We start from the raw sequence: 56452 nt of genomic DNA on the forward strand, positions 1-56452 counted from the left end.
GCGTCGGGCGACCGCGGGGCGCGCGATTTCATCGCCGCGAACCCGGGCCTGGTGCGCGAGGTCGCGTGCCCGGGGGACCCGGTGGACGTCGACACCCCGGCCGACCTGGAGGCGCTCCGGCACCCGAGCCCCGCTTAGCGGCGGGCCCGGTCGCGCACTGCTGCCAGCGTCGTCAGCGGTGCGTCTACGAGAACCAGAGGTCGATCTCGCGCTTCGCGGACTCCTCCGAGTCCGAGGCGTGGATGAGGTTCTGCTGGTTCGACAGCGAGAAGTCGCCGCGGATGGTCCCCGGCTCGGCCTTGCGCCCGTCGGTGGCGCCGGCGAGCTTGCGCACCACCGGGATCGCCTCGTCCCCCGCCACGACCAGGCTCACCAGCGGGCCGGAGGTCATGAAGTCCTTCAGGCCCTCGTAGTAGGGCCGGCCGACGTGCTCGGCGTAGTGCGCGTCCGACAGCGCCGCGTCCATGGTGCGCAGCCGCAGCTCCTCGACGCGCAGGCCCTTGCGCTCGAGGCGGGCCAGGACCTCGCCGATGAGCCCGCGCCGGACGGCGTCGGGTTTGATCAGGACGAGGGTGCGCTGTTCGGCCACGGGAGACTCCTTGAGGCGACTGTCGGATTCGTGGCTGCCATCGTAAGCGATGTTGTGTCCGTTGCCTCACCCACGTACGATTCACGTTGAAACCCGGTTTCCCAGTTGCGGATGAGGTGTCCCAGATGCCCTCGAGACAGCCACCCCGTCCCGCCCCGCGGCCTTCCAAGGCCCCCAGCCGGGGCGGCGCCAAGGGCGGGGCCGCCCGCGGTGGTGCGAAGGGCGCCGCCGCGAAGGGCGGGGCAGGGGCGCGCAAGGCGATGCCCGCGAAGGCCCAGCCGCGCGGCGGAGCGCGGCAGCAGGCCCGGGGCATGACCGCCGAGCAGCTGCGCCAGCAGCGGCTCCTGATGGACCAGCAGCGCCGCCAGAATCAGGCCCGCTGGTGGGCGATCAACCAGCACGCCATGAAGGACCTGCACGCCCGCCAGCACCACGCCGCGGGCGGCGAGGCGATCGGCACGGTCCTCAACGCGGACAGGCGGATGCGGTGGCGCACCTCGCGGGCGATCGGCGCCATCACTTTACTGATCCTGGCGTTCTTCTTCACGTCCATGGCGATCGGCGCGCAGAGCGTCGGCATCGCCGTGCTCGCGTTCCTGTGCCTGGCCGGGACGATCACGTTCTTCACGGTCGAGCACTCGGCCCGGCGCTTCCCGCAGCCGGTCCCGGCGCCGCCGCTCATCGGGCAGCACCGGCTCGAAGACCTCATCGTCGAGGACGACCCGCCGCGCGGCGCGGCCGTCAAGCAGACCGAGCCCGGCTCGCTCGACGACCTGTTCGCGCCCGACCGGCCCGAGACCGCGCCCGTGCCGCCTCCCGCTGCGGCGCAACCGGTCCCGGAGCCGCCGAAGCCGCCCGCCCCACCGGTCGCGGCCCCCGTGGAGGAACCGCCCGCCGCGGTTCCGGCCGAGGAGCCGCCGGCCGCGTCCGTTCCTGTGGAGGAACCGCCGGCCGCGCCCGGGACCGCCGCCGCGGTTCCGGTGGAGGAACCGCCAACCGCTCCCGCGGCACCCGCCGCGGCGGCGCAGACCGCGCCGGTCGAGGCGCCCGTCGAGCAGCCCGCCGCGGAGCCGGAGCCGCCGCTTTCCGCCCCGGCCGCGCCGATCGTCATGGTGCCGATCGACGAACCCGAACCCGAACCGGACGAGGCCGCTCCGGCCGCGGTCGAAGCGGCACCCGCTGCGCCCGAACCTGACGCGGAGCCCCGGGAACCGCAGGCGGCGGCCGCGGCCCCCGCCGAACCGCAGACATCGTCCCCTGTGGACTCCGCCTCGTCGGAGTCGGCGCCGCTCCCCGCGGACCCGCCGACGTCGGCGTTCACGCTGCCGAGTGAGCAGATCGGCGGCGGCCCCGCCGCCGGGACCGCCCCGGCCGAAGCGCCGAAGGACGCGCCGCCGCAGGCGAAGGGACCCATCGCCGAGGCCGCCGCGAAGCTGCGCTCGCCCTCCCCGCCGCGCCCGCGCACCTCCGAGGAGGGCAGCAGCCTCGCGAAGGACCTCGCCGAACTGCTCCTCTCCGACGAGCGCCTCGGCGGCGCCGACGTCACCGACGTGGCCGCGACCCTCGTGGTCGCCGACCTCCAGCGCTCGGTCGAGTTCTACACGGACGCACTCGGACTCGCGATCTCCGACCGCACCGAGGAGGCGGCCGTCCTCGACGCCGGCTTCGGGAAGATCCTGCTGTGGGAGCGCCCCGACGCCCCGCCCGGCGAGACCGGGGTCATGCACCTGACCTTCGAGGTCGGCGACATCGACGCCGCGTTCACCCAGATGAACGAGGCCGGCGTCCAGTTCCTGCACCTGCCGCGCACCGCGCTGCTGGGCCAGAACTACGAGATGCGGGCGGCCGCGTTCCGCGACCCCGACGGCCACGGCCTCGCCATCACCGAGCACCGGGAGCGCGAGTAGCGACCGAGAACCCGTCCCGCCCTTGCGAAGTGGAGTGCCCATGCTCATCGTCGGCGAGATCCACACCGCGCTGCTGCCGCATTCGCGGCCGCTGACGCCCGAAGAGGCCCGCGCGGCCCTGTCGCTCGCGGTCGGCGAGAGCGTCGTGCAGTGGGCGCGGCCCGTCCCGCACACCGCGTCCCCGACGCTCCTGCACGGCGTGGACTGCAAACTGCCGCTCGCCCCGAAGCAGGACAACCCGCACGCCGACGACCGGTCCGCGAACGGCTCGGTCCGCGCCGTCGGCACCGTCTGCTCCCGCGCGGTCCTCACCGGCGGGCACCTGCTCCAGGGCTCCTCCTGGACCGCGGTGCTGCCGCCGACCCAGCCGCGCCGGATGCCGTGGTCGTACTACCTGGCCCGGCCCGGGACGCTCGAGACGATCGGGAACTTCGAGGCCGAGCGGCTCGCGCGCGCGTTCCTCGCCGCCGACGCCCGCCGCGACCGGTCCGAGCTCCTCGACACCGCCGCGATCGCCCGGCACTCCATCCACGACGTGCTCGCCCGCCCCGTGCTCGACCAGCGCCCGCCGATCAAGACCGGCTCGACCCGGCTGCGGTGGGCGGCCGTCGCCGACCCCGCCGCCGGGAACGCCGTCGCGTTCCGGCTCGTCGGCGGCGACCGGCGGCGCCTGAGCATCGCCACCGGCCCGGTCGAGCCCGAGGCCGTGGCCGCCGCGGCCGAGGACCTCGCCGTCCACGACTGGCTGCTCACCGCCGTCGCGGCCCGCATCGCGCTCGCGAAGATCGGCGAGGACCCGCGGCACACGCTGCGCACCCTCCGCCCGGTCGTCGACCACCTCCTGCACCTGTGGTCGGCGGGCGCGCGGACCTCCCGCGAGCTCGAGTTCGTGTGGGACGCCCTGGAGCGCCGCCCCGGCCTCTCGCGCCAGTGGGCGACCATGACCGAGCGCGTCAGGTCCCAGATCGACTACGGCGCCGCCGATCTCGCCGTCCAGGTCCTCGAGATGCTCGAACGCGACCGCAGCCGCGGCTCCGGCCCCGACCACTTCCGCGGCCGGCCCTAGTTCGTGTCCCACGACCCGGACGGACCGCACCCGGGTCATGAAACCCCACCTAGAGCGGCCCTTGGAAGATGTAGCTGAGCCGGTCCACGAGCTCGGCCGGGAGCGTCATGCCCTCCCGCTCGGCCGACTTGCGGATCGACTCGACAGCGCCCGCGTCGGGCCTGACGCTGCCGCAGATGACGCGCACCGCGTGCTCCACCTCCAGGAAGTCCACCGATAGGACCGACACGGTCCGGTACGCCGGGAACGGGAACGCCGCCGGGTTCAGCTGGAGGATCGGCGGCATCTCCGCCCACCGGTCCGGGAAGCGGCGCCCCGGGCCGCGCCGCCCGGGCGCGTGGCCGTGCTCGGCCGGCACCAGCGACTCGACCGGCTCGGGCACCCCGATGCGCCGGCCCTGGTCGCGCAGCACGCCCAGGCGCAGCAGCTGCCAGACCGCGGCGAGCATCGGGCACGACCAGCGGCGGCCCTGCGGGGTGTCGTTCCACAGCTCGACGTCGAGGAACACCGAGTGCTCGCGCCGCGCGTTCTGGCTCGGCGGCACCCACCGCAGCGGCGCGCCCATCGCGATCCCGCGCGGCTTCGGCGTCGGCACCCCGTTCGGGAGCCAGCCGAGGTCGGAGACCGGTGGCCGGGAGCCGTTCGTGCCCGGCGGCGGCTCGAACACGATCCGGTCGGCGACGAGCCCGGCGAGGTCCAAGGGCCCCATGCGGTCGCACGAGGACTCCCGGGCGAGGTAGTCGATGCGCAGTCCCGCGTCCGCGGCGGCCTCGACCACGGTCGCGATGAGCCGCTCGGGTTCGGGCAGGTCCTGGTGGAAGTAGTCGTCCACGAGGTAGCAGGTCGAGACGCGCGGCCGGCGGCCCCCGAGGCGCTTCGTGAGCGCCTCGGTCGTGCCGTGGACCCACGCCGCCGCCGACGCCATCTCCTCCTTGAGCGCGTCGGGCCGGGCGAGGTCGTCGGCGTACAGGTGCCCGACCTCGATCGACAGGTGCGACATCCCGAACCGCTCGGTGCGCTGCTTGGCGCTGGTCTCCTCGTACGTCACTCGATCCCCCGCACGCTCGCCTCGAGTCCGGGCACGAACAGCTCCTCGGCCGAACGGGCCGCCAGGTCGGCGAAGGCCCGCACGGTCTCCTGGTTCGCGATCCGCAGCGTCACCGTGTCGGCGTCGGTGATGATCTGCTCGCGCCACTGGAGCACCGGGTCGAGGGGGACCGACCCGAGCAGGTTCATGCGGCCGAGCTTGAGCCGGGCCGCCATCTGGTGCAGGTCGGCGTCGATCTTGCGCAGCCACCGGATCTGGGTCGCCTCCAGGCCCGAGAGGTCGGCGCCGTCGGGGTCGACGACCGCGGTGCGCACGTACCGGATCGAGGCGAGGAGCTTGCGCTGGTACTCCTCCCCGTACGCCTTCGCGGTCTCGACCAGGCCGCGCTCGCCGTACACGAGCGAGTGGGCGGCGATGACGTGCTGCTTCGTCCAGCGGTGGTAGACAATCCAGCGCCACGGCAGGTTCGCGAGCTCGGCGCGGGCGGTGGCGGCCATGACCATCTCCGTGGCGTGCGAGCGGCCCGCGGACAGGTCCACGATGACGAGGTCGTACTCGCGCGAGAGCTCCTGGAGGAGCTTGACGCAGCGGTCGACGGTGTGCTCGTCGCCGGGGAACTCCGAGCCGTCGGCGTCGCCGGGGCACAGCACCAGCTCGCCGGCGCCGTCGGGGCGCGCCTGGAGCTCGGCGCGGTCGCTCACCGCCCACACCGAGTGCCGCTCCGGCTCGGACGCGAGGTCCTGGAGGTACTCGTGGACGCCGTTGCCGTACGTGCCGTGCTCGAGGTCGTCGATGCCGAAGATCGCGCCGGCGGTGGGCGAACCGAAGTCAAAGTCCACATAGCACACGTTCATGCCCTGGACGGCGCGGCGGTACGCGAGATTGCACGAGGAGACCGACCGGCCCGTGCCGCCCTTGTCCGAGGTCGCGAACAGCAGCATCGTCACACTCCGGTCTCGGCGTCGCGGCCGGCCGCGATGAGCCGGTCGAGGTCGATGAGGGCCTTGACGCCCAGCGAGAACGCGGTGCCGGGCCGCTCGTCCACGACCTCCTTGGCGTGGCGGATCGTCAGCCCCACCGAGCGGATCTCCTGCGCCAGCGCGGGTCCGGCGTTCCCCGAGCCGCGCAGCAGCTCCTGGTCGTAGATGTGCTCGGCCTCCACCAGCAGCTCGTGCGCGAGCGCCTCCAGGCTCCGGGAGCGGGCGGGCTCGGAGCCGGCGAACTGGGCGGCGAGCACCATGGCCTCGACGACGCGGATCGTGAAGTGCCAGGACGGGTCCTCGAAGTGGTTCGGCAGCTCGGTGAAGACCTGGCGGGGCTGGTCCCACAGGCGGGAGGCGCGGCCGTCGCGGATGCGCCTGCGCGCCAGGTGGTCCCAGACGAGGTCGGCGACCTCGAGGAGTTGGGCGCGGGCGTTGATGGTGACGAGGAGGCCGGCGGCGTCGTAGAGGCGCTTGAGCAGCAGCGGCGCGAAGTCGACCATGTTCCAGATCATGGCCGGGCCGTCGAGCTTCTCGATGCCGGCGAGTTCGGCCTTGACGCCGGGGAAGTGCATCTCGACGGCGCGGTCGCCGACGAGGGGGCGGCGGGTGATGCGGCCGCGGTTGGCGAGCTCCACGAGGACGTTCGCGAGGCGGATGAGGTCGTCGTCGCCGCCGCGGCTGGAGCCGAACGTCTCGGTGGCGACGGCGCAGACGAGGAGGCTGTAGTAGTCGTACTCGAGGCCGTCGGTGGTGCGCCACGGGACGTCCTCGAGGGGCCACTTGGAGCCGCCGCCGAAGGAGGCGACCATGGCCCAGTAGCGGCGGGTGACGTCGAGGCGGATCTGGAGCGACTGGGCGAGGCGGCGCTCCTCCTCGGTGAGGAGGTTGCGGCGCATGACGCGGTCGGAGAACAGGGTGGCGATGGCTTCGAGGGCGACCACGGTGAAGTACAGGTAGGGGGCGTCCTCGGCGCGGCCGACGCGCTGGGTGGAGGTGTCGGAGACGTCGGGGATGTCGGGGGCCTTCTCGACCACGGACCAGGACCAGCCGATCTCGAACAGCTTCGTGGGCGCCTCGACGCCGGCGGTGCCGCCGGAGCCGACGGTGATGGTGCGCAGGGTCGCGATGATCTCCTCGGCCTCTTCCCTGAAGCGGCGCACGATCTTGCGGTCGGGCTGGCCGTCGACGTTGATGAGGGCGATGAGCTGGCGGCCGAAGTCGTCGTCGGCGTCGAAGGTGGACACGGCGAAGGAGCGCAGGAGGCCGGTGATCGCGCCGAGGAGGCGGCGGTGGATGATCCGCTGCACGTGCTCGAGTTCGCGGACGAGGTCGGCGCGGCCCATGCGGTCGACGGTGGGCGCGAAGTCGGCGAGGAAGGTGAGGGCGGCGAGGCTGAGCGGGATGGCGAGCGCGAAGCCCTCGGTGACGTCGATGCCGCGCTGCTCGGGGGCGGCCTCGCGGGTGCGGTCGACGCGGTGCATGTTGGAGCCGCCGGAGTAGACGGGGACGCCGTCGGCGTCGACGTGCTTCTCCATGTAGTCCTTGACGAGCCGCATGATCCGGATGGGGATCTCGACGGCGTCGCCGAGGCCGGAGAGCGCTTCGAGGACGGCGTCGCTGGTGGCGTCGGGGTCGGCGTAGCGGAGGTCGGGGAGCTCCTGCGCGGGGTAGAGCAGGCACAGGAGCTGCTGGGCGTCGCCGACAGCGTCGGAGTCGTTGCGGCCGCCCCAGTGCCATTCGCGGCGCTTGGAGCCGTCCTCGGCGGGGCGCCAGCTGTAGGCGATCTGGGCCTTCCAGATGTCGAGGAGCTGTTGCCGGGGCTGCATCTTCACGGGGACCACCGCCGAGCGCTCAGGGGGCCGAAACGGACAGGTTCACTATGGCACGCCGAGGCGACGCGAACCGTCTCGCAGAACGCGTGGTGTCGGCTACCCGACAGATGCGGTCCGGGTCAGGCCTTGAGCTCGTAGACGCTGCACGGCACGTCGAACCCCGGGACGGTCGTCTCGCGTTCGAGGGCCATGCCGAGCTTCTCGGCGACGCGGACCGACGCGGCGTTGTCGGAGTGGATGCAGGAGACGAGCCGGTCGAGGCCGAGCTCGCCGAAGGCGAAGCCGACCACGGCACGGGCGGCCTCGGGCGCGTAGCCGCGGCCCCAGCGGGGGCGGGCGATCCGCCACCCGACCTCGGTGACGGGGAGGATCTCGGGCAGGAACGTCGGCGTGGCGAGGATGCCGAGGCCGACGAGGTCGCCGGTGTCCCGTTCGGACACCGCGAAGATGCCCCAGCCGTGCTCGTCCCAGTGCGCGGCCGACTTCGCGGTGAGCGCCTCGGTCTGCTCCATCGTGCGGGGCTCGCCCGTGCCGATGTAGCGCATGACCTCGGGGTCGGCGTTGATCGGCGCGAGGGCCGCCGCGTCGGCGGCGGCGAGGGGGCGGAGGCGCAGGCGCGCGGTCTCGAGTTCCATGGTCACCGTTTCGGGGGTCGGGAGAGTTGGCTGCTGACGTACCAGCAGTAGGCCCACACGGCCGCGAACACCAGGCCCGCGACGCCGAGGGACCAGTGGAGCGGCCAGCAGGCGATCACCGCGGCCTGGAGGACCGCGCCGGTGGGCCACACCCAGGGGCGCTTCGCCATGCCGGCCAGGACGATCGCGGCGACGACGAGGGCGCCGATCGCGACCGTCGCGGGCGCGGGGTCGTCGAGGACCATCCGCATCGGGACGATCGCCAGCAGCAGCGCGAGCGCCTCGAACGCGAGCGCGAGCGCCGCCAGGCTGCGGGCGGCCCGGGCCGGGTCGCGCAGGCCCGAGCGGGACTCGTCGGGCTCCTCCCAGGGGGCCTCGGCCTCCTCGGGCTCCTCCGGGTGCTCGGGCTCGGGGCTCCGGTCAGCCACGGCGGCCGACCAGGATGCGGCGGGCGTCGGCGACGGTGAACACCGAGCCGGTGACGAGGACGCCGCCGCCCGACTCGTACAGGTCGTCGGCCTCCTCGGCGAGCTCGATGCCGCGCGCGATCGCGTCCCGCAGATGCGGCAGGACGTGCACGCGCTCCTCGCCGAAGACCTCGACGGCGAGCTTCGCGAGGGTCGCGGCGGGCATGGCCCGGTCCGAGGAGGACTTCGTCACGACGATCTCGTCGAGGACCGGCTCGAGGAGTTCGAGCATGTGGTCGGTCTCCTTGTCGGCGAGCATCCCGACGACGCCGACGAGCTTGCGGAAGTTGAACTCCTCCTCGACGGCCTTCGTCATCGCCTCCATGCCGGCCGGGTTGTGCGCGGCGTCGAGGATGACGGCCGGGGCGGTGCGCACGACCTCGAGGCGGCCCGGGGAGGTGAACTCCGCGAACGCCTGGCCGACGACCTCGGCGTCGAGGGCCTTCGGCTCGCCGGCGCCGAGCAGGACCTCGACGGCCGCGAGCGCCAGCGCCGCGTTGTGCGCCTGGTACTCGCCGTGCAGCGGCAGGAACAGGTCCTGGTAGCGGGCGGCCTTCGTCTCGATGGTGAGCAGCTGCCCGCCGACGGCGACCTCGCGGGAGGTCACCTCGAAGCCGCGGCCCTCGGGCACGAGCTTCGCGCCCACGGCCTGGGCGCGGCGCAGCAGCGGCTCCATCGCGGAGCGCTCCTGGACCGAGGTGACGAGCGTCGATCCCTCGTGGACGATCCCGGCCTTCATCGTCGCGATCTCGGCGAGCGTCTCGCCGAGCCACTTGGTGTGGTCGATGCCGATCGGGGTGATGACCGCGACCTCGGCGCCCAGGATGTTCGTCGAGTCCGTCTCGCCGCCGAGGCCGACCTCGACGACGCCGACGTCGATCGGCGTGTCCGCGAACGCGCCCATGGCGAGCGCGACGGTCATCTCGAAGTAGGTGAGCGGCTCGCTGGCCTCGCGGTCCACGAGTTCGGCGAGCGGCGCGATCTCGTAGTACTGCTGCGCGAGGCGCTCAGCGCTGATCGGCTCGCCGTCGACGCAGATCCGCTCGGTGACGTCGTTCAGGTGCGGCGAGGTGAACATGCCGGTGCGCAGGCCGTGGCCGCGCAGCAGCCGCTCGATCATGCGGGTGGTGGACGTCTTGCCGTTCGTCCCGGTGATGTGGACGGACCGGAACGAGCGCTGCGGGTCGCCCATGAGGTCCAGCAGCTGCTTGATGCGGTCGAGCGTGAAGTCCCAGCGGGAGAACCCGCGGGCCTCCAGCGCCGCTTCGACTTGCGCCAGTTCGGCGTTCAATGTGTGGTCCCCCATGGTGGAAGGGGAGGCCGGGCCGCGGGAGCGGCCCGGCCCCCGCTTACGCGAGTCGTTCGAGCTGCGCGGTGATGCGCGCGATGTCGGCCTCCGCGGTCGCCTTGCGCGCCTTGATCTTGTCGACCACGGCGTCCGGCGCCTTGGCGAGGAAGGCCTCGTTGCCGAGCTTCCCGGCCGTCCCGGCGAGCTCCTTCTCGGCGACCTTCAGGGCCTTCTCCAGGCGCGCCCGCTCGGCCGCGACGTCGATCGTCCCCGAGGTGTCGAGGGCGACGGCCGCGTGCTCGGACACGGCGAGCTCGGCGGTCGGCGCGAAGCCCTCCCCCTCGGCCTCCAGCCGCACGAGCGCGCGGATGAGCGGCTCCTGGTCGGCCAGGCCGGCCGCGTCCAGGCCCGTGAACCGCGCCGGCACCGGCTGGCTCGGCTTCACGCCCTGGTCCGAGCGGAAGCGCCGCACCTCGGTGACGAGGTGCTGGAGGGCGCCCACGAGGCGCTCGGCCTCGTCGTCGGCGCCGGCCGGCACCGGCCACGCGGCCACGGTGAGCGAGTCGCCCTGCGCCTCGGTGCCGGTGAGCGTGAGCCACAGCTCCTCGGTGACGAACGGGATCACCGGGTGCAGCAGGCGCAGCAGCTGGTCGAAGACGTGGCCGATGACGCGGCGGGTGTCCTCGGCGCGCTGCCCGCCCTCGGCGAGCACCGGCTTGGTCAGCTCCAGGTACCAGTCGAAGACGTCGTCCCACGCGAAGTGGTACAGCGCGTCCATCGCCTTCGCGAACTCGTACTGCCCGAGGTGGCCGTCGACGGCCTCGATCGTGCGCGAGAGCCGCGAGAGGATCCACCGGTCGATGAGCGACAGGTCCGTGGGCAGGTCCCCGTCGAGGGTCGCGCCGCTCATGAGCGCGAACCGGGTGCCGTTCCACAGCTTGTTGCAGAAGTTCCGGGCGACCTCGGCCAGCTCGATCGAGGCGATCGCGTCCGCGCCGGGGTTCGCGTCGCGCGCGAGCATGAACCGCAGCGCGTCGGCCCCGTACTGGTCGACCACCTCGAGCGGGTCGATGCCGTTCCCGGAGGACTTCGACATCTTCTTGCCGTGCTTGTCGCGCAGGAGGCCGTGCAGGAACACCTCCCCGAAGGGCGCCTTGCCCATCGCGTAGGTCCCGAACATCATCATCCGGACCACCCAGAAGAAGATGATGTCCCAGCCGGTCACCAGCACCGCGGTCGGATAGAACTTCTCGAGCGCCTTCGTGTCCTCGGGCCAGCCGAACGTGGAGAACGGCCACAGGCCGGAGGAGAACCACGTGTCGAGCACGTCGGGGTCCTGCACGTAGCCCTCGGGCGCGGTCTCGCCCGGGCCCACGCACACCTCTTCCCCGTTCGGGCCGTACCAGATCGGGATGCGGTGGCCCCACCACAGCTGGCGCGAGATGCACCAGTCGAGGAGGTTGTCGACCCACGAGAAGTAGCGCTTCTCCATCTCCGGCGGGTAGATCTTCGTCTCGCCGTTGCGGACGGCGTCGCCGGCCGTCTTCGCGAGGCGCTCGACCTTCACGAACCACTGCTTCGACAGGCGCGGCTCCACGGTCGTGTCGCAGCGCTCGCAGTGCCCGACCGCGTGCATGTACGGGCGCTTCTCGGCCACGATGCGGCCCTCGGCGCGCAGCGCGGCGGCGATCGCCGAGCGGGCCTCGAACCGGTCGAGCCCTTCGAACGGGCCGTGCGCGGTGATCACGCCGCGCTCGTCCATGATGAGGATCGACTCCAGGCCGTGGCGCTGGCCGATCGCGAAGTCGTTCGGGTCGTGCGCGGGCGTCACCTTGACGGCGCCGGTCCCGAACTCGGGGTCGACGTGCGCGTCGGCCACGATCGGGATGCGGCGGCCGGTGAACGGCACCTCGACGGTGGTGCCGAGGAGGTGCCGGTACCGCTCGTCGTCGGGGTGCACGGCCACGGCGGTGTCGCCGAGCATCGTCTCGAGCCGGGTCGTGGCGACCACGATCGACGCGTCGCCCTCGCCGTAGCGCATCGACACGAGCTCGCCGGCGTCCTCCTGGTGCTCCACCTCGATGTCGGAGAGCGCGGTCATGCACCGCGGGCACCAGTTGATGATGCGCTCGGCGCGGTAGATCATGCCGTCGTCGTACATGCGCTTGAACATGGTCTGCACGGCCGCCGACAGCCCGTCGTCGAGGGTGAACCGCTCGCGGTCCCAGTCGACGCCGTCGCCGATCTTCTTCATCTGCGAGGAGATGCGCTCGTGGTAGACGTCCTTCCACTCCCACACCTTGTCCACGAACGCCTCGCGGCCGAGGTCGTGGCGGGACAGGCCCTCCTTGTCGGCGAGCTGGCGCTCCACCACGTTCTGGGTGGAGATGCCGGCGTGGTCGGTGCCCGGCAGGAACAGGGCCTCCTTGCCGCGCATGCGCTCGCGCCGCACCAGCGTGTCGATGAGGGTGTGGTCGAGCGCGTGCCCGAGGTGGAGCTGCCCCGTCACGTTCGGCGGGGGGATCACGATCGCGTAGGGCTCGCGGTCGGAGTCGTCGTCAGCCTTGAACCGGCCGTCGGCTACCCACTTCGCGTAGCGTCGCGCCTCTACCTCTACGGGCGCGTACGTCTTCGGAAGTTGGGTCTCCGGGGCCGGCGTCTTCTCAGCTGCGTCTGTCACCGCTCCAGTCTACGAAGTCGCACGGTGGGAAGGCGAAGAGGTTTAGCCGGTGTCGCCTGTGCCAATCTCCGGCCCGCCCGCGCCCCCGCGGAGCACGGTCCCGGCGGCGGAGGCGACGTCGAGCTCCCCCTCGGCGACGGCGGCCGCCAGCGCCTCGGGGACGGCGAACCGCACCCGCAGGGCCGCGTCGACGCGGGCGCGGATCTCGGCGGCGGCCCGGCGGCGGCGCTTGGCGGCGAGGCGGTCGCCCTCGGCGAGCCAGTCGCGGTGCTTGGCGATCGCGGCGACGAGGTCGTCGATCCCCTTGGCCTCTGAGGCGACGGTGGTGCACACGGGCTGGCGCCACTCGCCGGGCTCGCGGCGGACGAGGCTCATCATGGCGCGCAGGTCGCGGACGGTGCCGTCGGCGCCGGGCCGGTCGGCCTTGTTCACGACGTACACGTCGGCGATCTCGACGACGCCGGCCTTGACCGCCTGGATGCCGTCGCCCATGCCGGGGGCGAGCAGCAGGAGGGTGGTGTCGGCGAGGGAGGCGATCTCGACCTCGGCCTGGCCGACGCCGACGGTCTCGACGATGACGACGTCGAAGCCGAGCCCTTCGAGGAGCCGCACGCCCGCGGTGGTGGTCGCGGCGAGGCCGCCGAGGTGGCCGCGGGTGGCGACCGAGCGGATGTAGACGCCGGGGTCGAGGGCGTGGTCGGCCATGCGCACCCGGTCGCCGAGGATCGCGCCGCCCGAGAACGGGCTGGAGGGGTCGACGGCGAGGACGCCGACGCGCAGGCCCTGCGCGCGCCAGGCGGCGATGAGGGCGGACACGAGCGTGGACTTGCCGACGCCGGGCGAGCCGGTGATGCCGACGATCTGCGCGTCGCCGCCCTTGACCAGGCCCGCGAGCGCGGGGGCGGCGGCGGTGTCGTTCTCGACGACGGTGAGGAGGCGGGCGGTGGCCCGGCGGTCTCCCGCGCGGGCCGCCGCCACCAGGTCGGGCAGACCCATCAGGCTCCCTTGATGACGACGGCGTCGCCTTGGCCGCCGCCGCCGCACAGGCCCGCGGCGCCGAGCCGGCCCGGGCCGAGCTGGCGCGCGAGGGTCTGGGCGAGGCGGGCGCCGGAGGCGCCGATCGGGTGGCCGAGGGCGATCGCACCGCCGTCGGGGTTGACCCGGTCGAGGTCGACGCCGAGGGTCTCGGCGGAGGCGAGGACGACGGCGGCGAACGCCTCGTTCATCTCGACCATGTCGAGGTCCGCGGCGGTCGCGCCGACCATGGCGAGGGCCTTCGCGATCGCGTTGGCGGGCTGGTCGAGCAGCGAGTTGTCGGGGCCGGCGACCGAGGCGTAGGCGAGGATCTCGGCGGTCCAGGCCCAGCCGTTTGCCTCGGCGAGCGACTTGCGGGCGAGCACGAGCGCGGAGGCGCCGTCGGAGATCTGGGACGCGGAGGCGGCGGTGATGGTGCCGTTCTCGGTGAACGCGGGTCGCAGCTGCGCGAGGCTCTCCGGGGTCGACTCGGGGCGGACGCCTTCGTCGGCGTCGACGTAGCCGCGGCGGGTCTCGACGGGCGTGATCTCCTCGGCGAGGCGCTCGGCGGCCTTGGCGGCGCGCTGGTGCGAGTGGGCGGCGAACGCGTCCTGCTGCTCGCGGGTGATGCTGCGGCCCTTGAGGTGCCGCTCGGTGGACTCGCCCATGGAGATGCCGTCGTAGGCGTCGGTGAGGCCGTCGTGGGCGAGGTGGTCGAGGAGGACGGCGTCGCCGTACTTGTGGCCGCGGCGCGAGCCGGGCAGCAGGTGCGGGGCGCGGCTCATCGACTCCATGCCGCCGGCGACGACGACGTCGGCGGCGCCGCCGCGGATGAGCTGGGCGGCGAGGCCGACGGCGGTGAGCCCGGAGAGGCACACCTTGTTCACCGCCAGCGCGGGCACGCGCATGGGCAGGCCGGCGGCCACGGCGGCCTGGCGGGCGGGGTTCTGGCCGCATCCGGCGGGCAGGACCTGCCCGAGGAGGACCTGGTCGACCAGGTCGGGGCCGACGCCCGCGCGTTCGATGGCGGCTCTGATGGCGGTCCCGGCCAGGTCGGTGGCGGGGATGTCGGCGAGCGCCCCGTTGAAGCGCCCGATGGGTGTCCGGGCGGCGGCGAGGATGACGATGGTGTCGTCGTTCATGGCTGACCTCCGTTGGTCGAATCGCTCGATACGCTCGATCGTATGACGTTCACTGAGGGAATCGGATTGCGGCGCATCGATCACGTCGGCATCGCGGTGCCCGACCTCGACGCGGCCCTGGAATGGTACGAGGGCGCGCTCGGCGGGCGGGCGGTGCACCGCGAGGTCAACGAGGCGCAGGGGGTCGTCGAGGTGATGGTGGCGTGGCCGGAGGGCGGCGCGCAGGTGCAGCTGCTGGCGCCGCTCACCCCGGAGTCGACGATCGCGAAGTTCCTGGGGACCAGGGGCCCCGGGCTCCAGCAGCTGGCGTTCACCGTCGCGGACGTCGAGGCGGCGGCGGCCGCGCTGCGCGCCAGGGGCACCCGGCTGCTGTACGAGGAGGCGCGCGAGGGCACGGCCGGGTCGCGGATCAACTTCGTGCACCCGAAGGACGCCGGGGGCGTGCTCGTCGAACTGGTCCAACCCGCCTAGGCCCCTTCGCAGGTCAGGGGCGAGAGTCACCAAGAGTGTCGGATAGATGACGCCGTTCGGGTGACACCTGGAGGACACCGAAACTTCACCGCGTTCGACTTCCGTGTCGTTCCAAGGGTTTCGCCCGATTTGCGGCTACTGTTGCGGGTGGTTCCCGCTCCACAAACCCCTGACCTTGCTGTCGACATTCCCATGCGCGTCTGCAAGTATTGGTCCATGTCGCAGCAGCCCTCCAGCAGTACCTTTTTCGACAACGACCAATCGGTGCCGGAATTCCCCGTGCAGTTGCGGGGTTACGACCGGCACCAGGTGGATGACTTCATCCAGAAGAACCTGGCCAAGCTGACCCAGACCGAGCAGCAGCGCACCGAGGCCGAGCAGCGGATGACGGACGCCCAGCGTCGTCTGCGCCAGGCCGAGCAGCGCATCCAGGGCCTCGAGCAGCGCCTCGCCGAGCAGCAGAAGCAGCTCGAGGAGAACACGCGCCCGACCCTGTCCGGTCTCGGCACCCGCGTCGAGCAGATCCTCCGTCTGGCCGAGGAGCAGGCCAACGAGCACCGCGCCGAGGCGAAGCGCGAGACCGAGGGCATCCTCTCGGCCGCCCGCCTGGAGTCGCGCGAGATCACCGACGCCGCCCGCGGCGAGGCCGGTTCGCTGAAGCAGAACGCCGAGCGCGAGGCCAACGCGCTGCGCACCCAGGTGGAGCGCGAGGTCGCGGAGCTGCGGACCAACGCCCGCCGCGAGTGCGAGACCCTCCGCGCCGACGCCGAGCGCGAGACCAAGCAGCTGCGCACCGCGACCGGCCACGAGGTCGCCGAGCTCAAGGCGTCCGTCGAGCGCGAGGTCGCGACCCTCCGCGCCACGGCCGACCGCGAGATCACCCAGCTGCGCGCCAAGGCCGCCCGCGAGGCCGAGGAGAAGCGCGCCGAGGCCGCGAAGCTGTTCGCCGAGGCGAAGGAGAAGCGCGACAAGGACCTCCAGGCCCTCGACCTCGAACTGGCCGAGCGCAAGGAGAAGGCCGAGCGCGAGGAGTCCGAGCGCCACACCCGCGCCGTCGCCGAGACGCAGAAGCTGGTGTCCGACGCCGAGAACCGCGCCCGCGACGCCGAGGAGCGCGCGAAGGCCGCCGAGACCCGCGGCGAGGAGAAGCGCACCGAGGCCGACAAGTACGCCGAGGACACCACGTCCAAGGCGAAGAAGGACGCGAACAAGCTCGTCAGCGACGCCAAGGCCGAGGCCGAGCGCCTGCTCGCCGACGCGAAGTCCGACGCGGAGCGCGTCACCAAGGACGCCGAGTCCAAGGTGGCCGAGCTCACCGCCAAGCGCGACCAGGTGCAGGAGACGCTGCGGAACCTCAGCGGTCTGGTCAGCGGCGCCCTCGGCGGGGCGCTCGGGCAGCAGGACGGCGACAAGTAGAAAAACCCGACGAACAAGTAAACCTGGCGAATCCGCGTTACCGTCGAAACCTACGACAGTGAAGAATGATCGTAGGCGTAGGTCGACGGTGGAGGAACCACAGCTCGGCCGCGTCCCGTCACATCCGGTCCCTATCCGGAGGTGGCGGGACGCGGCTTACGTGAGGATGAGGGCATGGCGCGTGAAGACAGACTCGACGATTCCGAACTCCTGACCGGCTTCGATGAGGGCGGACCCATCGACCGGGGGTTCGAGACCGCCCTGCGCGGCTACGACAAGCGGCAGGTGGACCGGTACCTCCAGCAGATGCAGCTCCAGATGGACACCCTCGCTGGGGAACGCGCCGAGGCGCTCGCGCAGATCGACCGGCTCGTGGTCCAGATCCAGCAGTTGCAGGCCCAGATCCAGGAGCTGCGCCGGCGCAGCGCCGCGGGCGACAACGCCTCCTACCGGCACCTGGGCGTCCGCATCGAGCACATGCTGACCCTCGCGGAGGAGCAGGCCGAGGAGATCAAGGCCAACGCCCACGCGCAGACCCAGCACCTGCACCAGCGCGCCGACCAGCGCCTGCGCGAGGCCGAGGCGCAGATCGAGCAGGCGCGCAAGGACTTCGAGACCACGCTCAAGGCCCGCCGGGCCGCCGCCGAGAAGGCCGAGGCCGACCGGCGCGCCATCATCGACGCCGAGATCAACAAGCGCGCCCGCGAGGCGCAGGCGATGGTGGACCAGGCGAAGGAGCGGGCCGCCGCGCTCGTGGCCGAGGCCGAGCAGGACGCCGAGAACAAGCGGGCCGCCGCTGACGAGCAGACCCGGCAGCTGGTCGCTCACGTCGAGCGCCTGCGCGCCGAGGCCCAGCAGCTCAAGGACGAGGCCGCGGTCGCCGCCGAGCAGGCGGTCGCCGAGGCCCGCGAGAAGGCCGACCGGATCGCCGCCGAGGCGGAGGCCGAGGCCGAGCGCAAGCGCGCCGAGCACGAGGCCGAGCTGCGGGACCTGCGCACCGAGGCCGTCGAGAACCTGGAGCGGTTCAAGCAGGAGACCGAGACGTTCGCGCAGACCGTCCGCACCGAGGCCGAGAACGAGGCCACGCGCCTGCGCGCCGAGGCGGCCGACAACGCGACCCTGACCCGCACCGAGGCCGCCGACGAGGCCAAGCGGCTCCGCCAGGAGGCCCAGCGCCGCCTGGAGGAGGCCGAGGCCGAGGCGCAGCGGCTCACCGCCGAGACCGAGGAGAAGGTCGCCGCGCTCGCCGCGGAGGCCGCCGAGGCCGCGCGTGCGCAGCGCGAGACCGCCGAGGCAGAAGCCCTGCGCCTGACGGAGGAGACCGAGCGCGAGACGCAGCGCCTGCGCGACGAGGCCGCCGCCGCGGGCCGCCAGGAGCGCGAGGCCGCCGAGACCGCGGCGCGCCGCCTCACCGAGGAGACCGCCGCGGAGGCCGAGCGCCTGCGCGCCCAGGCCGCGGCCGAGGCCGAGCGGCTCACCGCCGAGGCCGCCGCTGAGGCGGCGCGCCTGCGCGAACACGCCGACCAGGCCAAGGTGGAGGCCGAGGCCGACGTCGAGCGGGCCCGCGCCGAGCTGGCCGAGATCGAGGCCGAACGCGAGCGCCTGCTCGCCGACGCCAAGGCCCAGGCCGAGCAGATCCTCGCGCAGGCCGGCCTCGACGCCGAGCAGATCCGCAGCGACCGCGACCAGTACGTGGCCGAGGCGGAGAAGAAGGCCGAGAACGCGAAGCGCCGCGCCGAGGAGCTCTCCAAGACCGCCAAGCAGACCGCGCGGCGCGACTCGGAGGCCATCCTCGCCACCGCGCGCGCCCAGGCGAAGAAGCTCATCGAGGAGGCCCGCGCAGGCCGCGGCGAGCCCGCCGCGGAACCGGCCGCGGACGCCGCGGTGAACAAGCCGGCCGCGAACGGCCGCAAGCGCCCGCAGAACGGCGGCAAGCAGGCGAGCAGCAGCGAGGCGGCCGCGAAGGTCTCCTCGTCCTGATCTGAAGCGAACGGCGAAGGCCCGGCGCTGAGCGCCGGGCCTTCGCCGTTCCCTCGTCCCGCCCTCACTGAGCGGCCGCGCAGGTGCGGTGCGCCGCCGCTCGGTGCCCGGAGACACCGGAGGGCGGCTCGTCCCGGCCTCACTCAGCGACCGTGTGCGTGCGACGCGCCGTCATCGGTGGCCCGGGCACCTCACCCCCCGCGGGCGCGGACGTCCGGCGCTCCGCCACCGGTGCCCGGAGAGCCGGCAAGGCGGCTCGTCCCGCCTCGGCCTTGCCGTTCGTCCGGTGGGGACGCGGGAGGGCCCGCAGCGCTCGCGCTGCGGGCCCTCCGTCAGGAAGCGGGGTTCGCCGTCCGGCGCGCTACTTGGCGCCGGCCTTGGTCTCCTCGGAGGATTCCTCGGTCTGCTTGCCCTTGCTCTTGGCCTCCCCGGAGCCGCCCGGGGTGGTGCCGACGATCGGCGGCATGAGGCCGCCGCCGGTCGCGCGCTTCTTGTTCCACACGTCGAACAGGACCGCGGCGAGGACGACCAGGCCGAGGATGATCTGCACGGTGTCGGTCGCGATGCCGAGGACCTGCATCCCCTGGCGCAGGACGCCCATCACGAGACCGCCGATGACGGCGCCGATGATGGTGCCCACGCCGCCGGTGACGGAGGCGCCGCCGATGAACGACGCGGCGATGGCGTCGAGCTCGAACGCGTTGCCCGCGCCCGGGGTGGCCGCGTGCAGGCGGGCGGTGACGATGACGCCGGCCAGGCCGGACAGCGCGCCCATGTTCACGAACACCCAGAACGTGGTCTTCTTGGTCTTCACGCCCGAGAGCAGCGCGGCCTTCTCGTTCCCGCCGCCCGCGTAGACGTGGCGGCCGAAGACGGTCCGGTTCGCGATGAACGTGTACAGCAGGACCAGGCCCAGCAGGATCCAGCCGATGATCGGCAGGCCCTTGTAGGAGTAGAAGACGTACGCGGCGGCGACGATCACCGCGGCCACGGCGACGAGCTGGGAGGCCCACGCGAGCTGCGAGCGCCCGGCGATGCCGGCCTTGATCTGGCGGCGGCGGCTGCGCACCTGGAGGAACACGTACAGGGCCGCGCCGAGGACGCCGACGACGAGCGTCGGCAGGCGCAGGTCGACGTTGAGGAAGGCGTAGCCGGAGGCGAGCTCGTTGAAGGTGCCGGTGGTGCCGATGGTCTCGGCGTCGAGGACCTTGAGCGTCAGGCCGCGGAAGATGAGCATGCCGGCGAGCGTGACGATGAACGCCGGAATGCGCACGTACGCGATCCAGAACGCCTGCCAGACGCCGATGAGGGCGCCGAGGGCGATGGCGAACAGCACCGCGACGTACCAGGGCCAGTCCCAGTGCGAGAGCGCGATCGCCGACATGGCGCCGCAGAACGCCAGGACCGAGCCGACCGACAGGTCGATGTGGCCGTTGACGATCACCAGCATCATCCCGACCGCGAGGATCAGGATGTACGAGTTCTGCAGGATCACGTTCGTCAGGTTCAACGGCGTGATGAAGTTCTCGTTCTGGAGCGTCACGTTGAGGACCTGGAACAGCAGCATGATCAGCACCAGGGCGATGATCATGCCGTAGGAGCGCAGGTTGATGTTCTTCAGGGCCGAGACGAGGCTCGGCCGAGGCGTGGTCTGGACGGTGCTCATTGGCGTAGTTCTTCTCCCCCGGATGCGGTCTCAAGCGTCATGAGTCGCATCAGTTCTTCCTGTGTGGCGTTCTCGCGGTCGACCTGGCCGGTGATGTGCCCGGCGCTCATCGCGTAGATGCGGTCGCACATGCCGAGCAGCTCGGGCAGCTCGGAGGAGATCATGAGGACCCCCTTGCCCTGGTCGACCAGCTTCTGGATCAGCTCGTAGATCTCGTACTTGGCGCCGACGTCGATGCCTCGGGTCGGCTCGTCGAGGATGAGCAGCTCGGGTTCGGTGAAGACCCACTTGCCGAGCACGATCTTCTGCTGGTTGCCGCCGGAGAGGTTCCCGGCGAGCTGGTAGACCGACGGGGCCTTGACGCCGAACTCCTTGCGCAGGCGCTCGGAGACGGTGTTGATGCGGTCCTGGTCGACGACGCCGCGCTTGGAGAGCTTGTCCAGCCCGGGCAGGGTGAAGTTCTCGCGCAGGTCGTACTCGAGGTGCAGGCCGTAGTGCTTGCGGTCCTCGGTCGCGTACGCGAGGCCGGCTTCGATGGCCTCGGGGACGTTGCGCAGGCGCAGCGGCTTGCCGTCCATGAGGGCCGTGCCGGAGATGTTCGCACCCCAGCTCCGCCCGAACAGGCTCATGGCGAACTCGGTGCGGCCGGCGCCCATGAGGCCCGCGAGGCCGACGATCTCGCCGCGGGCGACGTTCAGGGACGCGCCGTTGACGATGACGCGGTCGCGCTGCTCCGGGTGGTGGACCGTCCAGTCCTTGACCTCGAAGAAGACCTCGCCGATCTGGGGCTCGTGCGGCGGGTACAGGTGCTCGAGGTCGCGGCCGACCATGGACTTGATGAGCCGGTCCTCGGTGACGGCGTCGGCTTCGGTGTCGAGCGTCTCGATCGACTGGCCGTCGCGGAGCACGGTGATCCGGTCGGCAACCGCCAGCACCTCGCCCAGCTTGTGGGAGATGATGATGCTGGTGACGCCCTCGTCCCGGAGCGTGCGGAGCAGCTCGAGGAGGTTCTCGGAGTCGGTGTCGTTGAGCGCGGCGGTCGGCTCGTCGAGGATCAGGAGCTTGACGTTCTTCGACAGCGCCTTGGCGATCTCGACCAGCTGCTGCTTGCCGACGCCGATCTTCTCGACCAGGGTGGCCGGGTTGTCGTGCAGGCCGACCTGGCGCATGAGGCGGGCGGCCTCGGTGTTCGTCCGGTCCCAGGAGATGACGCCGCGGCGCTTGCGCTCGTTGCCGAGGAAGATGTTCTCCGCGATCGAGAGCTCGCCGACGAGGGCCAGCTCCTGGTGGATGATGACGACGCCCGCGGCCTCGGAGTCGCGGATGTTCTTGAACTGGGCGGGCTCGCCGTCGAACTCGATCTCGCCTTCGAAGTCGCCGTAGGCGTAGACGCCCGACAGGACCTTCATGAGCGTCGACTTGCCGGCGCCGTTCTCGCCGACGAGCGCGTGGATCGTCGCCCGCTTGACCCCCAAGTCGACCCCGGAGAGCGCGAGCACGCCCGGGAACCGCTTGGTGATCCCCCGCATTCGGAGGATTTCTTCAGTCATTGCTTCGTCCTATTTGGAATGAATGGACAGCTCTGGGGAGAGAGGTTCGGGGACGCCCGTGGCGGGCATGGGCGTCCCCGAGGAAGAGGTCCAGCGGAACCTACGCGAGGTCTTCTTCGGCGATGTAGCCGGAGTCGACGACGACTTCCTGGTAGTTGTTCACGTCGACGCTCACCGGCTCGAGCAGGTAGGCCGGGACGACCTTGTTGCCGTTGTCGTAGGTGGTGTCGTCGTTGATCTCGGGGTCCTTGCCGTCGAGGACCGCCACGACCATGTCGACCGTGGTGGCCGCGAGCTCGCGGGTGTCCTTGTACACGGTCATCGACTGGAGGCCCTCGATGATGTACTTGACGGACTCGACCTCGGCGTCCTGACCGGTGATGAACGGCATGGTGGTGTAGCCGTTGCCCTGGAGCGAGGCGATGATGCCGCGGCTGATGCCGTCGTAGGGCGCGAGCACCGCGTCCACGACCGAGCCGTCGTTGTAGAAGTTCGACAGGATGTTGTCCATGCGCTCCTGCGCGACGGCGCCGTCCCAGTTCTCGGTCGCGATCTGCTCGAGCGTGGTCTGGCCCGACTTGACGACGAGCTTGCCCTCGGTCACGAACGGCTCGAGCACGGCCCAGGCGCCGTCGAAGAAGTACTTGGTGTTGTTATCGGTCAACGCGCCGGCGAAGAGCTCGATGTTGAACGGGCCGGCCTGGTTGGCGAGGTCGAGCGCCTCGACGAGGTAGGTCCCCTGGAGGGTGCCGACCTTGGTGTTGTCGAAGCTCGCGTAGTAGTCGACGTCCGGCGTGTCCAGGATGAGGCGGTCGTAGGCGATGACCGTGATGTCCTGGCTCTTCGCCTGGGCGAGCACACCGCTGAGCGACTTGTTGTCGATCGCGGCGATGACGAGCACGTCGACGTTCTGCCCGACCATGGTCTCGATCTGGCTCACCTGGTCGGCGGCCACGTCGTTCGCGTACTGGAGGCTGACCTCGTAGCCGGCGTCCTCGAACGAGGTCTTCAGGTTGTCGCCGTCGAGGATCCACCGCTCGGAGGTCTTCGTCGGCATCGCGATGCCGACCTTGCCGCCGCCGCCCTCGCCGCCGCCGTCCTCGGACGCGCAGGCGGAGGCGACCATGGCGACAGCGGCCGCGCCGATGGTGCCGGTCATCAGTTGACGTCGATTGACGTTCATTAGTACTCCTTCGTACCGGGCGGTGCCGGGGCATGACCGACGTCGCCCTGGGGTCAAGACGGATTCGATAGTTCAACGTTTTTCCACAACCGTCAACAGCGGCTGCGTCTCGTGTCCGAATCGTTGCTTTTCCGGTTCACCGAATCCCGACACACACTCCTCACGGGGCACATCGGACTCCGGCAGGCCCTAAGAATATGACCCTGAGTACCTGCTTCGTCACCTGATCGTGCCACATCCCTACGGCCGACTACCGCTCGACCGATCGGATGGGATAGCCTCACATTTAGTGCCAAATCACGACACCGATCAGCTGACCCCCTGAGGAGGTGAGGATGTCGAGCACGACGACCGTCGGACCCGCAGCCGTCCACCGTTTACTGCACCGGGACGCGGTGTGCAGCGTCTTCAGCGGCACCGTCGCGGCTGACCCCACCGACCTCCTGTGCGTCACCGTCGCGCACGAGCGCGTCGACGGCTCCCGGCGCGAAGTCTTCCTCGAATGGGCCGCGAAGCTCACCGGCCTCGCCGCCCACCCCCATCTGTCCCCCTGCGCCGCGGTCGGCCTGACCGAGAACGGACGCCCGTACCTGGCGGTGGGCACCGCCAGGCGCACCCTCGCCGACCTCCTCGCCGAGCAGGGGCCCATGCCGCCCGGGCAGGTGCGCGCCCTCGGCGTGGCCTTGAGCGACGCCGTCGCCGTCTACCACCGCGGCGGCCTCATCCACGGCGCCATCCAGCCCTCGCACATCCTCGTCGGCTCCGGGCACCACCTCCAGCTCACCGCCTACGACGTCACCGCCCCCGTCCTGGCGGCCCCCCTCCCCCCCTCCCCCTACACCGCCCCCGAGCACCTCGACGCCGCCGTCGCGGGCGAGGTCGCCGCCAGCCCCGCCGGCGACGTGTACGCCCTCGCGACCGTGCTCTACGCCGCCCTCGGCGGGCGGCTGCCGTGGGTGCGCCACGCCCGTGAGGACGCCGCCGACCCGCTGCTGCGCGCCGCCCCCGTGCCGCACGTGCCCGGCGTCGACTCCGACCTCACCGACCTCATCGGCGCCGCCCTCAGCGCCGACCCCCGGCGCCGCCCCACCGCCGACGTCTTCCGCGAGCACCTCACCCGCATCCCCCTCGGCGGACCGCTCGCCCCCGGCCTGCGCCCCGACGCGGTGGCCGCCGGGCTCCTCCCCCGCCGCGGACTGCGCCCCGTGACCGTGGCGGTCTCGACCGAGCTGGCGCCCTTCCGGCCCGGCCGCGAGCGCGTCGGCCTGCGCCCGCGCCTGCGGTCGATCGCCACCGCAACTGCCGGCGTGGCCCTGACGGGAGCGCTCCTCGGCGGCGCCGCGCTCGCGACCTACGCGGCGACCAACCCCGAGAGCACCGGCACCGTGTGCACCGACCCGGCCGTGCTCGGCGGGCGGATCAGCGAGCAGCTGGACGACGGCGAGGTCGTCGAGAGCTGGTGTGACGACGACGGCGGCTACGTGGCGGCCACCGTGGACTACCCGGGCGGCTCCGGCGGCGACGGCGAGGGCTCGACCGAGCGCCGCGTGTGGCGCATCGAGGGCGACGACCTCGTGGCCGTCACCGGCTGCACCGACTCCGCGATGCCGCCGAGCATCGTCGAGTTCCTCGACTGCGCCTGAGCCGAGCGGGCCCGGTGGTGAAGCGCCAGAAGCCCTGGGCGGGCATGGAGCGCCGCCACCCGGTCGCGAGTCACCCTCCGCAGGATGCGGCTTGCGGGCCGCTGTTGATTCCGGTGGAGCTCGGGGATGTTCATAGTGGCCTCCTTCGCGTCGCCGGCGGTTCGCCGGGCGTGGAGGCAATGGTGCAGGGCGGTTCCTGAAGGGGACCTGAAGCCGCCTGAAGGCGGCTTCAGGTCTGAGCGAGGAGTCCCCGCTCGGGCCCAGGGCGTTCCGCTACTCGCGTTCGGGCTTCGGCAGGAAGCCGCCGAAGGCGGCGACGGTCTTGTTCGCGTAGGCGGAGGTGTCGCCGCGCTCCATCGGACCGTCCCACGTGGTCGGGAGCGGGGCGTGCTCGGGGGCGATGCGGGCGACGATGCGGTCGAGGGCCTCCTCGGCCTTGCCGACCCACAGGTGCCCGCCGCCGGCGATCTCCACGACCTCGGCCTGCGGGACCGCGGCGAAGCGCTGCTTCGCCTCGGGGTACTGGAGGTAGTCGTCCTGCTCGGGGATGAGCGCCAGGAGCGGGCGGCCGTCCTCGGCCCAGCGCTCCAGGTCGTCCTCTTTGGAGTAGCGGAGCGGCGGGGAGAGGAGCACCGCGCCCTCGACGCCCGGCTCCAGGCCGTACTTGAGGGTGAGGTCGGTGCCGAAGGACCAGCCGACGAGCCACACCCGCGGCAGCTCCGCGAACTCGGCGTGCTCGACCGCGGCGGCGAGGTCGAAGCGCTCGCCCACCCCGTTGTCGAAGGCGCCCTGGCTGCGTCCCTGCTGGGACTCGGTGCCGCGCGTGTTGAAGCGCAGCACGGCCAGGTTCGCCAGCGCGGGGAGGCGCCAGGCGGCCTTGCGGAAGATGTGCGAGTCCATCATGCCGCCGTGGGTGGGCAGCGGGTGGACGCAGATGAGGGTCGCCTCTGGTTCGCGGTCGGCGGGCAGGGCGAGCTCGCCGACGAGTTCGAGCCCGTCGGCGGTGTGGAGCGTGAGCGCCTCGCGTCTGGCGGGGAGCATACTCGCGGATCTGATGACAGCCACGCCGGAATTATCCCCGGTGGCGGTGGTGCGGGGCCACCCGCTGTGTCGGAGGGCTCAGCGCCAGCGGCCGGGTCGGCGCCGGTCGCGGGCGTTCCAGCAGCCGGTGTGCCAGTGGCGGCGGTCGTCGCCGTCGCCGTCGTCGGCCCAGGCGACGACATGCGGTGTGCCCGGCTGGATCTCGAGGTCGCAGCCGGGGCACCGGTAGACCTTCTCGGCGGCGGCGCCGGTGATGCGGCGGACGCGGACGGGGCCGCCGGGGCCGTCGACGAGGGACGGCTCCTGGGCGCCGGAGGTCGGCCGCCGGGGTTCGTCCCGGCGGCGGTTCTTTCGGGGCACGGTCGGGCCTAGGCGCGGGGCTTGTCGTCGTCGGTCGGCGCGGCCGCGGCGGCTTCGGCGGCGGCTTCGCGGGCGACGCGCTCGTTGAGCCGCCTGACGTGCTTGTTCATCCCGCGGATGAGGAAGATCGTCACGACGACGAGGAAGACGGTCACGAACAGCCCGAGCGGCCCGGCCATCGCCTGGTCGCGTTCCGGCCCGAACTCTTGTGCCAGGATCTCGATTCCCACGGTCCAACCGTATCCCGGGCGCTCAGGCCTCGTTCAGGGCCGGGAGGCGCCAGTCGACCGGCTCACCGCCCTGCTGGAGGAGGAGCTCGTTGACGCGGCTGAAGGGCTTGGAGCCGAAGAAGCCGCGGCGGGCGCTGAGCGGGGAGGGGTGGGCGGACTCGATCGCGGGGATCGGGCCGAGGAGGTCCTTGAGCTTGCGGGCGTCGGCGCCCCAGAGGACGGCGACGGCGGGGCCGCCGCGTTCGGCGAGGGCCCGGATGGCCTGCTCGGTGACGGGCTCCCAGCCCTTGCCGCGGTGGGAGGCGGGGGTGCCGGGGGCGACGGAGAGGGAGCGGTTGAGCAGGAGGACGCCCTGCTGGGCCCAGGGGGTGAGGTCGCCGTTGGCGGGGAGGGGGTGGCCGAGGTCGTCGCGGTACTCGTTGAAGATGTTGACGAGGCTCTTGGGGAGGGGGCGCACGTCGGGGGCGACGGCGAAGGACAGGCCGATGGCGTGCCCGGGGGTGGGGTAGGGGTCCTGGCCGACGATGATGACCTTGACCTCGTCGAAGGGCTGCTGGAAGGCGCGGAGGATGTGCTCGGCCGCGGGGAGGTACTTGCGGCCCTCGGCGACTTCCCGCCGGAGGAACTCCCCCATCTTGGTGACGTCGTCGGCGACGGGGGCGAGGGCCTTGGCCCAGCCCGGTTCCATGAGTTCGTCAAGTGTTTTGGTCATGCCTCAGATGCTAGGACCCTCCACCGACACGAAGTACCCCGCGTCGCGCAGGGCCGCAACGATTTCGGTCGCGTGTTCGGAACCGCGGGTCTCGATCGAGAGGTCGACGGAGACCTCGCCGACGGAGAGGCGCGGGTCGGAGCGCTGGTGGTAGACGTCGACGATGTTGCCGCCGTAGCGGCCGACGAGGCGCAGGACGGAGGCGAGGGCGCCGGGGCGGTCGGCGCAGCGCAGGCTGGCGCGCATGAAGCGGCCGGAGGCGCCGAGGCCGTGTTCGATGAGGCGCATCAGGAGGAGGGGGTCGATGTTGCCGCCGGAGAGGACGGCGACGGCGGGCTCCTCGTAGGCGACGGAGTAGTTGAGGAGGGCGGCGTAGGCGGTGGCGCCGGCGGGCTCGACGACGAGCTTGTTGCGTTCGAGGAGGGACAGGAGCGCGCGGCTGATGTCCTCCTCGGTCACGGTGACGACCTCGTCGACGAGGGCGGCGACGTGGGCGAAGGGGACGTCGCCGGGGCGGCCGACGGCGATGCCGTCGGCGATGGTGTGCATCTTGTCGAGCTTGACGGGCTTGCCGGCGGCGAGGGAGTGGGGGTAGGAGGCGGCGCCTTCGGCCTGGACGCCGATGACGCGGATGCCGGGCTTGAGCTGCTTGGCCGCGGCGGCGATGCCGGCGATGAGGCCGCCGCCGCCGACGGAGGTGACGATGGTGGCGGTCTCGGGGAGCTGCTCGAGGATCTCGAGGGCGATGGTGCCCTGGCCGGCGACGATGTCGCGGTGGTCGAAGGGGTGGATGAGGGTCGCGCCGGTCTCGTCGGCGAAGCGGTGGGCGGACTCGAGGGCGTCGTCGACGGTGAGGCCGCCGAGGATGACGTCGGCGCCGTAGCCCTTGGTGGCGGCGACCTTGGGGAGGGGCGCGGACTCGGGCATGAAGACGGTGGAGCGGATGCCGAGGGTGGAGGCGGCGAGGGCGACGCCCTGGGCGTGGTTGCCGGCGGAGGCGGCGACGACGCCGTGGCGGCGCTCGTCCTCGCCGAGGCCGGAGACGCGCATGTAGGCGCCGCGGATCTTGAAGGACCCGGCCCGCTGAAGGTTCTCGCACTTGAGGTGGACGCCGTCGAGGACGGGGTCGCGGGAGGGTTCGAGCGGGGTGCGCCGGACGATGCCGGCGAGCGCGTCCGCGGCGTTGCGGACGTCGGAAAGGGTCACGAGCTCCGTCACGCCTCGATCGTAGTGCCCGCGGCGCGGAGGGCGGCCGCACACCGCTGCCGGGCGGTCCCGGAGGGTCGCCGAAGCGCCCCGGAAGCGATTGCCGCGGACCGAAATGTCGACTCCGAACCCCCTTGGGCGGCAACCGCCCGGTCTTCGAAACCGCAGGTGGAACCTAGGGTGAACCGCTGTTCACCTCCTGCGACAGAGGGTGACCCCCGTTACCCAATGGGACCGGAAGGCTTAAGCTACGAACAGTCATTCCGTAACCAAGGCGAAGCTCGCGAGTCATCTGCCCGGCACCGCCCCGCCCAGCGCCGCCGCCCGACCACACCCGTCCATCCCCTTGAACCCCTGGAGTCAACGGTGACTGCTGTCACGCTGAAGAACGTCTCGAAGGTGTTCCCCGGCGACACCCTGGCCGTGGACTCGCTCAGCATGGAGGTCAACCACGGCGAGTTCCTCGTCCTGCTGGGCCCCTCCGGCTGCGGCAAGTCCACCGTGCTCCGCATGGTCGCCGGCCTCGAGACGCCCTCCGACGGCGAGATCCTCCTCGACGGCGAGTACGCGAACGACCTGCCCCCTCGCGACCGCAACGCCGCCATGATCTTCCAGACGTTCGCGCTCTACCCGCACATGTCCGTCGGCGACAACATCGGGTTCCCCCTCAAGCTCGGCAAGCACAACGGAGCCCAGTCGGTGCCCGACGCCGTGGGCGACATGGCCGGGGCGCTCGGCATCTCCGACCTCATCGACCGCAAGCCCAGCCAGCTCTCGGGCGGCCAGCAGCAGCGCGTCGCGATGGGCCGGGCCCTGGTGCGGCGCCCGAAGCTGTTCCTCATGGACGAGCCGCTGTCGAACCTGGACGTGGGCCTGCGCGCGGAGCTGCGCACCGAGATCTCCTCGCTGGTGCGCCGCCACGACGCGACGACCCTGTACGTCACGCACGACCAGACCGAGGCCCTGACGATGGCCGACCGGGTCGCGGTCATGCGCAAGGGCGTCCTCCAGGACGTCGGCACCCCCGACGAGGTGTACGAGCGGCCCGCGACGATGTACGTCGCCGCGTTCCTGGGGACGCCGCGGATGAACCTCCTCGAGGCGCGCGTGAACGTGTTCCTCGACCGGTACGTGGCGCTCGACTTCGGCGACCAGGAGCTGCGCCTGCCCTGGCACGACCTGCGCGGCCGGGCCGTCGCCCGCTACCACGGGGAGAACATCGTGGTCGGGATGCGCGCCGAGGCGCTCGCGCCGGTCGCGGAGGGCCACCCGGGCCAGTCGATCCAGGGCCGGGTGCGCTTCTACGAGCACCACGGCCACGAGACGCTCGTGTTCCTCGACATCGGCGCGACCGCGGTCGTCCCCGACGGCATCGGCGACAAGCCGGACCTGGCGCGCAGCGGCTCGAAGCCGCGCCGGCGCCTCGGCGGCCTGTTCTCCGGGTTCGGGCAGACGCCCGCCGAGCGCCGCGAGGCCGACTCGGGGCCGATCCGCAAGCCCGCGGACCTGGTGTTCCGGCTCCCCCCGCACATCCCGGTGTCGGCCGGGCAGCCGATCACCGTGGCCGTCCACATGGACGCCCTCCACTACTTCGACAAGTACGGCAAGCGGATCGACGTCGGCTGGACGCAGCGCGCCTAGCGGGCACGACGAAGGGGGCCCTCCGCGGAGGGCCCCCTTCCGTGCTGCCTATCCGAGGAACTTCTCGGCTTCGATGATCTTCACGGAGATCTCGATGTCCTTGGGGGTCTTGTAGACGACGGTGTCGCCGATCTTGTGCCCGAGGATCGCGGCGCCCAGCGCCGAGTCGGGGCTGTACACCGTGAGGTCGGTGGTGGCGGCGATCTCGCGGGAGCCCAGGAGGAACTTCTCGGTGTCGTCGGGGTCGCCGTCGAAGGCGATGGTCACGACGGTGCCGATCTGGATCTCGTCGCTCTCCTTCGCCTCGCCCACCTTCGCGTTCCGCAGCAGGTCCTCGAGCTGGCGGATGCGGCCCTCCTGCTTGCCCTGCTCGTCGCGGGCGGCGTGGTAGCCGCCGTTCTCGCGCAGGTCGCCCTCCTCGCGGCGGGCGTTGATCTCCGCGGCGATGAGGGGCCGGTTCGCGATGAGCTCGTCGAGCTCGTGCTTGAGGCGGTCGTACGCCTCCTGGGTCAGCCAAGTGCCCTGGTCGGTAGCCATGTGTTCTCATTCCTCCGATTGATGCGATCCGTGATGTGGAGTCCGCCGCGAGCGGCGCATTGCCCCGGATAGCGAAAGGCCCGCCGACCGGAATGCGGTGCGACGGGCCGAGAGTCTGCGTTCAGTCCGCCTGCCAGCACCTCAGTACTTCACCGGTGTTGACGTCGCCCTCCACGGGGAGGACGTAGGTCGTCTCCACGTGCGTGGAGTCGTCCGCCGGGATCTCGACCTCGGCGTAGCCGATCTCGGCTCCGGCGAGGTCGCGGGACCGGACGGCGCACACGGCGCCCTCGCCGGCCGGCTTGTACACCTCGAACGTGATCTCGACCTGGCCGGGGACGGAGTCGTCGAAGGCGAGCAGGCGCTCGGAGAGCTCGTCCTGGCCGTAGGACTCGGTGAGGAGCCACGCGGCGGCCATGCCGGCCGCGACGACGGCGGCCGTGAAGGCCGCGGTGACGCCGGGGCGGCGCCGTGAGGGTTCGCGGCGGCGACCGTAGCGACCTTCGGGGAAGGACACCTGCACCGTTTCCGGCACACGTCCATCCGTGGTCTGCGTCTCAGTCATCGGCGCGCTTTTCCTTCGCGATCAGCGGCTTCGCCGCCGGGGAGTCCGGATTCCGGGAGGAACCGGGAAGCAATGATTATCGAGTATCGTTGCACAGAATGCCGGAGCCGACAACTACCGCGGTGCGCGAGTCGGTCCGAGCGATGAGGATCCCTGTCTCCCAGCCAGCGAGGTCGACTGCTGTGACGAATCGAAGCACACTGCGTCTGATGTGCGTGCACGCCCACCCCGACGACGAGTCGAGCAAGGGCGCCGGGACGATGGCGCGGTATGTGCGCGAAGGCATCGAGGTCCTGGTCGTCACGTGCACCGGCGGCGAGCGCGGCGACGTCCTCAACCCCAAGATGGACCGGCCCGAGGTCCAGGCGAACCTGCCGCGCATCCGCACCGAGGAGATGGACCGCGCCCGCGAGATCCTCGGCGTGCGGCAGCACTGGCTCGGCTTCACCGACTCCGGGCTGCCCGACGGCTGGCTCCCCGAGTCCGGGATCGAGCTCCCCGAGGACGCCTTCTACCTGGTGCCCACCGAGGAGGCCGCCGCGCCGCTCGTGGAGGTCATGCGCTCGTTCAAGCCGCACGTGGTCACCACGTACGACGAGGAGGGCGGCTACCCGCACCCCGACCACGTGAAGACCCACGAGATCTCCGTCGCGGCCTTCGAGGCCGCCGGCGACCCCGAGCGGTACCGGGACCGCGGCGAGCCGTGGCAGCCGCTCAAGCTCTACTACAGCCACTCGTTCGGCAAGGCGCGCATCGAGGCCCTGCACTACGCGATGGTCGACGCGGGCCTCGACTCCCCGTACAAGGAGTGGATGGACGCCGGCGACTGGACCCGCGACAAGGGCGAGCGGGTGACCACCCGCGTCGAGTGCGCCGAGTACTTCGAGATCCGCGACGCCGCCCTGAAGGCGCACGCGACCCAGGTCGACCCGGACGGGTTCTGGTTCGCGGTGCCGCGCGCGATCCAGGAGAAGGCGTGGCCCACCGAAGACTACGAGCTCGTCGCCTCCCGCATCGAGACGCGCCTGCCCGAGGACGACCTCTTCGCCGGACTCCGGTAGCACCGGACGCTCGCTTCACTTGGGCCCCAGGGGAACCTGGGGCCTTTCGCGTCCCCTCCCGCCCCATCGGAGCCAGCGGATCGTCCCGCCTCGAACACCCTCCGTGAGGAAACAACTGTCGGGCTCCCGACACCACGGTGTATTTCTCCGGAAAGTGCGAGAACCTTGCTGCAAGCGCGCTCCCGCGGGATACCGTGCGGGAGAAAACCGGGCCGCACCCAGGCCCCCACAGCATTCTCACGCGGAGGCGGGCGCAGAACGGAGGTGGCCCCATGGTCAGTCGCGAAACCTCGCCGGCTCGGACGAAGTCGTTCGTCGGCAGTCTCCTCGTCGCCACTCCTACACTCCAGGACCCCAACTTCGACCGCACCGTCGTCATCGGCGTCGGGCACGAGTCCGACGGCGTCCTCGGCGTGGTCCTCAATCGCGCCACCGAGCGGAAGGTCGCCCACTACCTCGACCAGTGGGCGGTGCTCGCCGGCCACCCCGCCGTCCTGTTCGAGGGCGGCCCGGTGCAGCCCGACGCCGCGATCGGGCTCGGCTGGCGCAAGGCCGACGCGCCCTTCTCGGACGCGTTCCGGCCCGTCCTCGGCCGCCTCGGCACGCTCGACCTGTCCCGGGACCCCGACGAGGTCGCGCCGCTGCTGGAGGGCATGCGCGTCTTCACCGGGTACGCCGGGTGGGCCCCCGGCCAGCTGGAGTCGGAGATCGACGCGGGTGCCTGGATGGTCTTCGACGCCCTCCCCGCCGACCCGTTCTCGGCCAGCCCCGAGGACCTGTGGTCGATGGTGTGGAAGCGCCAGGGCGGCATGCTCTCGGCCGTGGCGCACTACCCGGCCGACCCGTCCCTGAACTAGCCGGCCTACGCCCCCGGCCGCCAGGCCATGAGGACCACGACCGCGGTGTAGAACACGAGGTTGAGCCCGGCCAGCGCGAGGAGGCGGCCGCGGTGCTGCTCGAGCAGCTCCCCGTCCATGACGCCGTGGCCGTCCTGGAGCTCCTTGCCGGCGCGCGCGAGCACGCCCGGGACGACGGCCGCGCCGTTGACGACCGCGACGGCGTACAGCGTCGCGGCGATGACGAGCCAGGCGTCGGCGAACGAGTAGCGGTCGGAGGTGACCGTGGCGAGCGCCCCGAACAGGGCCGCGGCCAGGGTCAGCGCGTTGAAGAGCATCGTGCGGCGGCCGGCGCGGTGCACGCGGTCGCCGTCGCGCTCGCGCAGGGCGCGCTCGCCCAGCCAGGGCAGCAGCATGGCCGGGCCGACGCAGATCACCACCGCCAGCACGTGCAGGACCACCAACAACGTGTGCATAGTGTGATCTTACGGACATATCGCTCCGAGGGCGGCGGGAACGCCCGTGCCCGGGCACGACGAAGGCCGGGACGCGTGCGCGTCCCGGCCTGTCACTTGTGGAGCTGCAGGGAATCGAACCCTGGTCCTCCGCGGCCTTCGTGAGGCTTCTCCGGGTGCAGTCCGCTGTGCCTTTTATCGAGCCCCACCGATCACGCGGACGAGTCGGTGAGACGGGCTCTAATCGCCGAAAGTCTCGGACGACGTCCCAGCGATCAAGACGTCGGCCACAGCATCCTCAGATGATGCCGCTGGTCCAGGGCGGATGCGCCCCTGGAGCGGCAAACTTCACGCTCGCTTAGGCAGCGAGGGCGAAGTCAGTGCGTTGCTTTGCGTTGGCACTTATTGGTTTCCAACATCGGTTTACGAGACGGCGTTGGCTTCCTCGACCCGCTTCCCTCACGTCAACGTACGGAGTCGAAACCGATCAGCCCCTGGATCGCGCCAGAAGCAACGTCGAGTGAGTGTTCATCACCCTGTTGAGTTGTGCTGTGGAATTCTACCCCGCTTCAACGTGCGGGGTCGAACCGATATTCCCGGCCGCTACCGGCGGCCGCGCTTGGCGGCCAGACCGGCGGCGCGCTCGATCTCGCGGTCGGCCTCGCGCTTGGCGATGGCCTGCCGCTTGTCGTAGTTCTTGCGGCCGCGCCCGAGCCCGAGCTCCATCTTGGCGTACCCGTTGAGGAAGTACACCGACAGCGGGACCAGCGTGAGGCCGGCCTCGTCGAGCTTCGGCGCGAGCTTGTCGATCTCCGCGCGGTGGAGCAGGAGCTTGCGGATGCGCCGCGGCGGGTGGTTCGTCCACGTCCCGTAGTCGTACTCGGGGATGTGGAAGTTGTGGACGCGGGCCTCGCCGTTGTGGATCTCGGCGTACGCGTCGACGATGTTCCCCCGGCCCTGGCGCAGCGCCTTGACCTCGGTCCCGGACAGGACCATGCCGGCCTCGTAGGTGTCCAGGATCTCGTAGTCGTGGCGGGCCTTCCGGTTGGTCGTCACCACCGAGCGCTCGGGACCCGAGTGCTTGACCTTCTCCTGCTTCTTCTTGGACACCCAGCAAGCTTAACGATCGAACAAACGTATGGCCAAGCGCATTTACGGCTTCGCAAGCGTGCGCCGCGGCTGCGCATTTACGGCTTCGCAAGCGTGCGCCGTGGCCGCGCATGTACGTCTACGCAAGCGTGCGCCGTGGCCGCGCATGTACGTCTACGCAAGCGTGCGCCGCGGCCGCGGATGTACTGCTTCGGACGCCGCGGCGGCCTTATCGGCACAGGCAGGACGGCAGGTATCCGACTGGATTGACCCGCTCGCCGTGGACGCGGACCTCGAAGTGGAGGTGCGGGCCGGTGCTGTCGCCGGTGGTGCCGACCGCGCCGATGCCCTCGTCGCGGTCGACGCGCTCGCCGTAGTCGACCCAGATGCTCGACTGGTGCGCGTAGCAGGAGGTGACGCCGCCGCCGTGCGAGATGCAGGTGAGCTTCCCGTACCCGGAGCTCCAGCCCGCGTAGACGACCTTCCCCGAGTCGACGGCGTGGATCGTGGTGCCCGAGCTCGCCGCGAAGTCGGTGCCGCCGTGCAGCCGCGCGTACCCGAAGATCGGGTGCATCCGCCAGCCGAAGTCGGAGGACTTCCAGCCGTCGACCGGCACGACCCACCCGCCGCCGCCACCGCCGGAGGACGAGCCGCCCCCGGAGTCGCCGCCGCCGTCGTCGTTGTCGTCCTCGCGGCGGAGCGCGTCGGCGAGCCGCTCGGACTCGGCCTCGAGCGCGTCGTAGTCGGCCTGGGCCTCGTCGCGGGAGGCCTCGGCGACCGCGAGCGCGGCCTCCTGGTCGGCCTGGAGCTGCTGCACCGCCAGCTGCGCGGCCTCGGCCTCGGCGGCCCTGGCCTGGGCGTCGGCGAGCGCCTGCGCGGCGGCGGCCTCCGCCGCCTCGGCCTCGGCCTCGGCGACGGCGGCGGTGTTCTCGGCGTTGGCGGCCTCGCGGCGGGCGAGGGTCACCTCCTCGACGGCCTGGTCCTTGCCGTCCATGAGGAACTCGAGGTAGGTCAGGCCGTCGATCGCCTCGGCGGGTTCGTCGGAGGCGAGGATCGCGTCGACGGTGAGCAGTTCGGCGCCGCGGGCGGTGGCGTTGAACAGGGAGGCGCGGGCCTCGCGGGCCTCCTCGACGAGCGCGGCGGCGGCCTCGTACTCGGCGACGGCGGCATCGAGGGCCGCGCGGGCGGCGTCGGCCTCGCGGGCGGCCTGCGCGGCCTCGGTCTCGGCGGCGGCCACGCGGCCGAGGGCCACGTCCACGTCGTGCTGGGCGCCGGGCAGGCGGGCCTCGGTCTCGGCGAGGACGTCGCCGGCGGCGCGGACCTCCGCGGAGGCGTCCTCCAGCTCGGCGGCCATGCGGGCCTTGTCGCGCTCCACCTCGTCGAGCTCGGACTGCGAGACCCCGAACGCGGGACTGCTCGCGGTCCCTGCCAGGAGCAGGGCCGCGAGCAGCCATCCGATGCGCCTCATAGCGCCTGAATCTAGTCCATCTGCGACGGATGTTCAGGACAATCGGGACTCCCGCCCCGATCAGGTGAGGGCTAGACCTTGATGTTGAACCGCAGGGTGATCCAGGCGGTGATCGCGGAGATCACGGCCGAGATGCCGGTGAGGATCGGCAGGAGCAGCAGGATCGACTGCATGCTGATCGGCGGCATCAGGCTGAAGAGGTCCTTGAACTGGCCGTCGATGACGAGGAACTTCGCGGCGATGAGCGTCGCGAACGCGAAGATCGCGCCGATGACGCCGGCGAAGACGGCCTCGAGGACGAAGGGGGCCTGGACGAACCAGTTCGGGGCGCCGACGAGCTTCATGATCGCGACCTCGCGGCGCCGCGAGTACGCGGCGACCTGGATCGTGTTGGCGACGAGCATGAGGGCGGCGATGCCCTGGACGAGCGCGACGATCAGGGTCAGGCGCTGGGCGCCGCCGAGGATGTCGAAGACCTGCTGGAGGATGTCGCGCTGGTTGGTGATCTGGTAGACGCCCTCGCGCTCGGCGAACGCGGCCTGGAGCTCCGGCGCCTCGTTGATGTCGTTCATCTTGATGCGGAACGCCGCGGGGAGGACCTCTTCGTCGACGGAGGCCACGAGGTCCTCGGACTCGGCGAAGGTGTCCTTGAACCGCTCGTACGCGTCGGCCTTGGACTCGTACACGACCTGGGCGGCGTAGCCGCTGTCCTCGAGCTCCTGGCGGATCTGCTCGGTGGTGGCCTCGTCGATGTCCCGGTCGAGGTAGACGACGACCTCGAGGTTGGTCTGGTAGTACTCCTCGATCACGTCGACCTGGTTGTACAGCAGCAGGCCCGCGCCGAGCATCGTCAGCGAGACGGCCATGGTGATGATCATGGCGACGGTCATGGAGATGTTGCGCCACAGTCCGAGGAAGACCTCGGACATCACGTACTTCGCGCGCATGTGCTCTGGTTCTGCCTTTCGCTCAGCCGTAGACGCCGCGAGCCTGGTCGCGGACGATCTGGCCGTTCTCGATCTCGATGACGCGGCGGCGCATCTGGTTCACGATGTTGGAGTCGTGGGTGACCATGAGGATGGTGGTGCCGGTCCGGCTGATCCGGTCGAGAAGCCGCATGATCTCGATCGAGGTGTCGGGGTCCAGGTTTCCGGTGGGCTCGTCGGCCAGCAGGAGCAGGGGCCGGTTGACGAAGGCGCGGGCCACGGCCACGCGCTGCTGCTCGCCGCCGGAGAGCTCGTGCGGGTAGCGGTGCTCCTTGCCGCCGAGGCCGACGAGCTCGAGCACCTCGGGCACGACGCGGCGGGCGACGGACTTCGGCTTGCCGATGACCTCGAGCGCGAACGCCACGTTCTCGGCGGCGGTGCGGTTCGGGAGCAGCCGGAAGTCCTGGAACACGCACCCGATGCTGCGCCGGTACGCGGGGGTCTTCCAGCGGCGCAGACGGGTCACGTCGGTGTCCCCGACGGTGATCTTGCCCTTGTCCGGGACCTCTTCCCGCAGCAGGAGCTTGATGATCGTGGACTTCCCCGCACCGGTCGGACCGATGAAGAACACGAACTCGCCCTTGTCGATGAAGACGTTCATGTCCTCCACCGACGGGCGGTTCGACCGGGGGTAGTGCTTGGTTACACCCTCAAGCTGAATCACGAGCCGGAGTCTATCCGCCGATTCCCGGAGCCGGACGAGCGGCTCCAGTACAAGCGTGGCATATTCCGGCGTTTCATCACCATATGTCACGACCGTTCGGGGGTAACGACGCGATTTCATCCGAACGGAGGAAGCACATGTGGTCAGCAGGCCCATCCGGGTACCGCGAAGGGTCACCGGGCGGCCACGAGCGGTCCACAGCGGATCGCAGATCCCATAGGATGCGGGACCTGCGATCCGGGGCTAGGCGCCGGCCTTCTCGCCGCTCTTGCGCCAGCGGATGCCCGCCTCCAGGAAGCCGTCGATGTTGCCGTCGTAGACGCCCTTGACGTCGGCGGTCTCGAAGCCGGTGCGCAGGTCCTTGACCATCTGGTACGGGTGCTCGACGTAGGAGCGCATCTGGTCGCCCCACGAGGCGGTGGCCGAGCCGCGCAGCTCGTCGACCTTCGCCCGCTCCTCGTCGCGGGTGCGCTGGAGGAGCTTGGCCTTGAGGACGGCCATCGCGGTGGCCTTGTTCTGGAGCTGCGAGCGCTCGTTCTGGCAGGAGACGACGATCCCGGTCGGGAGGTGGGTCAGGCGCACCGCCGAGTCGGTGGTGTTCACGCCCTGGCCGCCGGGGCCGGAGGAGCGGTAGACGTCCACGCGGATCTCGTCCTCGGGGATGTCCTCGATCTCGTCGGTCTGCTCCAGGGCCGGGACGACCTCGACCGCGGCGAACCCGGTCTGGCGGCGGCCCTGGTTGTCGTATTTCGAGATGCGGACGACGCGGTGCGTGCCCTGCTCGACCGAGAGGTGCCCGTAGGCGTAGGGGCCCTTGACGGCGAAGGTCGCCGAGCGGATGCCGGCCTCCTCGGCGTAGGAGACGTCGTACACCTCGGTGCCGAAGCCGTGCGGCTCCGACCAGCGCAGGTACATGCGCATGAGCTGCTCGGCGAAGTCGCAGGCGTCCGCGCCGCCGGCGCCGGAGCGCACGGTCACGACGCAGTCGCGCTCGTCGTACTCGCCGGACAGGAGGGTGCGGACCTCGAGCTCGTCGACGGCCTTGCGGATGGACGCGAGCTCGGCGCCGGCCTCGGCGGCCGCGCTCGGGTCGTCCTCGGCGTCGGCCAGCTCGAACAGGACCTCGACGTCGTCCATGCGCCCGTGGAGCGAGGCGAGCTTCTTCAGCTCGGCCTGGACGTAGGAGAGGCGGGAGGTGAGCTTTTGGGCGTGATCGGGGTCGTCCCACAGCCCGGGGTCGGCGGCCGCGGCCTCGAGCTCGGCCAGTTCGCGCCTGAGCGCAGGGAGGTCGAGGACGGCCTCGACGCTGGCGAGGGTCGCCTTGAGTTCGCGGAGATCGGCTGAAACATCGACACTGGTCACAACTGATCAGGGTACGCCTGTATTCGGGCTCATACGAAACGGGACGCGGACCCCGCCTGGGGCCGCGTCCCGCTCCGTGCTTGATCTCGTGCGGCCCGGCTCCGCCGCCGGGCTGGTGCGCTCTACCGCTTCTTCAGCCAGCTGAGGGCCGAGCGGTGGTAGCCGATCGCGAACTCCATCGCGATCGCCGCGTTCGGGTCCTCGTCCGCGTAGTCCTTCGCGGCGGCACGGGCCTCTGCCAAGGCCTCCTGGTGCTGCTCGACCGCGTCGGCGAACATCTCGTCGGCGGTGTCCTTGGAGAGGTAGTCGAGGAAGGCCGTGCGCAGCGCGACGGGGTCGCGCAGCTGGCCGATGCGGGCCGGCTCGTTGAGCCAGCGGGTGAACGCCCGCTTGCCGTTGGCGCTGATCGTGTACGGCACCGAGGCGCGGGGCCCGGGCTTGCCGACGCGGACGAGGCCCGCCTCGGCGAGGGCCGGGAGTTCACGGTAGACCTGCGAGCGCGTCATGGTCCAGTACGGACCGAGGCGACGGGTCGCCTCCGCCATGAGTTGTCCGCCGGTCATCGGTCCTTCGTGCAGCAAGCCCAGCAATGCTGCCGAGGTTGCGTTGAGTTCTTTTCCTGCCATGCCCGACAGGATGCCATGTGGATGCCGCCCTGACAAGTGGACAGCTCCAATGTGTCGATAGACCCCGACCGATGGTTCATGCTGCGTGACCACGGAAAGCACTGCGAGCCTTGTGGTTCCGGCGGCGACCGATACGGTATTGCAACGCTTGATCGGAGAATTCCAAACGTGTGATCCCCATCGCCCTCATCGCTTCGGGTGAAGCGGCGTCACTCGGCGCTCATGGATCATTATCGACTGTCGCCGCCGATTTCACTTGTCGGCATGGGCGAACCGATGAGGTCCGATCCGGGCGAGTCGTCGTCGGAACCGCCCTCATTGGAGTCTCCGGATTCACCCTCTGATCCGGACATATCAGTAGATTCCTCCCCGGCGTCGGGGCTCTCCGACTCCGGCCCTTGAGGACTCGCGGACTCCGCGCCGGGCGTGCCCGACTCGCTCGGGGCCGGTTCCGTTGGGTCCCCTGAGGACTCGCCCTCGGGGGACGAGACGACCTCGGCGGACGGATCGTCGCCTTCCTCCGCATTCGGGACGTCCCGGCCCGTCATGGCCGCGACGCCCCAGACCGCCGCGGCCGCGAGCGCGATCAGGACGAGCGCGGCGACGAGGAAGCGGCCGCGGCGCGGCGCCTCGGCGGGCTCGGGCTCCGCGGCGAGCATCGCGCCGAGGGACGCCGGCTGCGTCATCTCCGGGAGGTGGGGCGTGACGGGCGCGTAGTCGAAGGAGCGGGCGGCTTCCCGTTCGCGCAGTTCGGGTTCGATCGGCGCGGTCGCCTGGCGCGAGAGGCGCGGGGCGAGGCGGCGCAGCTCGGCGGCGACGGCGTCGAGGTCGCCGCGGGCGCGCGGGTCGAGCGACAGGAGCGACTCCACGACCTGCCACAGCTCGGGGTCGACCGCGGCCGGGCGGACCGGGATGCGCGTGAGGTGGCGCTCGACGACGTCCGTGATGGACCCGCCCCGGTAGGCGCTGTGGGCCGTGAGCGCCTCGTAGAGGACGAGCCCGAGCGCGTAGTTGTCGACGCCGGTGCTCGCGGAGTCCCCGGAGGCGACCTCGGGGGCGATGTACTCGGGGGTGCCGTGCGAGGGCGCGGTGCGGGAGGCGGCGGCGCGGGCGATGCCGAAGTCGACGAACTTGACGCCCTCGGCGCCGTGCAGCATGAGGTTGCCGGGCTTGACGTCCGAGTGGCGGTAGCCGGAGCGGTGGATCGCCGCGAGGGTCTCGGCGGCGCTCGCGCACCGCAGCGCGGCCTCGTGCGCGGAGAGCGGCCCGTGGACGCGCAGGTGCTCGCGCAGGTCGAGGCCCTCGATGAACTCCAGGACCACCGCGCACACCGTCTCGGTGACGATGAAGTCCTTGACGCCGACCACACCCGGGTGGTCGATCGTGCGCAGGATCTCGGCCTCGGCGCGGAAGGACTCGAAGATCTCCGCCTCGCCGCGCAGCTCCTCGCGGAGGATCTTGACGGCCACCCAGTCGCCGGTGATCCGGTCGAACGCCCGCCAGACGACGCCGACCGCGCCGCGCGCGATCTCGTGCTCCAGGACGTAGCGGTCGGCCAGAACCGTCTTCATGGCAGCTCCCGGGGGTGGGTGGCGAAGCGGGCTGAATCCACTGTAATCGGGACGTCACCGCAGCTCAGTGGGCAAATGGCAGGCTGGCACGAACGGGGGATACAACTTCGGGTCGCCGCGGTGAGGATACCGGGGTTCAACGGTCGCGTGCTGTGAGTGCGGGACCACTACACTTGCGCCCATGTCCCTCGAACGGCCAAGCTTTGAACAGACAGCCGAAACTCAGTGCCGAATCAGTGGTGATCGCCTGTGACCGAACTGCGCTGGCGCTACGGCGCCGCCACCGACGTGGGCAAAGTCCGCGATCTGAACGAGGACTCCCACCTCGCGTCGCGGCGGCTGCTCGCGGTCGCCGACGGCGTCGGCGGCGCGGCCGCCGGGGAGGTCGCCAGCGGGGTGACGATCGCCGAGGTGACCCGGCTCGCGCGCCGCTCCCCCGCCGACGCCCACGCGGAGCTGGGCGAGGTCGTCGAGGCCGCCCGCGACCGCATCCGGGCCGCGGTGGCCGAGAACCCCGAGTCCGAGGGCATGGCCACCACGCTCACGGGCCTGTGGCTCGGCGACGACGCGGTCGACATCGTCCACATCGGCGACTCGCGCGCCTACCAGCTCCGCGGCGAGGACTTCGTGCAGGTCACCGTCGACGACTCGTACGTGCAGCACCTGGTCGACGAGGGCGCGATCACCCCGGCCGAGGCGCAGGACCACCCCTACAAGTCCGTCGTCACCCGCGTGCTCCAGGCGAACCCCGCGCCGGCGCACTTCGAGACCCGGCCCGCGCAGATCGGCGACCGGTACATGCTGTGCTCCGACGGGCTGAGCGACGTCGTCGACGACGCCGTGATCGAGAACGTGCTGCGCGACTTCGCCGACCCGCAGGCGGCCGCCGACGAGCTGGTGCGCCTGGCCCTGGAGGGCGGCGGCCCCGACAACGTGACCGTCGTCGTCGGCGACGTGTCGGAGCACCGCTCGCGCCGGCGCTGGCCCTGGGTCCTGGCAGCGGTCGCCGCGGTCCTGGTCGTGGCCGCGATCGCGCTGGGCCTGTACTTCCTCTGAGCGCACCGCCGAGGCTTCGGCGAGGGCCGCCCCGGACACCCGGGGCGGCCCTCGCCGCGTCCGGGGCCGGGCGGCGGCTCAGTCGAAGGCGAGGCCGAGGCTCGCGCCCTCGGCGCGGGCCGTGTACTCGAAGAACGCGGCGTCGTCGGCGGTCACGTTGGCGAGGTGGCCGTGGAGCTCGTAGCCGATGACGCCGACGAGGCGGTTCCAGGCGAGGATCAGCCGGGCGGTCTCCTCGACGGTGAAGGCGCCCTCCTCGAGCAGGACGAGCATGGCCGGGTCGATGGCGGCCGGGGGGCACTCGGGGCCGGTCAGGGGCCGCAGGCGCCCGTCGCGCTTCGCATCGGCGACGATCCGGGCGAGGACGAGGGGCATCCGGCCCGCGGTCTCGACGGTGATGTGGGGGGCGGCGTAGCCGGGCACGGGGGTGCCGAACAGGAGCGCGTACTCGTGGCGGTTGCGCAGGCTCCAGTCGCGCACGCCGCGCCAGACCCCGAGCCAGCGGTCCTCAGGCGCGTCCCCCGGCCGGTCGGCCTCGACGGCCGCGTCGCCGATCTCGCCGTAGGACTCCACGAGCAGCGCGGTGAGGAGCTCGTCGCGGCTGGCGAAGTAGCGGTAGACGGCCGAGGAGGCCATGCCGAGCTCGCGGGCGACCGAGCGCAGCGACAGGCCGGGGGCGCCGACCTCGCCGAGCTGGCGGCGGGCGGACGCCAGGATCTCCTTGGTGAGCTCGGCGCGGGCGCGTTCTCTGGCGGTTCTCGGCGCGTTCATCAGGCCAGTGTACAGAAACGAGAGCACCGCTCTTGCGCTGTCGGGACGCATGTGCAATCATTGCTCGCAACAGAGAGCACCGCTCACTAGAAGGAGCGGTGAACCCCCGAAGGAGCACCAGTGCCAGTCCCCCAAGCCCCCGACTCCCGCACCCGCAGCGGCGCGATCGCGTTCGCCCTCGCGGGCGTCCTCTTCGTCGTCTACGAGGCGGTCGCGCCCCGCGAGGACCAGACGACGCTCGCGGGCGCCGAGTCCTGGACGAGCGCCGGCTGGGCCGCCGCCCACGTCGCCGCGATCCTCGGCCTCATCCTCATCCCGCTCGCGTACGGCTCGCTGCGCGCCCACCTCGAGGGCACCCGGCACGAGCGGACCGCGTTCCTCGCCGCCACCACCGGCTACATCGGATCGGCGCTGACGATCTCGTACTACGGCGCCGAGGTCTACGGCCTCAAGGCGATCGGCGAGCGGGCCGTGGCCGACGCCGACCCGACCATGACCGAGGTCGCCGACGCGTTCCGGTTCGACCCGGTCGCCATGGCCGTCTTCGCGACCGGCCTCGCGCTCGTCGCCGTCGCCGCCGTGCTCGCGGCGGTCGCGGTGTGGCGCTCGGGCACCCTCAACCGCTGGAGCGGCGTCCCGCTCGCGGCCCTCATGGTCACGTACCTGCCGCAGTTCTTCCTCCCCCACGCGGGCCGGATCGCCTGGGGCGCAATGGTGACGGCCGCGGCGCTGTGGCTCGCCGCCGAGATGTGGCGGGCCGCGTCGAAGGCGCCGGCGAAGGACCTGCAAGCGGTGTGAGCGAACAGGGCGGCCCCCGCGGAGGACTCCGCGGGGGCCGCCTCGTGCCGTCCTAAGCGGACAGTGCGATGCCGTCGAGGATGTCGTGCTCGCTGATGAGGACCGCGTCGATCCCGCTGCGCTCCATGACGGTGCGCAGCACGAGCGAGCCGCCGACGATGACGTCGGCGCGGCCCGGGTGCATCACCGGGATCGCCAGGCGCGCGGCGTGGTCGGCCGCGGCCAGGTCGGCGGTGGTCTTCGCGACCTGCTCGTACGTCAGGCGGGTCCCGTCGATCGCGTCCGCGTCGTACGCGGGCAGGCCCAGCGCGATGCCGGCGATCGTGGTCGCGGTGCCGGCGACGGCCACGAGCTCGGTCGCGGCCCGGTCCGGGTCGGCGACGGCGAGCGCGCCGTCGACGATGCCGGTGATGTCCGCGACCGCGGCCTCGATCTCGTCGGGGCGCGGCGGGTCGGAGCGCAGGTGCCGCTCGGTCATGCGGACGCAGCCGACGTCGACCGAGATCGCGGCGACGACGTCGGTGCCGGTGCCGCGCACGAACTCGGTGGAGCCGCCGCCGATGTCGATGAGGAGGCGCTGGCCGCCGTGGGCGGGGAGGGTGGCGGCGGCGCCGGTGAAGGACAGCCGGGCCTCCTCGTCGCCCGAGATGACCTCGGGGGCCTGGCCGAGGACGGATTCGACCATGGCGGTGAAGTCGGCGGCGTTGGCGGCGTCGCGGCTGGCGGAGGTGGCGACCATGCGGACCGCTTCGACGCCTTCGGCGCGGATCTGCGCGGTGTAGTCGGCGAGGGCGGCCCGGGTGCGCTCGATGGCGGCGTCGGCGAGGCGGCCGGTGCGGTCGACGCCTTCGCCGAGGCGCACGACCTCCATGCGGCGCACGACGTCGCGGAGGCGCCCGTCCTCGCCGACGTCGGCGATGAGGAGGCGGATGGAGTTGGTGCCGCAGTCGATGCCGGCGACGCGCCGCGTGCTCATTCGGTCTCCTCCCGGTGGGCGCAGCTGGACTTCCGCCACCACTCGGGCAGCAGGTCGATGGCCTCGTCGCCCATGGGGCTGACGCCGGGCCCGGCGGCGAGGGCGTGGCCGACGAGGGCGTGGAGGCACTTGACGCGGTCGGGCAGGCCGCCCGCGGAGACGCCGGCGATCTCGGGGACGTCGCCGAGGCGGGCGCGGCGGGCGAGGTAGTCCTCGTGCGCGCGGCGGTGGTGCTCGGCGAGCTCGGGGTCGGCGCCGAGGCGCTCGTTCATGTCCTTCATGACGCCGCCGCCTTCGAGGCGGCCGATCGCGGAGGCGGCCTTGGGGCAGGTCAGGTAGTACGTCGTGGGGAACGGCGTGCCGTCGGGCAGGCGCGGTTCAGTCTCGACGACGGCGGGCTGGCCGCAGGGGCAGCGCCAGGCGACGGCGTGCGCGCCGCGGATGGGGCGTCCGAGCTGGGCGGAGACGGCGGCCGCGTCGGCCTCGGTGACTTCTTGAGGCGCTTGGGGCCACGCTTCCGGCTTCACTGGATCACTCCGCTGGTTCCTCGGTTTCCTCTGGGTCGAGCTGGTCGGCGTCTTCAAAGGTAGCGGCCAGCTCCTCGTACCAGGCCTGGTCGGCCCCGGTTTCGTCGTCCTCGCCACCGGTGTGCTTGGGGTCGTCCTCGTCGATGACGATGACGAGGTCCTCGCCCGGGGGCACCAGGAGGAGGCTGGAGCGGATCTGCGCCTGGACGTACTCGGGGTCGTCCCATTTGACGCGCTCGGCCTCGAGCTCCTCGATGCGCTCCTCCTGCGCGGCCTGCTCGGCTTCGAGGCGGTTGATCTCGATGCGCTGCTCGATGTAGGTGCGCAGCGGGTACGCGTACGCGAGGGCGAGCGCGGAGAGGACGAGGGCGAGGACGGCGGCGCGGCGGGAGACCTTGCGGGCGGGCCGGTACCGCACGCGCTTGACCTCGGTGCGGCCGGCGGCGCCGGGCGCGGGACGCCGGGCGGCGCGGGTGCGGCCGGGACCGGTGGATCGTCCTCCGGGGCGGCTGGGTCGGCGGCTCGCGTTCACGGGCCCAGCCTAGTCGATGCGCTCCGGCCCCGAAGCGCTCGAAGGCCCCCGCGCCGTACGGCGCGGGGGCCTTCCGATCCGTTCGAGAGCTTCGGCTGTGCCGCTAGCTTCCCTTCGTGAACTTCGGGAATGCGGAAGCGCCGGCGTAGCGGGCGGCGTCGCCGAGGTCCTCCTCGATGCGGAGCAGCTGGTTGTACTTGGCGACGCGGTCCGAGCGGGCCGGGGCGCCGGTCTTGATCTGGCCGCAGGTCATCGCCACGGCCAGGTCGGCGATGGTGGTGTCCTCGGTCTCGCCGGAGCGGTGGCTCATCATGCAGCCGAAGCCCGCGCGGTGGGCCATCTCGACGGCGTCGGTGGTCTCGGTGAGCGAGCCGATCTGGTTCACCTTCACGAGGAGGCCGTTCGCGGCCCGCTCCTCGATGCCGCGGCGGATGCGCTCGGGGTTGGTCACGAACAGGTCGTCGCCGACGATCTGGAGGCGGGAGCCGACGTTCGCGGTGAGCGCGGACCAGCCGGCCCAGTCGTCCTCGGAGAGCGGGTCCTCGATGGACACGAACGGGTAGGCGGCGATGAGCTCCTCGTAGTAGGCGCTCATCTCCTCGCCGGACTTCTTCTGGCCCTCGAAGAGGTAGGCGCCGTCGGTGTAGAACTCGGTGGCGGCGACGTCCATCGCGAAGGCGATGTCGGTGCCGAGCTTGTAGCCGGCCTTCTCGACGGCGACCGCGATGAGGTCGAGCGCGGCGCGGTTCGAGTCGAGGTTCGGGGCGAAGCCGCCCTCGTCGCCGAGGCCGGTGGACAGGCCGCGCTCCTTGAGGACCGACTTGAGCGCGTGGTACGTCTCGGCGCCCCAGCGCAGGGCCTCCTTGAACGTCGGCGCGCCGATCGGGGCGATCATGAACTCCTGGACGTCGACGTTCGAGTCCGCGTGGGAGCCGCCGTTGAGGATGTTCATCATCGGCACCGGCAGCAGGTGCGCGTTGGGGCCGCCCACGTAGCGGTAGAGGGGCAGCTCGGCCGAGTCGGCGGCGGCCTTCGCGGCGGCGAGCGAGGCGCCGAGGATCGCGTTCGCGCCGAGGTTCGACTTGTCCGGCGTGCCGTCCGCGTCGAGGAGGGCCTGGTCGACGAGGCGCTGCTCGGAGGCCTCGATGCCGATCAGGGCGTCGCGGATGGGGCCGTTGACGTTGTCGACGGCCTTCTCGACGCCCTTGCCGAGGTAGCGGCCCTTGTCGCCGTCCCGCAGCTCGATCGCCTCGAACGCGCCGGTGGAGGCGCCGGACGGGACGGCCGCCCGCTGGAGCGTGTCGTCGTCGAGCAGGATCTCCACTTCGACCGTCGGGTTGCCGCGGGAGTCGAGGATCTCCCTCGCGCGGATGTCTTCAATTGCAGCCACTGTCACTCCTGAAATAGCCGAATCTGACGATCGGCCCGATTACGGGGCCGTGTCCGAAGGATTTCGGCCGACCCGACGCTGCGCCGGCCACAGCTCCTCAGCCTACGCCCCGGCCCCGGCGGCGATGCCTCCGAGCCGCGAAAACGCGATGGCGCTCGCGGCGCCCGCTCGTGTTACATGGGGAATGGACCCCGCGCTATATGGTGGAGTCCTATCTCAGATCAGACACCTGTGCTAGGCGTGCCCCCGGACGCCGCCGCTCCGCGCGGCCCCCGAGCCCCGCCGAAGGCGTCGCGGCATCCCCCAGCGCCCCCGCACTACGGAAGTGGAGCCCCATGATCGTGCAGAACCCTCTTCGACGCTGCGCCGCGCTCGGCGCGGCGTCGCTGCTGGCGCTCGCCGGCTGCTCCTTCGGCGGCGACGAGGAGGCGGCCTCGGAGGACCAGGCGGGCCTGACCGAGCTGAGCGAGCGCCTCGCCGGAGCCGAGGGCCACGCGTACACCGCCGAGTACCTCGTCGAGGGCTCGGACGACGAGCTGCTCGTGGCCGTCGACCCGGAGGCCGGGACGGCCGCAGTCGTCGTCGGCGACCGCCCGTCGCTGTGGTCGGGCGGGGACGAGGCCGAGCTCGGGGCCTGGCTCGCCGAGGAGCTCGACGGCCTGCTGCCGACCGACACCGACGTCGCCGCCTGGCTCGCCGCGGCCGCGGCCGACGCCGCCGCGTCGGCCGAGTTCTCCGACACCACCCTCGCGGGCGAGCTCGCGAACTGCGTCGACGTCCAGGGCGCCGCGGACGCGCCGGTCGGGGCGTTCGAGGTGTGCGTGACCACCGTCGGCGTCATCGCCTCGGTCACCGCGAAGGTCGGCGACACCGCGTACACCGCGAAGCTCGTCAACTACCACGACGGCGTCGACGCCGCCTGGCTCGACGACGTCACCGGCCAGGCGGGCACGAGCAACCAGTGAGAATCGCGCCGCGGCCGCGGCCGCGGCGCGTTACAGTCGCTCGGCGGGCCGGGCCCGGCGCAACGGGGGTACACCTGAACAGGTGTCGGCGCCGGTCCGGCCCGCCGCTTCGCGAACCAGTCGAGGTAGGCCACATCACAAGCGATATCCCGGTTGCGGACCCCTCCGGAGTACCATGTAAAGTTGTCGTCGTTGCCGCGGCAAGCCGCGAACGACAAGGCCAAGCTCCCGTCGTCTAGGGGCCTAGGACGCCGCCCTCTCAAGGCGGAAACGGCGGTTCGAATCCGCTCGGGAGTACAAGTAGAGAAACAGCTCAGAAGCCTCGGCATTGCCGGGGCTTCAGTGCTGTCAGGCCCCCGCGGCCGGAACTCCCCGGTCCGGGCCGCTCCCGTCGCCTGCCGAGCCGGGCGGCGTCGCCTTCCCGGTACAGGTCATCCGGGTAGGACTCCGCCGGGCGTGCTGTTCTGGAATGATCTACGCATCACTCCCGAACGGCATGAGACTGGAGCTGCCGTGCTGACGATCACCAAGGAGTTCCACTTCTCGGCCTCCCATGTGCTCGAAGGGCTGCCGAAGTGGCATCCGTGCGCTCGCATGCACGGCCACAACTACGTGGTCGTCCTCGAGCTGTCCGCTCCCGACGACAAGCTCGTCCCGCCCGGTTTCGTGCGGGATTACCGCGATCTGGACGGCTTCAAGCAGTGGATGGACAAGACCCTCGATCATCGGCACCTGAACGAGGTGGTGGAGGTGCAGCCCACGTCCGAGCTGCTCGCCCGCTGGATCTTCGACCGCTGGATCGGGGAGTTCCCGGAGCTGACCGCGGTCAGGGTGCATGAGACGCCGAAGACGACCGCGGAGTACCGGCCCGGCTGACCGGACCATCGGTCGGGGACCGGGGACGATCGGTCGGTGCCCGGCTCAGGAGGCGACGCCCTCACCATCCCGGATCCAGGTGTTCAAGCCCGGAGCGGCCTCGAACCGCCGCCGGAGGTCCGCGCCCTCGATCGACGCCGCCTTTCGAGCGAGCTCGGCCCGCGCGCGCTCCAGGAGCGTTGCCGCCTCCTCGTGCTGCTCGCCGGCGCTCAAGATGACGGCGGCGTGGTAGTACACCTCCTCGCTGCGCAGCGCCGGCTGCGGTCCCTTCTCGTTCAGCAGTCGCAGGCTGTCGAGGGCGCACTTCACCGCCTGCTCGGTCTCGTTGCGCGCCAGAGCGATCCGGGCCAGGAGCAGGTGTGCGGCGATTTCAGAGCGAACCATGCCGCTCTTGCGCGTCTCCTCGACCGTGCCGCGCGCGAAGCGCTCGGCCGCGTCGAGTCGACCCGCCGTGAGCGCCTCCTGCGCGTAGAGGTTGCGGACGATCGGGACGAGGTTGAGCAGCCAGGTCCGCTCGGTCTCCGCCCACGCCTCCTCGAGCAGCTCGGCGACCCGCTCCGCCGGCTCGCCCAGTGCGGCGAGTGCTGAAGCGAGCAGGGCCGTGTTGTAGGCGTGCCAGCCGGAGTCCCCGCCGCGGTCGGCCTCGAGGTCGCGGGCTTCGTGCAGCAGCTGGACGGCGCCGGCCAGGTCACCGAGGCAGATGCGAAGCTGCGCAAGGTAGTTCAGGGCGATCGGCAGTTCGGTCCGATTGGATTGCAGCCGGAGGCGCCGCACGGCGCGTTCGAGTCGGTCCGAGGCGTCGCCGAGGCGGCCCGAGTCGAAGAGGCTGATGCCGTACTGGATCTCTCCGAGGTTGCGGCTGTGCACCAGCACCGGGTCGTCGCTGTCGCGGATCCGGGCGTCCTCGACCCGCATGCGCTCGGCTTCGGCCAGCTGGGCTTCCCCTTCCGCGAGGTTCCGCTTCGACGCCTGCCGGCCGTACTCGATCTTCGCCACGTACAGCGTCAGCGGGTCGTCGAGGGCTTCGGCGCGCGTCACGGCCAGGTGCAGCCGTTCGAGGCCGTGTTCCAGCCCTTCGGTCGCCATGAGGGTCTTGCCTCGCAGCATGGTGGCGCGGACCAGCAGCGCCGGGTCGCCCAGCCGTTCGGCGGCGGTCTCCGCCTGTGCCGCGAGCCGGTCGGTGTCCCGCTCCCCGGTGGCCTCGACGCGCCCTTTCCAGCGCACCTCGGACAGCGAGAGGTGCAGGAGCACCGCCTTCACGATTCGCTCGTCGCGTCCGGGCGCGGACTTTCGGAGTTTCGAAGCGGCGTCGTACGCCTCCCACGAGAGCCATTCGGCGTCGCCCAGGGAGAGGTTGACGGCGGCGGCATCCCGGGCGAGCGCGAGGTGGAAATCGCTCGACTCGGCCCGGCAGTAGTCCTCCGCGGCCCGAAGATGGCGGGCGATCTCCAAGCGCTGCTCGTAGGTCGCGTCCGAGCCCAATCGCCTGATCGCGGCCTGCGCGAGCCGTTCATGGTGCTCGCGGCGCTCGGCATCGCTCTGGGTCGCGTAGACGGCGTGCCACAGCGCCTGGTGCTGGAACCGGTAGTGGTCGGCCCGTTCTCTGAAGGCCCATTCGGGCGGTGCCGATCGCTCGATGAGCGGACTCGACCGGGCCAGGGCGTCCAGGGCGTCGCGAGTCTGACCGCCGTCGACGCCGGCGAGTTCGGCGACGGTGACGGAGTCGAACCAGAAGCCTTGCGCCGCGGCGCGTTTCAACAGTCTCCGGTCCTCTGACTGCATCTCGGGCTGCGCTTCGAGCCATGCCTCCAGGGACTCGGGGAGGACCGTGGACCGGTCCTCCAGCAGCTTCACGAGGAAGATCGGATGGCCTTGGGTCCGCTGCCCGATCTGGGCCGCGTAGCCCGGGGGCGCCTCCCGGAATTCATGATCCACCAGCTCGGCGACCGCTTCGGCCGGGAGCCCTCCGAGGTTGCGCCGACCGACGAGTCCGTCGACCTCCCAAGTGGGCAGCAGCTGTTCGAGTGCGCTGCCGTCCTTGTGGTGGGGAACCCGCGCGAGCACCAGCCCGACCGGCACCGCGCGGTTGCGCAGCAGGCGTTCGAGCACTTGGAGGCTCAGTTCATCGCAGAAGTGCGCGTCGTCGACGACCAGCACGGTCGGGCGCTTCGCGATGCGCTCGGCGATCGCCTCGGCGATCTTGACCGCGGCCGCCTGCTCGAACGGCAGGAGGCTGTCGAAGGGGATCGCGCCCGACGAGAGCGTGGTCTTCACGGCGTCGGTGCCGATGGCGACCAGAGGCTTGAGCACCGGGACGAACTCGGCGAGGAGCCCGGTGGTCGACTTGGCGACAGCGGCCGCGATCGGCTTCCGCCGCCACCGCCGCGGTGCTCGCGCCTCGAGTTCCAGAAGCAGGTCCACGACGGGCCCGAAGGTCCGGCCCGCACCGATCACCGGGTTGCAGCGCACCGTGAAGATCTCGACGGGAAGCTCTGCGCGCGACCGGCTGAACTCGGCCAGCAGCGCCGATTTCCCCATGCCCGAAGGTCCTTCGAGCACAGCGCATCGAAGCCCCGCGCCACCCGAGATCCCGCGCGCGAACTGCCGCAGCCAGGCGCCCTCTTCGGCGCGGTCGACGAAGAGCACAGACATGGGGGTCCCATCTACTCGAGCACATGTTGCCCTGGAACGGATCGGTCCCTCCACGATAAGGCATCAAACGGACCTGTCAGGTCACGGCGACGAGCGAACCGGACCTTCCGCGGTCGTCGGAGGTCAAGGGCTGTCAGGAGGGTCCGGCGCGGTGCTCGCGCCCGCGCGGCGGTTCGGACGGCTTCGGCCGGCAGGCTCGACACTCGCTCGGCGGCGACGGCCGGGCCGGGGCCTTCGGGCGGTCCGGGTCAGTGCATGGTCGGCGCTGCCGCCGGTGTGTCGCCGGCGGCCGCGGCTCGGCGTTGCCGTTGCCAGCGGGTGCAGGCGATGGCGGTGGCGGCGAGGAGGGTGAGGGCGGCGGGGAGGCCGCCTTCGGTGCCGAAGTCGCCGCCGGTGAGCCAGTCGGCCGATCCGGGCGCGGGGGCGAGGAAGACGAGCGAGGCGGTTTGGGGGTCGCTGCCGGAGACGGGGATGCCGTAGACGTTGCCCATGCCGAAGTTCCATCCGGCGTGGATGCCGCAGACGAGCCACAGCGACCGCAGCGCCAGGGCGGTGAAGGTGGCGAAGAGGGCGTACAAGGTGATGGTGGCGAACGGCAGGGGCTCGACCACGCCGTGGACGAGGGCGAAGATCACCGCGCCCAGGCCGATGGCCAGCCAGCCGGGGAGTCCCTGCGCGAAGCTCTGGAACAGGAAGCCGCGGGTGAGGAGCTCCTCGTTCGCGCCCTGGGCGATGACGGTGGCGGTGAGGGCGACGACGAGCGGGAGGGCCGCGGCGCCGGCGGTCGCGTCCTGCGGGGCGGGCGCGGTCTGATAGGAGCCGGTGGCCCACAGGAACAGGATCGGGACGGAGATCATCGCGAGCCCGACGGCCACGCCGAGGAGCAGCACCAGCAAGCCGCGGCCGGGCCGGCGCAGGCCGAGGGTGGCGATGCGGCGGCGTTCGAACCAGGCGATCCAGGTGAACAGCAGCCCGATCGTGAGCAGGTTCGCGACCGCTTCCTGCACCTGCGCGGCCGGCGAGCCGTCCGGGCCCGGCCAGGCCACGGCGAGGGCGGTCATGACGGCGAGCTGGAAGGCGAAGAGGCCGAGGAAGACGATGATCGCGGCCCACCACACCGTGACGCTCCGACCGGTCGCGGCGTCCTGGATGAACGGATCGGCGCGAAGCGACATGGCACACCTCCGGGACCGCGTCGGACCCGGCCGACGGCACCACGCGGCCCAGATCGGGCCGCGTGGCGACAGTCTAGGCCCGAATCGTCCACATTATTCGCGTTCTTCCGGCTTCGCAGCACATCGCGAACCCGGGTCCGCGCCGTCCGTCCGGGTCCCGGCGGGTGTTGCGGGATTGTGACCGGCGGGTGTTGACTTCGCCGCCGCGCGGCCGTAGATTCTCGGTTAATCGATTAACGCATGCACGTGATGCACGTGCGGCGGTTGAGTTAATCGATTAACTCACGAAGGGAAGTCAACGGTGACCAAGCAGCCCCGACTGGCCGACGTCGCGAAGGCGGCCGGCGTGTCGACCGCGACCGCCTCCATGGCGCTCAACGACACCGGCGGGCGCCGGATCGGCGCCGAGACCCGGGAGCGGGTGCGGGCGGCCGCGGCCGAGCTGGGGTACCGGCCGAACACCGTCGCCCGGGGGCTGCGCACCCGCCGCACCCAGATGATCGGGTTCGTCGGGGACGACGTCGCCACGACCCCCTTCGCGGGCCAGATGATCCGGGGCGCGCACGAAGCGGCCCGCGGGGCCGGGTTCCTCCTGCTCATGGTCGACACCTCGGGCGACCGGGCCGAGACCGAGGAGGCGATCGCCGCGCTCCAGGAGCGCCAGATCGACGGCATCCTGCTGGCCACCATGTACCACCAGGTCATCGAGGTCCCGGAGGGCATCGGCGCGACGCCGCACGTCCTCCTGGACGCCCGCACGCCGGACGGCTCGGCCTCCTCGGTCGTGCCCGACGAGCGCGGCGGGACCCTCGGGGTCCTCGCCGAGCTCACCGGCGCCGGGCACACCCGCATCGGGCACCTGACGACCACCGAGGACGTCGAGGCCCGCGCGATCCGGCTCGCGACCTGGCGCGAGCGCGTCGAGGCCAACGGGCTCGACCCCGCCGACCTGCTCGTCGAGGTCGAGCACGCGCTCACCCTCGACGGCTACGAGGGCGCGATGCGGATGCTCGCGCGGCCGGACCGGCCCACCGCCGTGTTCTGCTACAACGACCGGATGGCGATGGGCGTCTACCGCGCCGCCGCCGAACTCGGCCTGGGCATCCCCGGGGACCTGTCGGTCGTCTCCTACGACGACCAGGAGCTCATCGCCCCCGAGCTCTTCCCCGGCCTCACCTCCGCCGCCCTGCCCCACTACGAGATGGGCCGCTGGGCCGTCCGCGAGCTCCTGCGCCGCCTCGACGACCCCGCCGCCGCGCCCGTCCAGCACCTCATGCCCTGCCCGACGGCCCGCCGGCAGTCCGTCGCGGCCCCTCACTGAAACCCTCGCTGCCCGAATCGGAGTGAACATGCAACGACGCCGCTTCTTCCAACTCGCCGCCGCCTCAGGCGGCGCGGCCCTGGCCGGACCCGCCCTCACCGCCTGCTCGGCCCGGGGCGGCTCGGCCGACGGCGAGCTGCTCCTGTGGAGCCACAACGCCGGGAGCCCCCTCGAGATCGAGGTGACCGAGTCGATCATCGAGGCGTTCAACGGCTCGCAGGACGCGTACACCGCGACCCTCGAGCCGTTCCCGCAGGACGTCTACAACGACACCGTGAACGCCGCCGCGCTCTCGGGCGACCTGCCCGACCTGCTCACCGTCGACGGGCCGAACGTCGCGAACTGGGCCTGGGCCGGGCACCTCCAGCCCCTCGCCCTCGACGCCGCCGTCACCGACCGGTTCCTGCCCTCGGTCCTCGGCCGCTTCCAGGACGAGCTGTACGCCATCGGGCACTGGGAGGCCGCGTGCTCGGTCTTCGCCCGCCAGTCCGTGCTCGAGGCCGCCGGGGTGCGCATCCCCACGATGGAGCAGCCGTGGACCCGCGAGGAGTTCGACGACGCGCTCCTCCAGGTCGCCGGCTCCGGCGGCTACCAGTACGCGATCGACTTCTCCACCGCCGACACCGGCGAGTGGTACCCGTACGCGTTCTCGCCGTTCCTCCAGAGCTTCGGCGGCGACCTCATCGACCGCGAGACCCACCTGAGCGCCGCCGGCGTCCTCAACGGACCCGAGGCCCTCGCCTGGGGCCAGTGGTTCCAGGGCCTGTTCACCAGCGGGCTCGCGAACGTCGAGTCCCCCGGCGGGGCCGAGGACTTCATGCAGGGCAAGGCCGCCATGGCCTTCCACGGCAACTGGGGCGCGCTCGCCGCGGCCGACCTCTACGACGACGTGCTGTACCTCCCGCCGCCGGACTTCGGCGCCGGGCCCAAGATCGGCGGCGGCTCCTGGCAGTGGGCCGTCACCTCCACCGCGGACGGCGCCGGCGCGAACGAGTGGCTCGCCACCGCCGTCTCCGACGAGTACGTGGCCGAGTACGCCAACCGCACCGGCCTCATCCCCGCGACCGACGCCGCCGCCGAGCTCACCGAGCACTACGGCACGGACGGGAAGCTGCGCATGATGGTCGACTACTCGAAGGCGTACGCGGTGCTGCGGCCCGAGACGCCCGCGTACACCGTGATCGCCTCCGTGTTCGGCCAGTACACCGGCGACATCATCCACGGCGGCGACGTCCAGGAGAGCCTCGACGCCATGGTCGCCGAGATCGACGCCGACATCGAGTCCAACGCCGGATACGGGTTCTAGCGATGGCGATCGCCGTCGAACGGCCGGTGGAGGGCGCCGCGCAGGCGGCCCCTCCGCCGCGCCGCCGCAGCCGCTCCCGCGCCGAGCAGCGGGCCGCGACCGCGTTCGCGGTCCCCGGGGTCGTGCTCCTCCTCGTGTTCGTCATCGGGCCGGCGGTCGTCTCGCTCGTGCTGGCGTTCACCAACGCCCGGCTCGTGTCCCCGACGCCGCCGGAGTTCACCGGGCTCGAGAACTTCCAGCGGGCCTTCACCGAGGACGCCCTCTTCCGGCGGTCCCTGCTGAACACCTTCGTGTTCGCGGCCGTCGTCGTCCCGCTCCAGGGCGGGCTCGGCCTCGTCCTCGCGCTCCTGGTGAACCAGCGGATCGCCGGGCGAAACCTGTTCCGCACCATCTACTTCCTGCCGGTGATCACCTCGATGGTCGTCGTCAGCCTCCTGTGGCGCTTCCTCTACCAGGAGGACGGCCTGATCAACTCCGGGCTGTCGCTCCTCACCGGCGGCGCCTGGGCCGGGCAGGCGTGGCTCGCCGAGCCCTCGACCGCCATGGGCGCCATCGTGGTCATGAGCGTCTGGCAGGGCGTCGGCTTCCACATGGTCATCTGGCTCGCGGGCCTCCAGACCATCCCCGAGGAGGTGTACGAGGCCGGCGCGCTCGACGGCGCCACGCCTTGGCAGCGGTTCCGGCACCTGACGCTGCCGCTCCTCAAGCCCACGTTCGTGTTCGTGCTCATCACCATCACGATCGCCGCGATGAGCCTGTTCGTGCAGGTCAACATCATGACCGGCGGCGGCCCCGTGGGCTCGACGAGCACGCTGGTGCTCCAGATCGTCCAGAAGGGATTCCAGCAGCAGCAGATGGGCTACGGCGCCGCGCTCTCGCTGGTGTTCTTCTGCATCGTGCTCGCTCTCGCGCTCCTCCAGCGGCGCCTGACCCGGGACGGGGACTGACCATGGCGACCTACCGGGCTCCGGCGGACCGCCGCCGCGCGTGGACGTACGTCCCGATGACCGCGCTCGCCGCGTTCTTCCTGTTCCCCATCGTGTTCATGCTCGCGGCGAGCCTGAAGACCGACCACCAGATCTTCGCCGACATGGACTCGGTGCGGGCGTTCCTGCCCGTCGGCGACCTCTCGTTCGC

Annotated in this window: 53 protein-coding genes, 1 tRNA gene and 1 other RNA gene (2 of these 55 running past the window's edge); 19 read left to right on the plus strand and 36 right to left on the minus strand. The window is 71.6% G+C overall.

Annotated elements, in window-relative coordinates:
- Nucleotides 1–138 carry the end of a nucleotidyltransferase family protein gene (locus EIW28_RS18860; protein WP_125249261.1) on the plus strand. 450 nt of this gene lie to the left of the window's left edge, so only the last 138 of its 588 coding nucleotides appear in the window; its start codon lies beyond the left edge, outside the window; it ends in the stop codon at nt 136–138.
- A gap of 46 nt (nt 139–184) precedes the next feature.
- Here EIW28_RS18860 and ndk read toward each other — a convergent pair whose 3' ends face one another.
- The gene (ndk, locus tag EIW28_RS18865) at nt 185–589 is read right to left on the minus strand and encodes a nucleoside-diphosphate kinase (RefSeq protein ID WP_125249262.1); all 405 of its coding nucleotides are present in this window, start codon (nt 587–589) and stop codon (nt 185–187) included.
- Between the two features lie 311 nt (nt 590–900).
- Between ndk and EIW28_RS18870 the strand changes: the two genes are divergently transcribed.
- Both EIW28_RS18870 and EIW28_RS18875 read left to right on the plus strand, forming a co-directional pair.
- Entirely contained in the window at nt 901–2496 is a 1596-nt protein-coding gene (locus EIW28_RS18870) for a VOC family protein (RefSeq protein ID WP_125249263.1), read from the plus strand.
- Between the two features lie 40 nt (nt 2497–2536).
- Complete coding sequence (locus EIW28_RS18875; RefSeq protein WP_125249264.1) at nt 2537–3562, plus strand: SCO2521 family protein; 1026 nt, start codon at nt 2537–2539, stop codon at nt 3560–3562.
- Nucleotides 3563–3611: 49 nt separating this feature from the next.
- Here the strand turns inward: EIW28_RS18875 and EIW28_RS18880 are convergent, their stop codons facing one another.
- The 9 genes from EIW28_RS18880 to EIW28_RS18920 form a co-directional block, all read right to left on the minus strand.
- The gene (locus tag EIW28_RS18880) at nt 3612–4610 is read right to left on the minus strand and encodes an SCO2522 family protein (RefSeq protein WP_197717368.1); all 999 of its coding nucleotides are present in this window, start codon (nt 4608–4610) and stop codon (nt 3612–3614) included.
- The gene (locus EIW28_RS18885) at nt 4607–5551 is read right to left on the minus strand and encodes an SCO2523 family variant P-loop protein (protein WP_125249265.1); all 945 of its coding nucleotides are present in this window, start codon (nt 5549–5551) and stop codon (nt 4607–4609) included. Before EIW28_RS18885 ends, EIW28_RS18880 begins: the two co-directional genes overlap by 4 nt.
- Before the next feature lie 2 nt (nt 5552–5553).
- Nucleotides 5554–7419 (minus strand): SCO2524 family protein, encoded by a 1866-nt coding sequence (locus EIW28_RS18890; RefSeq protein ID WP_232014080.1) that lies wholly within the window; start codon nt 7417–7419, stop codon nt 5554–5556.
- 125 nt (nt 7420–7544) lie between these two features.
- A complete protein-coding gene (locus EIW28_RS18895) occupies nt 7545–8060 on the minus strand; it encodes a GNAT family N-acetyltransferase (RefSeq protein ID WP_125249267.1) in 516 nt (171 codons plus the stop codon).
- Nucleotides 8061–8062: 2 nt separating this feature from the next.
- Nucleotides 8063–8488, minus strand: coding sequence for a DUF4233 domain-containing protein (locus tag EIW28_RS18900; RefSeq protein WP_125249268.1), 426 nt, complete (start codon nt 8486–8488; stop codon nt 8063–8065).
- A complete protein-coding gene (locus EIW28_RS18905) occupies nt 8481–9833 on the minus strand; it encodes a bifunctional folylpolyglutamate synthase/dihydrofolate synthase (RefSeq protein WP_125249269.1) in 1353 nt (450 codons plus the stop codon). Before EIW28_RS18905 ends, EIW28_RS18900 begins: the two co-directional genes overlap by 8 nt.
- 43 nt (nt 9834–9876) lie before the next feature.
- On the minus strand, nt 9877–12495 hold the full coding sequence (locus EIW28_RS18910) for a valine--tRNA ligase (protein ID WP_125249270.1): 2619 nt from the start codon (nt 12493–12495) through the stop codon (nt 9877–9879).
- Nucleotides 12496–12537: 42 nt separating this feature from the next.
- Entirely contained in the window at nt 12538–13491 is a 954-nt protein-coding gene (gene meaB, locus EIW28_RS18915) for a methylmalonyl Co-A mutase-associated GTPase MeaB (RefSeq protein ID WP_125249271.1), read from the minus strand.
- Nucleotides 13491–14651 carry an acetyl-CoA C-acyltransferase gene (locus EIW28_RS18920; RefSeq protein WP_125249272.1) on the minus strand — a complete coding sequence of 387 codons (1161 nt, stop codon included), beginning with the start codon at nt 14649–14651 and terminating at the stop codon, nt 13491–13493. Before EIW28_RS18920 ends, meaB begins: the two co-directional genes overlap by 1 nt.
- Before the next feature lie 42 nt (nt 14652–14693).
- Here EIW28_RS18920 and mce point away from each other — a divergent pair, with 42 nt between their 5' ends.
- The 3 genes from mce (at nt 14694) to EIW28_RS24345 (ending at nt 18518) form a co-directional block, all read left to right on the plus strand.
- Nucleotides 14694–15122 (plus strand): methylmalonyl-CoA epimerase, encoded by a 429-nt coding sequence (gene mce, locus EIW28_RS18925; protein WP_125249273.1) that lies wholly within the window; start codon nt 14694–14696, stop codon nt 15120–15122.
- 216 nt (nt 15123–15338) lie between these two features.
- Entirely contained in the window at nt 15339–16538 is a 1200-nt protein-coding gene (locus tag EIW28_RS18930) for a coiled-coil domain-containing protein (RefSeq protein WP_125249274.1), read from the plus strand.
- A 174-nt stretch (nt 16539–16712) separates the two neighbouring features.
- On the plus strand, nt 16713–18518 hold the full coding sequence (locus EIW28_RS24345) for a DivIVA domain-containing protein (RefSeq protein ID WP_158630465.1): 1806 nt from the start codon (nt 16713–16715) through the stop codon (nt 18516–18518).
- A gap of 361 nt (nt 18519–18879) precedes the next feature.
- Here the strand turns inward: EIW28_RS24345 and mmsB are convergent, their stop codons facing one another.
- The 3 genes from mmsB to chvE all read right to left on the minus strand — a co-directional run bounded on the left by mmsB (nt 18880) and on the right by chvE (nt 22917).
- Nucleotides 18880–20184: a multiple monosaccharide ABC transporter permease gene (mmsB, locus tag EIW28_RS18945; RefSeq protein ID WP_125249275.1), complete on the minus strand. Its 1305-nt coding sequence runs from the start codon at nt 20182–20184 to the stop codon at nt 18880–18882.
- Nucleotides 20181–21734 (minus strand): multiple monosaccharide ABC transporter ATP-binding protein, encoded by a 1554-nt coding sequence (gene mmsA / locus EIW28_RS18950; RefSeq protein WP_125249276.1) that lies wholly within the window; start codon nt 21732–21734, stop codon nt 20181–20183. Before mmsA ends, mmsB begins: the two co-directional genes overlap by 4 nt.
- A 100-nt stretch (nt 21735–21834) precedes the next feature.
- Nucleotides 21835–22917 (minus strand): multiple monosaccharide ABC transporter substrate-binding protein, encoded by a 1083-nt coding sequence (chvE, locus tag EIW28_RS18955; RefSeq protein WP_125249277.1) that lies wholly within the window; start codon nt 22915–22917, stop codon nt 21835–21837.
- A 335-nt stretch (nt 22918–23252) separates the two neighbouring features.
- Between chvE and EIW28_RS18960 the strand changes: the two genes are divergently transcribed.
- A complete protein-coding gene (locus EIW28_RS18960; RefSeq protein WP_125249278.1) occupies nt 23253–24560 on the plus strand; it encodes a protein kinase domain-containing protein in 1308 nt (435 codons plus the stop codon).
- Nucleotides 24561–24833: 273 nt separating this feature from the next.
- Here the strand turns inward: EIW28_RS18960 and EIW28_RS18965 are convergent, their stop codons facing one another.
- The 5 genes from EIW28_RS18965 to ilvA form a co-directional block, all read right to left on the minus strand.
- Nucleotides 24834–25601, minus strand: a complete 768-nt coding sequence (locus tag EIW28_RS18965; protein ID WP_125249501.1) for an alpha/beta hydrolase — start codon at nt 25599–25601, stop codon at nt 24834–24836.
- A gap of 78 nt (nt 25602–25679) precedes the next feature.
- Nucleotides 25680–25961 (minus strand): hypothetical protein, encoded by a 282-nt coding sequence (locus tag EIW28_RS18970; RefSeq protein ID WP_125249279.1) that lies wholly within the window; start codon nt 25959–25961, stop codon nt 25680–25682.
- Between the two features lie 8 nt (nt 25962–25969).
- Nucleotides 25970–26191, minus strand: coding sequence for a hypothetical protein (locus EIW28_RS18975; protein WP_125249280.1), 222 nt, complete (start codon nt 26189–26191; stop codon nt 25970–25972).
- Nucleotides 26192–26213: 22 nt separating this feature from the next.
- Nucleotides 26214–26903: a uracil-DNA glycosylase gene (locus tag EIW28_RS18980; protein ID WP_125249281.1), complete on the minus strand. Its 690-nt coding sequence runs from the start codon at nt 26901–26903 to the stop codon at nt 26214–26216.
- 3 nt (nt 26904–26906) lie between these two features.
- Nucleotides 26907–28121 (minus strand): threonine ammonia-lyase, encoded by a 1215-nt coding sequence (ilvA, locus tag EIW28_RS18985; RefSeq protein ID WP_125249282.1) that lies wholly within the window; start codon nt 28119–28121, stop codon nt 26907–26909.
- 354 nt (nt 28122–28475) lie between these two features.
- On the opposite strand from ilvA, the gene EIW28_RS18990 reads away from it, so the two are divergent.
- Nucleotides 28476–29750, plus strand: coding sequence for an ABC transporter ATP-binding protein (locus tag EIW28_RS18990; RefSeq protein WP_125249283.1), 1275 nt, complete (start codon nt 28476–28478; stop codon nt 29748–29750).
- 48 nt (nt 29751–29798) lie between these two features.
- On the opposite strand, the gene greA is transcribed toward EIW28_RS18990, so the two are convergent.
- A complete protein-coding gene (greA, locus tag EIW28_RS18995) occupies nt 29799–30287 on the minus strand; it encodes a transcription elongation factor GreA (protein ID WP_125249284.1) in 489 nt (162 codons plus the stop codon).
- A gap of 121 nt (nt 30288–30408) precedes the next feature.
- A complete protein-coding gene (locus EIW28_RS19000) occupies nt 30409–30852 on the minus strand; it encodes a DUF4307 domain-containing protein (RefSeq protein ID WP_125249285.1) in 444 nt (147 codons plus the stop codon).
- A 209-nt stretch (nt 30853–31061) separates the two neighbouring features.
- Here EIW28_RS19000 and mca point away from each other — a divergent pair, with 209 nt between their 5' ends.
- Entirely contained in the window at nt 31062–31913 is an 852-nt protein-coding gene (mca, locus tag EIW28_RS19005) for a mycothiol conjugate amidase Mca (protein ID WP_125249286.1), read from the plus strand.
- 272 nt (nt 31914–32185) lie between these two features.
- Nucleotides 32186–32770 carry a YqgE/AlgH family protein gene (locus EIW28_RS19010; RefSeq protein WP_125249287.1) on the plus strand — a complete coding sequence of 195 codons (585 nt, stop codon included), beginning with the start codon at nt 32186–32188 and terminating at the stop codon, nt 32768–32770.
- A 5-nt stretch (nt 32771–32775) separates the two neighbouring features.
- Here EIW28_RS19010 and EIW28_RS19015 read toward each other — a convergent pair whose 3' ends face one another.
- From EIW28_RS19015 to EIW28_RS19055, 9 genes are all read right to left on the minus strand, one after another.
- Nucleotides 32776–33225, minus strand: coding sequence for a DUF2269 family protein (locus tag EIW28_RS19015; protein WP_125249288.1), 450 nt, complete (start codon nt 33223–33225; stop codon nt 32776–32778).
- Between the two features lie 96 nt (nt 33226–33321).
- Nucleotides 33322–33699, minus strand: a transfer-messenger RNA (tmRNA) gene (gene ssrA, locus EIW28_RS19020).
- A 108-nt stretch (nt 33700–33807) separates the two neighbouring features.
- On the minus strand, nt 33808–34314 hold the full coding sequence (gene smpB, locus EIW28_RS19025) for an SsrA-binding protein SmpB (RefSeq protein ID WP_125249289.1): 507 nt from the start codon (nt 34312–34314) through the stop codon (nt 33808–33810).
- Nucleotides 34315–34522: 208 nt separating this feature from the next.
- Nucleotides 34523–35761 carry a M23 family metallopeptidase gene (locus EIW28_RS19030; protein WP_125249290.1) on the minus strand — a complete coding sequence of 413 codons (1239 nt, stop codon included), beginning with the start codon at nt 35759–35761 and terminating at the stop codon, nt 34523–34525.
- A gap of 71 nt (nt 35762–35832) precedes the next feature.
- The gene (gene ftsX / locus EIW28_RS19035; RefSeq protein WP_125249291.1) at nt 35833–36708 is read right to left on the minus strand and encodes a permease-like cell division protein FtsX; all 876 of its coding nucleotides are present in this window, start codon (nt 36706–36708) and stop codon (nt 35833–35835) included.
- Nucleotides 36709–36730: 22 nt separating this feature from the next.
- On the minus strand, nt 36731–37411 hold the full coding sequence (gene ftsE, locus EIW28_RS19040) for a cell division ATP-binding protein FtsE (RefSeq protein WP_125249292.1): 681 nt from the start codon (nt 37409–37411) through the stop codon (nt 36731–36733).
- Between the two features lie 243 nt (nt 37412–37654).
- Complete coding sequence (gene prfB / locus EIW28_RS19045) at nt 37655–38773, minus strand: peptide chain release factor 2 (protein WP_125249293.1); 1119 nt, start codon at nt 38771–38773, stop codon at nt 37655–37657.
- Nucleotides 38774–38895: 122 nt separating this feature from the next.
- Complete coding sequence (locus EIW28_RS19050; protein ID WP_125249294.1) at nt 38896–39399, minus strand: PadR family transcriptional regulator; 504 nt, start codon at nt 39397–39399, stop codon at nt 38896–38898.
- Nucleotides 39400–39629: 230 nt separating this feature from the next.
- A complete protein-coding gene (locus tag EIW28_RS19055) occupies nt 39630–40970 on the minus strand; it encodes a protein kinase domain-containing protein (RefSeq protein ID WP_125249295.1) in 1341 nt (446 codons plus the stop codon).
- A 249-nt stretch (nt 40971–41219) separates the two neighbouring features.
- Here EIW28_RS19055 and EIW28_RS19060 point away from each other — a divergent pair, with 249 nt between their 5' ends.
- Nucleotides 41220–42026: a PP2C family protein-serine/threonine phosphatase gene (locus EIW28_RS19060; protein ID WP_125249296.1), complete on the plus strand. Its 807-nt coding sequence runs from the start codon at nt 41220–41222 to the stop codon at nt 42024–42026.
- 78 nt (nt 42027–42104) lie between these two features.
- Here the strand turns inward: EIW28_RS19060 and EIW28_RS19065 are convergent, their stop codons facing one another.
- Entirely contained in the window at nt 42105–42797 is a 693-nt protein-coding gene (locus EIW28_RS19065) for a TetR/AcrR family transcriptional regulator (protein ID WP_125249297.1), read from the minus strand.
- A gap of 120 nt (nt 42798–42917) precedes the next feature.
- On the opposite strand from EIW28_RS19065, the gene EIW28_RS19070 reads away from it, so the two are divergent.
- The gene (locus EIW28_RS19070) at nt 42918–43595 is read left to right on the plus strand and encodes a hypothetical protein (RefSeq protein ID WP_125249298.1); all 678 of its coding nucleotides are present in this window, start codon (nt 42918–42920) and stop codon (nt 43593–43595) included.
- Nucleotides 43596–43647: 52 nt separating this feature from the next.
- Here the strand turns inward: EIW28_RS19070 and EIW28_RS19075 are convergent, their stop codons facing one another.
- The 4 genes from EIW28_RS19075 to eno form a co-directional block, all read right to left on the minus strand.
- On the minus strand, nt 43648–44571 hold the full coding sequence (locus EIW28_RS19075) for a Ppx/GppA phosphatase family protein (protein ID WP_125249299.1): 924 nt from the start codon (nt 44569–44571) through the stop codon (nt 43648–43650).
- Nucleotides 44568–45098: a DUF501 domain-containing protein gene (locus EIW28_RS19080; RefSeq protein ID WP_125249300.1), complete on the minus strand. Its 531-nt coding sequence runs from the start codon at nt 45096–45098 to the stop codon at nt 44568–44570. Before EIW28_RS19080 ends, EIW28_RS19075 begins: the two co-directional genes overlap by 4 nt.
- A gap of 4 nt (nt 45099–45102) precedes the next feature.
- Complete coding sequence (locus EIW28_RS19085) at nt 45103–45630, minus strand: FtsB family cell division protein (protein WP_125249301.1); 528 nt, start codon at nt 45628–45630, stop codon at nt 45103–45105.
- Nucleotides 45631–45733: 103 nt separating this feature from the next.
- Nucleotides 45734–47020 (minus strand): phosphopyruvate hydratase, encoded by a 1287-nt coding sequence (gene eno, locus EIW28_RS19090; RefSeq protein WP_125249302.1) that lies wholly within the window; start codon nt 47018–47020, stop codon nt 45734–45736.
- 335 nt (nt 47021–47355) lie between these two features.
- Here eno and EIW28_RS19095 point away from each other — a divergent pair, with 335 nt between their 5' ends.
- From EIW28_RS19095 to EIW28_RS19105, 3 genes are all read left to right on the plus strand, one after another.
- The gene (locus EIW28_RS19095) at nt 47356–47985 is read left to right on the plus strand and encodes a hypothetical protein (RefSeq protein ID WP_125249303.1); all 630 of its coding nucleotides are present in this window, start codon (nt 47356–47358) and stop codon (nt 47983–47985) included.
- Between the two features lie 224 nt (nt 47986–48209).
- Nucleotides 48210–48282, plus strand: a tRNA-Glu gene (locus tag EIW28_RS19100).
- A gap of 216 nt (nt 48283–48498) precedes the next feature.
- On the plus strand, nt 48499–48861 hold the full coding sequence (locus EIW28_RS19105) for a 6-pyruvoyl trahydropterin synthase family protein (RefSeq protein WP_125249304.1): 363 nt from the start codon (nt 48499–48501) through the stop codon (nt 48859–48861).
- Nucleotides 48862–48906: 45 nt separating this feature from the next.
- On the opposite strand, the gene EIW28_RS19110 is transcribed toward EIW28_RS19105, so the two are convergent.
- Nucleotides 48907–51513, minus strand: coding sequence for an AAA family ATPase (locus tag EIW28_RS19110; RefSeq protein WP_125249305.1), 2607 nt, complete (start codon nt 51511–51513; stop codon nt 48907–48909).
- 248 nt (nt 51514–51761) lie between these two features.
- The gene (locus tag EIW28_RS19115) at nt 51762–52688 is read right to left on the minus strand and encodes a CPBP family intramembrane glutamic endopeptidase (RefSeq protein WP_125249306.1); all 927 of its coding nucleotides are present in this window, start codon (nt 52686–52688) and stop codon (nt 51762–51764) included.
- Between the two features lie 301 nt (nt 52689–52989).
- On the opposite strand from EIW28_RS19115, the gene EIW28_RS19120 reads away from it, so the two are divergent.
- The 4 genes in view from EIW28_RS19120 to EIW28_RS19135 are tightly spaced (at most 28 nt apart) and all read left to right on the plus strand, a layout consistent with a single transcriptional unit that may run on beyond the window.
- On the plus strand, nt 52990–54009 hold the full coding sequence (locus tag EIW28_RS19120; RefSeq protein ID WP_125249307.1) for a LacI family DNA-binding transcriptional regulator: 1020 nt from the start codon (nt 52990–52992) through the stop codon (nt 54007–54009).
- Between the two features lie 28 nt (nt 54010–54037).
- The gene (locus EIW28_RS19125) at nt 54038–55315 is read left to right on the plus strand and encodes an extracellular solute-binding protein (protein ID WP_125249308.1); all 1278 of its coding nucleotides are present in this window, start codon (nt 54038–54040) and stop codon (nt 55313–55315) included.
- Nucleotides 55316–55317: 2 nt separating this feature from the next.
- Nucleotides 55318–56262 carry a carbohydrate ABC transporter permease gene (locus EIW28_RS19130; protein WP_125249309.1) on the plus strand — a complete coding sequence of 315 codons (945 nt, stop codon included), beginning with the start codon at nt 55318–55320 and terminating at the stop codon, nt 56260–56262.
- Between the two features lie 2 nt (nt 56263–56264).
- Nucleotides 56265–56452, plus strand: the 5' portion of a protein-coding gene (locus tag EIW28_RS19135; protein ID WP_125249310.1) for a carbohydrate ABC transporter permease. 709 nt of this gene lie beyond the right edge of the window; only the first 188 of its 897 coding nucleotides appear in the window; its start codon is at nt 56265–56267; its stop codon lies beyond the right edge, outside the window.

The organism is Glycomyces terrestris (assembly GCF_003933745.1).
GTDB classification, from domain to species: Bacteria; Actinomycetota; Actinomycetes; order Mycobacteriales; family Micromonosporaceae; genus Glycomyces; species Glycomyces terrestris.

Coding starts and splice junctions, on each gene's coding strand:
- EIW28_RS18870 (WP_125249263.1), top strand. CDS start 901: ATGACCGCCGAGCAGCTGCGCCAGCAGCGGCTCCTGATGGACCAGCAG.
- EIW28_RS18875 (WP_125249264.1), top strand. CDS start 2,537: ATGCTCATCGTCGGCGAGATCCACACCGCGCTGCTGCCGCATTCGCGG.
- EIW28_RS18885 (WP_125249265.1), bottom strand. CDS start 5,551: ATGCTGCTGTTCGCGACCTCGGACAAGGGCGGCACGGGCCGGTCGGTC.
- EIW28_RS18890 (WP_232014080.1), bottom strand. CDS start 7,419: ATGCAGCCCCGGCAACAGCTCCTCGACATCTGGAAGGCCCAGATCGCC.
- EIW28_RS18895 (WP_125249267.1), bottom strand. CDS start 8,060: ATGGAACTCGAGACCGCGCGCCTGCGCCTCCGCCCCCTCGCCGCCGCC.
- EIW28_RS18905 (WP_125249269.1), bottom strand. CDS start 9,833: ATGGGGGACCACACATTGAACGCCGAACTGGCGCAAGTCGAAGCGGCG.
- meaB (WP_125249271.1), bottom strand. CDS start 13,491: ATGGGTCTGCCCGACCTGGTGGCGGCGGCCCGCGCGGGAGACCGCCGG.
- EIW28_RS18920 (WP_125249272.1), bottom strand. CDS start 14,651: ATGAACGACGACACCATCGTCATCCTCGCCGCCGCCCGGACACCCATC.
- mce (WP_125249273.1), top strand. CDS start 14,694: ATGACGTTCACTGAGGGAATCGGATTGCGGCGCATCGATCACGTCGGC.
- EIW28_RS18930 (WP_125249274.1), top strand. CDS start 15,339: ATGTCGCAGCAGCCCTCCAGCAGTACCTTTTTCGACAACGACCAATCG.
- EIW28_RS24345 (WP_158630465.1), top strand. CDS start 16,713: ATGGCGCGTGAAGACAGACTCGACGATTCCGAACTCCTGACCGGCTTC.
- mmsB (WP_125249275.1), bottom strand. CDS start 20,184: ATGAGCACCGTCCAGACCACGCCTCGGCCGAGCCTCGTCTCGGCCCTG.
- mmsA (WP_125249276.1), bottom strand. CDS start 21,734: ATGACTGAAGAAATCCTCCGAATGCGGGGGATCACCAAGCGGTTCCCG.
- chvE (WP_125249277.1), bottom strand. CDS start 22,917: ATGAACGTCAATCGACGTCAACTGATGACCGGCACCATCGGCGCGGCC.
- EIW28_RS18960 (WP_125249278.1), top strand. CDS start 23,253: ATGTCGAGCACGACGACCGTCGGACCCGCAGCCGTCCACCGTTTACTG.
- EIW28_RS18965 (WP_125249501.1), bottom strand. CDS start 25,601: ATGCTCCCCGCCAGACGCGAGGCGCTCACGCTCCACACCGCCGACGGG.
- EIW28_RS18980 (WP_125249281.1), bottom strand. CDS start 26,903: ATGACCAAAACACTTGACGAACTCATGGAACCGGGCTGGGCCAAGGCC.
- greA (WP_125249284.1), bottom strand. CDS start 30,287: ATGGCTACCGACCAGGGCACTTGGCTGACCCAGGAGGCGTACGACCGC.
- EIW28_RS19000 (WP_125249285.1), bottom strand. CDS start 30,852: ATGACTGAGACGCAGACCACGGATGGACGTGTGCCGGAAACGGTGCAG.
- mca (WP_125249286.1), top strand. CDS start 31,062: ATGTGCGTGCACGCCCACCCCGACGACGAGTCGAGCAAGGGCGCCGGG.
- EIW28_RS19010 (WP_125249287.1), top strand. CDS start 32,186: ATGGTCAGTCGCGAAACCTCGCCGGCTCGGACGAAGTCGTTCGTCGGC.
- EIW28_RS19015 (WP_125249288.1), bottom strand. CDS start 33,225: ATGCACACGTTGTTGGTGGTCCTGCACGTGCTGGCGGTGGTGATCTGC.
- EIW28_RS19030 (WP_125249290.1), bottom strand. CDS start 35,761: ATGAGGCGCATCGGATGGCTGCTCGCGGCCCTGCTCCTGGCAGGGACC.
- ftsX (WP_125249291.1), bottom strand. CDS start 36,708: ATGCGCGCGAAGTACGTGATGTCCGAGGTCTTCCTCGGACTGTGGCGC.
- EIW28_RS19050 (WP_125249294.1), bottom strand. CDS start 39,399: ATGGCAGGAAAAGAACTCAACGCAACCTCGGCAGCATTGCTGGGCTTG.
- EIW28_RS19055 (WP_125249295.1), bottom strand. CDS start 40,970: ATGAAGACGGTTCTGGCCGACCGCTACGTCCTGGAGCACGAGATCGCG.
- EIW28_RS19065 (WP_125249297.1), bottom strand. CDS start 42,797: ATGAACGCGCCGAGAACCGCCAGAGAACGCGCCCGCGCCGAGCTCACC.
- EIW28_RS19075 (WP_125249299.1), bottom strand. CDS start 44,571: ATGAGCACGCGGCGCGTCGCCGGCATCGACTGCGGCACCAACTCCATC.
- EIW28_RS19095 (WP_125249303.1), top strand. CDS start 47,356: ATGATCGTGCAGAACCCTCTTCGACGCTGCGCCGCGCTCGGCGCGGCG.
- EIW28_RS19110 (WP_125249305.1), bottom strand. CDS start 51,513: ATGTCTGTGCTCTTCGTCGACCGCGCCGAAGAGGGCGCCTGGCTGCGG.
- EIW28_RS19115 (WP_125249306.1), bottom strand. CDS start 52,688: ATGTCGCTTCGCGCCGATCCGTTCATCCAGGACGCCGCGACCGGTCGG.
- EIW28_RS19125 (WP_125249308.1), top strand. CDS start 54,038: ATGCAACGACGCCGCTTCTTCCAACTCGCCGCCGCCTCAGGCGGCGCG.
- EIW28_RS19130 (WP_125249309.1), top strand. CDS start 55,318: ATGGCGATCGCCGTCGAACGGCCGGTGGAGGGCGCCGCGCAGGCGGCC.